A 57268-nucleotide genomic window follows, 5' to 3' on the forward strand; every position below is an offset into this window, starting at 1 on the left:
TGTTCTCGTCCTGGGTCAGCATCGAAGCCGTCTGGGACAGCGAGCGTACCTTGGTCACGTTGACTTCACGCACTTCGTCCACGAAGGGCGCGTTCCAGTGAAGGCCAGGGCCCACGGTTTCGGTGTACTTGCCAAATCGCAGTACCACTCCGCGCTCGGACTGATCCACCAGGTAGAAGCCGGAGGCAAACCAGACACCAGCCAGCACGACCACGATCAGGGCCGGCAGCGCAAAGGCATTACGCTTGTGCCCGTTATCGTCAGGTGAACTGCCGTTGCCGCCATTACCGCCCTTGCCACCACGCTTGCCGAACAGGCCACCGAGCTTGTTCTGAATGTCCTTCAGCGCCTCATCAAGGTCCGGGGGGCCGCCTCCGTTTCTGGAAGGCCGGTCCGGCTTTTTATCGTCATCACGGCGACCACCACCACTCCAGGGGTCATGTGAATTATTGTTTCCACCACCACCCGGCTCGTTCCAGGCCATAGATCAGTCTCCACTCAACAAGTTGCAAAGGGCGCCAAAGGGTCTCAGTAAGCGTCTTCAAAATACGATTCAGGCAGATAATCTTCCGGACGTTCATCACCTCGGGACAACAACTGAAGAAAGTCCCGTTCAGGCAGACGAATGGCCAGCCGAGTATTGCCCTGCTCGTCGAACGCTTCGTCACGAACGGCATTCAGTTCGTGCAATTGTGCACGTAACCAGCCCTTTTGGGGCGGCAACGTAAGTTCGAGATCAACCATGTCGACAGCAAGACGTGCCGTCAGGGCTTCTCGCAGCAGATCGAGGCCCGTGCCTTCCTGTGCCGAAACCCATACTGCCGTCGGAGCATGGTAGTCATCCTGCTCGATACGTGGCGAGGAACCCAGCAGATCAATCTTGTTCATGACAAGAAGCTGCGGCACCTGATCAGCACCGATTTCCACCAGCACCTTGTTGACTTCAGCGATATTGGACTCTCGCTCGGGGTCGGCAGCATCAATGACATGAATCAGAAGATCCGCCTGAGCAGCTTCCTCAAGTGTCGCCTTGAAGGCTTCAACCAGCTTGTGAGGCAGATGGCGGATAAACCCTACGGTATCGGCCATGACGATCGGGCCAACATCGTGAATTTCCACTCGTCGCAGGGTAGGGTCCAGGGTTGCAAACAATTGATCAGCCGCGTAGACATCGGCCGAGGTCAGCGTATTGAACAGCGTGGACTTGCCGGCGTTGGTATATCCGACCAGTGATACGGTCGGAATTTCACCGCGATCACGCGCTCGGCGATTCTGTTCACGCTGACGACGTACCTTGTCCAGCCGCTTGTGAATGGCCTTGATGCGGGCGCGCAGCAGACGTCGGTCGGTTTCAAGCTGGGTTTCACCCGGACCACGAAGACCGATCCCCCCCTTCTGACGCTCAAGGTGAGTCCAGCCCCTGACCAGCCGCGTCGACATGTATTCAAGCTGGGCCAGTTCGACCTGCAGCTTGCCCTCATGCGTTCGCGCCCGCTGGGCAAAAATATCGAGAATAAGCCCGGTACGGTCAAGTACACGGCATTTCAGCTCGCGTTCGAGATTACGTTCCTGGGAAGGAGAAAGGGCATGGTTGAACAGCACCACTTCCGCTTCATGCGCAGCAATGATGGCACGAAGTTCATCAAGCTTGCCCTCACCCAGAAAGGTTCTGGGATCCGGGTTTCTGCGGCTGCCTTCCAGCAGCGCGGCAGGAACCGCACCCGCAGAGCGGGCCAGTTCCATGAATTCTCCAGCGTCTTCACGCTGGTCCGCCGCCTGAAAATCAATATGCACCAGGACGGCGGTTTCACCTGAGCCGGGACGTTCAAAGAACAAATAGCGCCTCTCTCATCAACTTTCCTGACCGGGTTGCGCAGGATCCTGCGCCGGCAGGCGAACATTACGGGACGGAACAACCGTGGAAATAGCGTGCTTGTATACCATCTGGCTTACGGTATTGCGCAAAAGGATCACGAACTGATCGAAGGATTCGATCTGACCCTGCAGCTTGATACCGTTGACCAGAAAGATCGAAACCGGAATACGCTCTTTGCGCAGGATGTTCAGGTAAGGGTCTTGAAGGGATTGTCCTTTGGACATGTTGCTCTCCCGAATCTAATAAGAGTTATGTGTTGGTATTCGTTGTCGTTAAATGCGCGCAAGGCAATCCACGTCCAGAGCAGCACGACACCATGAACGTGACCGCTCATGTTACGCTAAGTGCAGTCACCACGCACGATTTTCAAGGTGACTTCAAGTGCATCTTCAGTCAGGGGATCAACCCAGCGGGCATCATCCCAGCGTCTGAGCCAGGTCAGCTGCCGCTTGGCAAGCTGTCGGGTAGCAATAATCCCTCGCTCACGAAGGGCATCAAGATCATGATCCCCACGCAAATACTCAAGCACCTGACGATACCCAACGCTTTTCATGGCAGGCAGTTCAGCAGACAGGGCCATCTTGTGGCAAAGGGCCCGAACCTCCTCCACCAGGCCCTGTTCCAGCATGAGATCAAACCGGATGGCTATCCGCTTGTGCAGTATCCTGCGATCTGACGGACACAGGACAATGGGCCGGGGAATAAAGGGAAGCGACTGGCTCTGCTGCGCCTCCCAGTGCGCCGTCAGCGTGCGCCCGCTGATGCGATAGACTTCCAGCGCACGCATCAGTCGCTGCGGATCATTGGGATGAATGCGGGCCGCAGATACCGGGTCTACCGAGGCCAGCTCTGCATGGAGGGCCGCAAGCCCCTCCTGCTCTGCCTGTCGAACCAGTACCTTTCGCACATCGGCATCCGCAGAGGGCATGCTGGCCGCACCATCCACCAGCACCTTGAAATACAGCATGGTGCCGCCCACCAGTACCGGCATCCGTCCTGCGGCATGAATATCCTGAATATGCGCCAGCGCATCCTGCCGGAACTCGGCCGCACTGTATGGTTCATCAGGCTCTCGAATGTCGATCAGCCGGTGTGGCGCCCGGGCAAGCTCTTCCGGGGACGGCTTGGCCGAACCGATATCCATGCCACGATAGACCATGGCAGAATCGACACTGATGAGTTCCGCCCCCAGCCGTTCATGAAGCGCCATGGCCAAGTCGGTTTTTCCTGACGCGGTCGGCCCCATTATAAAAGGAACCACCGGCAGTGATGAAGATGCCGTCATGCCGCTTATTGTCCCCTCAAAAACAGTTTATCGAGCTGGGTCATCGAAAGCTCCGTCCAGGTGGGACGGCCATGATTGCACTGACCGCTGCGCTCGGTGTGTTCCATATCCCGTAGCAGGGCGTTCATTTCCGGCAGGGTCAGACGCCGATTGGCCCGAATACTGCCGTGGCAGGCCATGGTGGACAGAATTTCGTTCAAATGTGCTTCGATACGGTCAGAGCGGCCAAAGCGCTCAAGCTCGACCAGCATGTCACGCACCAGGGACTCTACATCTGCCTTGCCCAGCAAAGCCGGCACCTGACGTACAAGCAGTGTTTCGGGGCCGCCCGGCTCCAGTACAACGCCGAGCCGCTCGAAGGCCTCAGCCTCCTGTTCAGCCACTTCAAGCTGCGGTGCAGCGGCCGCCATGGATACGGGAACGAGCAGCGGCTGCGCCTGGAGCTGACCGGACAGCCACTGCTGCTTCATTCGTTCGTAGGTAATACGCTCATGGGCAGCATGCATGTCCACCACGACCATTCCACGCTCGGTCTGGGACAGAATGTAGACGCCATGAAGCTGGGCCACCGCATACCCCAATGGCGGAGTCTCGGTACCAGTGTCCTCAGGCATGGAAGGGGAAGATGCCGTCCGTGATGAAGAGGAATCCTCAGGTGCCGGTACCCCGCCCCCTGGCGTCAACAGGCTGGCTTCATGCTCGGGGTGCAGGGCTCGATAACCGGCCATGAACTCCCGCACCCGATGCTCCCCCGCCGGCTGCGACGATGCAGAAGCGGGCCAGTCACGGCTGCCACTCTGCTCAGGGCGCAGTGACATGGCCTGCTGCTGCCAGTCCGGGGCGGTGTCAACGTCAGAGGTTCGAGCGTCTGCTTCCTGATCCTGACTGTCGCGCTCGGCCGGCCTTACATCCGCCAGCGCCTTGTGTAGGCTTGAAAACAGAAAGTCATGTACCAGTCGGCCATCCCGAAAACGCACTTCATGCTTGGTCGGGTGGACATTGACGTCCACTACCGCCGGGTCCAGTTCAAGATACAGGACAAAAACCGGATGGCGGCCATGAAACAGCACGTCACGGTAGGCCTGGCGGACCGCGTGTGCGACCAGCCGATCGCGAATGACCCGACCATTGACGAAGAAATACTGCTGATCGGCCTGAGCACGGGTATGAGTGGGAAGCCCCACCCAGCCCGACAGGCGAAGCCCGGTAGCTTCAATATCGATATGCAGGGCATTTTTCAGAAACTCCCGACCCAACAGGGTCGCAATGCGCTGCTCGCCCGCCAGCTCACTGTCGCACGGCCCCAGTTGATGCACCGGCTTCTGGTTGTGTCGCAGTGACCAGCCAATATCAAACCGTGACAGAGCGAGGCGACGAAAGACCTCCTCAACATGATTGAGCTCGGTCTTTTCAGTACGAAGAAACTTGCGGCGAGCTGGCGTATTGAAGAAAAGGTCACGCACCGTCACGCTCGTGCCCCGCGGATGAGGCGCCGGCGTGACGCTTGACTGCATGTCACGCCCTTCAGCCGTCACCCGCCAGGCCTGGCTGGTATCATCGTAAGTATTGGAAAAAAGCTCCAGCCGGGATACCGAACTGATTGCGGCCAGGGCCTCGCCTCGAAAGCCGAGGCTTTGTACCCCTTCCAGATCGCTCAGGCTTTCAATCTTGCTGGTGGCATGACGCGACAGGGCCAGTGGCAAATCATCGTGACCGATGCCGCGGCCGTTATCACGCACACGAATCAACCGGGCGCCTCCGGCCTCCAGTTCGATATCGATCCGGCGCGCACCGGCATCGATGGCATTTTCCACCAGCTCCTTGATGACGGACGAGGGGCGCTCGACCACCTCACCGGCAGCAATCTGGTTGGCCAGCCGGGGTGGCAGCACCTGAATACGGCGCTGCTGATCTACACTCACGGTACTCATGATGACCTCAGGGAATATTCAGTACCTGTCCGACCCGCAATACGCTGGACGACAGCTGGTTGGCCTGGCGCAGGGCAACCAGAGAGACATTGTAACGCGAGGCGATCGAGGACAGGGTGTCACCGGAGCGGACACGGTATTCATCACGTGCCCCGCCACGGCTCTGGTCACGCTGCCAGGCTATCAGGCTATCAGGGGGCGGCTGGCGCTCGAAATGGGCTTTGATGCCGCTGTAGACGGCATTCATCAACTGCGTCTGATGAGACGGACTTTGCAGCAGCCGCTCTTCGGTCTGGTTGGTAATGAATCCGGTTTCAATCAGCAGTGACGGAATGTCCGGAGACTTCAACACCACAAAGCCTGCCTGCTCGACACGGCCGTGCCTGATCTTGTTGACGCGTTTGATCTGGCGCAGCACATCGCTGCCCGCCCCCAGCGAATCATTGATGGTGGCCGTCATGCTCAGGTCCAGCAATACTCCCCGAAGCATTCGGTCCTTGTCACCCAGGCTAAGATCACCGCCCACACCACCAATCAGATCGGAGTCGTTTTCGCTTTTGGCCAGCCAGCGAGCCGATTCCGAGGTCGCGCCGTGCTGGGACAGCGCAAATACGGAGCTGCCGCGAGGCGAACTGGAACGCGCGGCGTCCGCATGAATAGAGACAAAGAAGTCGGCATGGTGATTACGCGCAATATCCGTCCGGCCACGCAGGGGGATGAACACATCACTGTTGCGTGTCAGGTAGGCCTTGAAACCAGGCGTCGCATTGAAGCGGGCGGCCAGGCGGCGGGCCATCTGCAGAACCACATTCTTTTCATATACGCGGTGCGGGCCAACCGCGCCCGGATCCTTGCCACCATGCCCCGGGTCCACCACCACGACAATGTCACGACGTGGGTGTGACGTCGCAGGCTGGCGTGCCGGAACAGCAGCCTGCTCGGCGGCGTCTTCCTGAGCATCCTCCTGCACCTTGCGCCGGGCCAGCGCTTCCGTGGCTGCGTTTTCACGCTGGCGGATAATCGCCTCAATGGGGTCGCCACCGGTAGACGGCGCGGCGCCGCTGCCCGAGCCACGCAAATCAATCACCAGATCCCGCCCGCCCGAGCCGGCGCGCCATTGCTGCGTGAAGGATACCGGCGCCGTCAGATCCAGCACGATTCGCAGATTGCGCCCCTGGCGAACACCGGAGCGCACCGACTTCACCAGCGCACTGTCAGCATTACCGGTCGTCAGCGGACCGGACCGTTGCGTTTCATCCAGATCCACTACCAACCGGGCCGGATTATCAAGGGTAAACACCTTGCTGGTCGTTTCACTGTCCAGTGAAAACACCAGGCGCGTTGCACCTTCCGACGATGAAACATCAAGCCCTTCAAGCGAGGCGCCACGCGCCGAAAAGGACACGGCTACGCCCGCCATCACGATAAACAGCAGGATGTAATGTACCAGGACACGCAAGGGCATAAACCTTCCTTAAATCACATGACGCAGAAACACGGTAGTCATGTTCCTGCCGACAGGGCCTTGATCACCATTGCCCCGTACGTTGTACGCGCATCAATTACAACATGCCGCCCTTCCGGCAACACCTCCAGCTGCAGCAGAAGATCAGGCTCGGAAAGCCAGCCTTCGCCGCGTACCGGCCATTCCACCACCACAATGGCATCGTCGCGGCCCAGTACATCACGCGCACCCACAAACTCGAGTTCTTCCGGATCCCCCAGGCGGTACAGGTCAAAATGATAGAGCTGCACCGTGGCCAGTTCGTAGGGTTCCATCAAGGTATAGGTCGGGCTTTTGACGGCGCCTTCGTAACCATAAGCGCGAAGCAGCCCCCGGGTCAGCGTGGTCTTGCCCGCCCCCAGTTCGCCGTCAAGAAACAGCGTGCCACGTCCCTTCAATGCTTCGCCCAGCTGTTTGCCAAAGGCAACCTGGGCGGCTTCGTCCTGCAAGGTGATTTTCATGATGTCATTACTGCGGGTTGGCCATTCGTCGCGCAAAGGATGCCAGATCAGTCGCCAGCAAGCCACGCTCCCCCGCATCGGCAGCCGCCCTGTCTGCCGCACAACCGTGCAGCAACGTACCGGTCAGGGTCGCCTCCAGCAGTGACAGGCCCTGCGCCAGCATGGCGGTAATGAAGCCTGTCAGGGTATCGCCCATTCCCCCGGTCGCCATACCGGGGTTACCGTAGGGGTTCAAATACACCTTCACCTCCCCGTCACCGTCTTCACCGGCCACCAGCGTACCGGCTCCCTTGAGCAGCACCACGCCACCGTAGCGGGATTGAAGCTCTCGGACTGCCGCACAGCGGTCTGCCTGCACCTCAGCTACCGAACAGGACAGCATCGCAGCAGCTTCCCCAGGATGGGGCGTGAGCACCTGATGGTCATTGTGTGGCGCACCGAGATGCCGTAACAGGTGCAGCCCATCGGCATCGATGACCTTGATGGCCGGACGCTGAACGGCGGCAGCCATCAACCCCTGCCCCCAGGCCCCCTGGCCGAGTCCAGGGCCTATCGCAATAACATCGGCCGCATCGAGCAGATCCTTGATGTCATGCGCGTTACGAGTGGCACGCACCATCAATTCAGGCCGGCGCGTCAGGGCCGGTGCAATGTGAATTTCATCGGTGGCCAGGCTGACGAGGCCGGCGCCAAGCCGGGCACAGGCCTCGGCAACCATGATCGTGGCTCCGCCATACCCTGGCCGGCCTCCAATGACCAGCGCATGGCCACACTGCCCCTTGTGGGTGCTGGGCCGGCGGCGCGGCAGGCTGTGTGCAATGCGGTCGCGATTCAGCAATGTCGCCTGCCAGGGTACCTGCGCGATCTGCCGCATCGAGGCATCAAGCGAGGCAAAGACGCACTCCCCGACATGATCCACTGCTGAGCCGGTATAAAGCCCCACCTTGCGCCCAATAAAGGTCATGGTGATATCTGCACAGACGGCGGCTTCCTCGACCTGGCCGGTATCGGCATTGACGCCGGAGGGAACATCCAGTGCAAGTACTGGCAGATTCGACCGGTTGATGCAGTCAATGGCAGCATCATAAGGTGCCCGAAGCGGTCCCTGAACGCCGATACCCAGCAATGCATCCACTACCAGTGCCCCGTCAAGCCGGAGCTGTGGATGCCAGGGCGTCACGTGGACTCCGGCATCACGCGCCATGTGCCAGGCACCCTGCGCCTCACCGGTCAGATGCTGTGGCGCCTTCAATGCCACCACCTGCACCCGAAGACCGGCCTGACGAGCGAGCGCTGCCACCACGTAGCCATCACCGGCATTATTGCCGCCGCCACACAACACGCTCAACGAAGCTACATCAGGCCAGCGCTGGCGCAGCAAACGCCAGGCGGCCATACCTGCCCGGCGCATCAGTTCAAGCCCGGTCAGGCCGTGGTCGGTTATCTGTCGATCCAGCTCTCGGGCCTGATCGGCAGTGTATAAACGAATAGAACGATCAAACGACACGCCGCGCCTCCTTTGAACATCAAACCCCCGGTGGTCGAAAGCCAGGGGGCGAACAGGATACACTAGCACTTCATACGCTTCTGTTCCGACCTCCTGTGCCCCCATGCCCGATACCCGCTCGACCTCTTCATCGTCACTTGACTACGACGCGCTTGCCACCGACATCAAGTACTGGGCGCGGGAGCTCGGCTTCAGTGACGCTGGCATCACGGATGTGGATCTGGGCGAGCATGAAGCCTACCTGGCATCGTGGCTGGCTGCCGGCCATCACGGCACCATGGATTACATGGAAAAGCATGGCACAAAACGTACCCGCCCGGCAGAGCTGATCCCGGGAACACTGCGCATCATCAGCGTGCGAATGGACTACCTGCCCCCGGAAGTGGAAACCGCAAGACTGTTGGGGCAGCCCGACAAGGCGTATGTCTCGCGCTACGCGCTGGGTCGTGACTATCACAAGCTGATCCGTAAGCGCCTGGATCAGCTGGCACGCAAACTGCAGCAGGCAATCGGGCCGTTCGGCTTTCGCGCCTTTGTGGATTCAGCCCCGGTAATGGAGCGTGCTCTGGCGATGAAGGCCGGTCATGGCTGGTTCGGCAAGAATGCCATGCTGCTCAACCCGAAGGCAGGTTCACTGTTTTTCCTTGGCGAGCTGTATACCGACCTGCCGCTACCGGTCGACAGGCCCTTTGCCACGGAACACTGCGGTTCCTGCAACCAGTGCCGGGTGGCCTGCCCGACCGGCGCTATTGTGGATGACAAGGTGGTCGACGCCAGAAAGTGCATTTCCTACCTGACCATTGAACTGCACGGAGCGATTCCAGAGCATTTTCGCGCAGCCATGGGCAACCGGGTATTCGGCTGTGATGACTGCCAGCTAGTATGCCCCTTCACCCGCTTTACCCGTCGCAGCAATGAAACGGATTTCACCCCACGACATGCACTGGATCGCGCCTCGCTGGTTGAGCTGTTCAACTGGGGAGAGGAAGAATTTCTGGAAAAAACCGCCGGCAGTCCGATTCGCCGGATCGGCTACGAGCGCTGGCTCAGGAATCTGGCGGTGGGCCTTGGCAATGCGCCCTGCTCACCACAGGTCATCAGCGCCCTCAAGGCACGTCAGGCCTACCCTTCAGCCCTGGTGCGCGAGCATGTCGCTTGGGCACTGAACCGGCACCGCCGAACGGACATGCCGGTTGTTTTCAAGTCGCCCATGGCAGCTGCACAGGCGACATTGCCCTGAACAGCGTTACTTCAGATCAAGGAAGTGGGTGCGGTAATACTGCATTTCCTCGATCGACTCCCGAATATCATCCAGTGCCTGATGGCTGCCCTTTTTGACAAGCCCCTTGAGGATATCGGGCTTCCAGCGTCGGGCCAGCTCCTTGAGTGTGGATACATCGATGTTGCGATAGTGGAAAAAGCGTTCCAGTGTCGGCATTTCATACTGCAGGAAACGCCTGTCCTGATGGACGCTGTTACCGCACATCGGGGATACCCCCTCACCGACATGCTCAGCCAGAAAGGCGATGGTCTGACGCTCTGCATCTGCCGTCATCACGCGACTTTCCTGTACCCGCCTGACCAGCCCGCTCTCACCGTGCGTACGCGTATTCCATTCATCCATGGCGTCCAGCAGCCTGTCAGGCTGGTGGATGGCCAGCACGGGCCCCTCGGCAATCAGGTTCAGATCGCCATCGGTGACAATGGTGGCAATCTCGATGATACGCTCACTGGCCGGCTCAAGGCCGGTCATCTCCAGATCGATCCAGATCAGCCGGTCATCGCTCAACTTGCTCATTCAAAAACGCTCCCCTGCAGGGTTTCAGCGAGACCATGGTACGGCCTCGACAGTGAACACATGGTCATTACCGTCATTAAAAGCGTACAATCTGGCTGACCATTACACCAGCGAAGGGCGCATGAGCCGACGAAAACTGAGCCGCCAGCAACAATGGCGCATCGACAAGATTCAGGCCGAGAAAACCAAACGCGCCGAGCGCAAGGAAACCCACAGTGCCGAGAAGGAAGCCAGAGGCGAGTACGGCCCGGAACAGACCGGCCGAGTCATTGCCCACTTCGGCCGTACACTGGATATTGCCGACGATGCGCATCGACTGTTTCACTGCCACCAGCGCGCCAATCTGGACTCACTGGTAACAGGAGACCGGGTTATTTTTCGTGCCGGCGATGATGCCACCGGTGTCATCGAAGCACGCCTTGAGCGCGACTCCACTCTGGAGCGTCCCGATGCCCGAGGCAATCTACGCCCGGTGGCCGCCAACGTGGACCGCATCCTGATCGTGTTCGCCGTGGAACCTGCCCCGCATCCCAATCTGATTGACCGTTATCTGGTCGCATGCGAGGCCACAGGTATTACACCGGTACTGCTGCTGAACAAGACCGATCTATTGCCCGAGGATGGCGGGGAACTGCGACGCTGGCTGGCCGAATACGAACAGCTTGGCTACGACGTGGTGCCCGCCTCCATCAAGGAGGAGCACGGCCTTGATGTGCTCACCCGCCAGGTTCATGAATTCACCACGGTCTTTGTCGGCCAGTCGGGAGTGGGGAAATCCTCACTGATCGGTGCCCTGCTGCCCGAAGAGGACCTGCGGGTCGGCGCGCTCTCCGAACAGCAGCGCAAGGGAACGCACACCACCACTACGGCGCGACTTTATCGATTTCCTGCAGGAGGCGAATTGATCGATTCTCCCGGGATTCGCGAGTTTGGCCTGATGCACCTGACAGAGCGTCAGGTAGCCGACGGGTTCATAGAGTTCAGACCCTTTCTCGGCACCTGCCGCTTCCGGGACTGCCGCCACCGCAGCGAGCCTGGCTGTGCATTGCTTGACGCCGTGGAGCAGGGGCATATCAGTGCCTCCCGCTTTGCAAGCTACCGTCATATCATTGCAAGCCTTGAAGCCTGAAGACGCCCTGCCCCTGCATGAAAAAACGGCGCCTTTCGGCGCCGTTTCCTGTTAGTACCCGCGTGATCAATCAGCCTTCCATCAGCAGCAGGATCGACAGCACAAACAGTACCCACATGGCAGGCTTGACTTCACGCGCCTTGCCCACACCAACCTTGACGACCACGAACGACAGAAAGCCGAAGACCACACCGTGGGTAATCGAGTAGGTCAGCGGAATAAGGATCATCGCGATAAAGGCCGGAATGGCATCGTCCATCTCGTACCAGTTGATCATCCGGATCGGGTCCAGCATGAATACCCCGACCATGATCAAGGCCGGCGCGGTGGCAATGGCCGGCACCAGCGACAGCAGCGGTGAGAGGAACAGAAACGGCAGGAACAACAGTGCCGCAACTACCGCCACCAGCCCGGTCCGTCCGCCCTGGCTGATACCCGCAGCCGATTCAACATAGGCGTTGGCCGGGCTGGTTCCGAGCGGAGCCGAGATCAAGGCAGACAGTGCATCGATGACCATTGACTGGCGAATATTGCGAGGCTCGCCATTCTTGTCCAGCAGCTTGCCGGCCTGACACACGCCCATGAAGGTAGACAGGGCATCAAAGAAGATGGTGAAAAGAATCACGAAAATGAATGGCGCATAGGCCACGTCCAGCGCCCCCATGATATCCACCTGCATCAGGCCACTGAAATCAGGCCAGGCAAAGATACCACTGAAATTGACAAGGGTCGGTGTGCCCAGGTACGCGCTGCCATCACCCCACCAGCGGCCGATCGGCCAGGCCAGCAGGGTGGTGAAGATGATTCCAAGAATCAACGCACCCTGAACTCGCCGGGCGACCAGAACCGCAGTCAGGGCCATGCCGATCAGAAAGGTGACCAGCGGTGCATCCATGGGAGCCATGGTAACGACCGTGGCCGGGCTGGTGGTCAGAAACCCTGCATTGACCAGTCCGATGGTCGTAATGAAAAGGCCGATACCGCAGGCAATGGCATAGCGCAGCTGCGACGGGATCGCATCAATCACGTACTGGCGCACATTGAACAGGGCAAGAACGGCAAACAGCACGCCTGCCCAGAACACACATCCCAGTGCCGTTGCCCAGGGGATCCCTGCACCAAGCACCATGGTGTAGGTAAACAGCGCATTGATGCCCATGCCTGGTGCCACCAGGATCGGGTTGCGCGCATACAGGCCCATCATCAGGCTGCCGAAGAAGCTGATGATGACAGTGGCCGTCAGGGCGCTGCTGAAGGGAATGCCTGCGTCACTCAGGATGGAGGGGTTGACGACGATGATGTACATCGCCGCCAGAAAGGTGGCTACCCCTGCCAGTATTTCCTGTCTGGGCGTACTGCCCTGCGCTCTTATTGTAAATAGTTTTTCCAGCACGTTGTTACTCTCCAGCGATGGGTATAAAGCAGACTCATTATATAGATACCAGCCCTTCTGACCATGACGAGTTGTCTCAAACCCGGCCTATCCGCTAGCCTGAGACTTTCTGCCTGGCCATTGTTTACCTGAAAGGACCGCCCATGAGCACCGAAGACAACCTGCTTGGCCTGATTATTGAACCTGATCAGCTGGCGCCACTGCTTGGCGATGAGCGCCTGCTGATCATCGACGTGCCTGCCAGAGCCGACAGCTACCGGGAAGGCCATGTCCCCGGCGCCGTCTTCCTGGACCACACCCGCCTGATGGCCGGCAGCAATGGCCTCGTAGCCAATGACGTACCGGATGAAGAAGCGCTGTCGGCACTTTTTTCATCGCTGGGGCTGACCCGCGACACCCATGTGGTGGCCTATGACGATGAAGGGGGCGGCTGGGCCGGACGGCTGCTGTGGACCCTGGAGTTGATGGGACACACCCGGTACTCCTACCTCAATGGCGGCATCCACGCCTGGCGAGGTGATGATCACCCGGTAGAAACGAAAGACACCCTGCCGACTGCCAGCGATTATCAGGCGGAGATCAGAAATGCCGCGCTGGCCATGGATGCCGATGCCATCAGGGAGCGCATTGAAGACACCGACTTTGCCATCTGGGACGCACGCTCACCCGATGAATATAACGGCGTCAAGGGCAAGAACCGCCACCTGGGCCACATCCCCGGCGCCATCAACATCGAGTGGACCGAGGCCATGGACCCGGCACGCCAGTATCGCCTGCGGGATTACGCCGAGCTTGTCACGCTGCTGGGTGCCCGCGGCCTGTCTCCCGAGATGGACATTGTGACGCACTGTCAGAGCCACCACCGCAGCGGCTTTACCTGGCTGGTCGGGCGCGCGCTGGGGTATGAACATATCAGCGCATACCCGGGCTCCTGGGCCGACTGGGGCAATCGTGACGATACGCCGATCGAATCCTGACAGGCAGACGTTGAATCCACAGGGATGGCATAATGCCCTCCCTCTTTTTCAGACCGGATGTGCATTGTGAATCGCGATCAGCTCTTTGCCTGGCTGCAGTACCCGCTTCCTCATCACCTGATTTCGCGGCTGGCCGGCCATCTGGCCGACTGCTCGACGCCCTGGCTGAAAAATGCCTTGATCAGACAGTTCATCAAGACCTTTGATGTCGACATGCGTGAAGCGGCCCATGAAGACCCCGAGGCGTATCGCACCTTCAACGAGTTCTTTACCCGGCCGTTGAAACACGATGCACGCCCTATAGGCGCTGGCGTGGTCTCGCCTGCCGATGGCCTGCTGTCCCAGTACGGCGCCATCGACAATGGTGATCTGATCCAGGCCAAGGGGCATACCTACAGCGTTCAATCGCTGCTGGGCGGCAATCGGAATGAAGCCGCAACATACGCCCGGGGGCAGTTTGCCACGATTTATCTCTCACCCCGGGACTATCACCGGGTCCACATGCCGTTTGCCGGACGGCTGGTATCAACCCGCTACGTCCCGGGACGCATTTTCTCGGTAAATCAGGCCACGGCACGTGAAGTACCCGGCCTTTTTGCGCGCAATGAGCGCCTTGTGTGCCATTTCGAAACAGAGGCCGGGCCCATGGCCGTGGTCCTGATTGGCGCCATGATCGTGGCCGGTATCGAAACCGTCTGGTCCGGACAGGTCACGCCAGGTGCCAAATCACCTCAGACAACCCGGTTCGACGATACCATTACCCTGGAGGCCGGTGACGAGCTGGGCCGATTCAAGCTGGGCTCCTCCGTGGTGATCTGCCTGCCGGAAGGCGTGGCGTTTCATTCGGATGTGGACACCGGTCAAATGCTGCGCATGGGTCAGTCACTCGCCGTTACCTCCTGACCCCGGTTCAGCCCTCATGAAAAACGCCGTTGCGAATCATATCGCAACGGCGTTTTTACAGGTGCAGATCTTGCCCGCCCGGAAGCGGGCGGGCACTCACTGTCAGTCCTTCGAGCGCAGCTTGCCGACAGCCTCTGCTGTCGTTGTGGCCTCCGGATTACCGAAGGTGCTGGTCAGGAAGTTGACCAGTGTCGCGACCTGTTCGTCCGTCAGGGATTCCCCGAAGGCAGGCATGAACAGTTCACCGTGATTGTTTTCACGATGCACTCCTTCAAGGATGACACGAGTCAGGTTATCCAGATGCGTCGTACCGACCACACTGTTGTGATAAAGCGACGGGTAGTAACCATCGGGTGACCCACTGCCATCAGCCGCGTGACAGGTAGCACAGTTACCCATGAAAAGTTCTGCACCGGGCGAACTGTCCATGGCCTTTTCGGGGTCCTGACCGCGAACAACCATGTCAACGGCCACAGGCTCACCCTGAGTGAAACGTGAGGTTTCCATTGTCTTGCCATCATCCACGGCCGGCACCGAGCGCAGATACGTGGCGATGGCGTGCAGATCACTATCGCTCATGAAACGGAAACTGTGTTCCACGGCTTCACCCATCGGGCCTGCCGCCTGAGCCTTGCCCTTCACCGAGCCGGTTTTCAGGTACTGAACGATGTCCTCATCACTCCAGCTGCCAAGGCCTGCGGCCTTGTCATTGGTAATGTTGAAGGCATGCCAGCCACCAAGGTCAGCGCCGGACAAAAAGCCCTTCTCGGTCTCGTCGGTGCTCTTTTCCTGCATGGCAAGGCCGCGCGGGGTATGGCAGGTACTGCAGTGAGTAGCGCCCTGTACCAGGTACGCGCCCCGGTTCCAGGCATCACTTTTCTGCTCATCTGCCTGGTAGACCCCCTTGTCCAGAAACATCCAGTTCCAGGCCATCAATGGCCAGCGCATGCTGAGCGGCCAGGGAATATCACTCTCCCGGTTCGGCGCATTGACCGGTTTGACCTCGTTCATGAAGTAGTCGTACAGCGCCTTGATGTCACTGTCTGACATTTTGGTGTACGCGGTATAAGGCATGGCGGGGTACAAGTGATCCCCGCCCTTGTCGACGCCTTCACGCAGCACCCGCGTAAAGTCTTCCAGTGAATAGTTGCCGATCCCGGTGCTCTTGTCCGGCGTGATGTTGGTGGAGTAGATATCTCCCATCGGCGTCGGCATGGCCAGACCACCGGCAAACGGCTTGCTCTCATCAGTGGTATGACAGGCGGTACAGTCTGCGGTACGCGCAATATAGGCACCACGACTCATGCTGTTCGAGTCAGCAGACTCGGCAGCCAGGGCCGACTGGGTGGCCAGAAGACCAAGGCTTGAGGCTATCGCGAATACAAGTGATGTGCGCATCAGACTTCCCTCTTCAACGTATCGGCAATACGAAGCGACAGCGCTGCAATGGTCAGCGTGCAGTTAACGGTACCCACGGTCGGCATGGTGCCCGAACTGGCGATGAACATGTTGTCATGATCGTGAGTTCGGCAATCGCCATCAACAACACTGTTGGACGGGTTATCGCCCATGAGCACGGTGCCGCAGATATGCTGGTTATTGGCGAAATTGTCGTGATATTCCACCTCGGTGCCACCCATCAGCTGAGCAATGCGGCCATAGGCTTCACGGGTATGTACCGCACTGCGCTTCACATAGTCGTCAATCGCGTAGTGAAACTCGGGTTTGGGCAGCCCGAGGGCATCCTTTTCCGTCGCACTGGGGCGAATGAAGTTTTCAGGATGCGGCAGCAGCTCATGGAAGCTGTCGACCTGAACATACCGGGCCGCCTTATCACGAATATCCGCGTCCAGCGCGTTGCCCAGAATCAGACGGTCGTCCTGCTTGAGAATGCGGCTGGTCATCTGATCCGTGCGTGACAGGTTCGAATGGTGCAGTTTCTTGCCGGCGTACTCGGAGCGGAAATCACCATCACGCCACCCCACGATGGATGTCATTTCCTGAGGGCCACGGCCCGGCCAGAGATTTTCACTGGCAAAGAAGCTGACGCCCGTACCCGGATGGTCCATCAGGTTACGACCGACCATACCGGAGCTGTTGCCCACATCGGACATCAGCATCAGTTTGGGTGTTTCGATGCCGTTGGCTGCAATCACGAAATACTTGCCTTCAACCCGCACGGAAGTACCATCCGGGGTCTTGTAATGCACTGCCTTGATCCTGCGGTCCTCACCGGCTTCGATCCTGTAGACCACAGCCTTGTCGATTACCTTCGCACCGGCACGCTCGGCCTTTTCAACATGGAAAATGCCGTTATACATCGCACCGATCGGACAAATCGGCATGCAGTTGTTATTGCCACAGCAGGTGGGCCGCTCATCGTACGGACGACTATTGCGCGCCACCGGTTCGGTCACGACATAAAAGCCGTTCTCGTTCAAACGAGTCTTGACCGTGTGTTCGTTATAAGACAGCGGCAGGGGCGACATCGGGTAAGGCTTGCTGCGGGGTGAGCCCAGCTCTTCATCGCTCGGCCCCCAGACCCCCAGCTCCTCTTCGGCACGCTGGTAATAGGGTTCAAGCTCGTCGTACCCAATGGGCCAGTCGCGCCCTACGCCATACAGGGCTTTCAGCTTGAAATCATTGGGCAGGAAACGCCAGGAGGACGCCGCCCAGTGCCAGGTGGTGCCGCCTACCGCTCGAATGTACTGGGCATCATAGGGATGCTCACCCTTCTGAATCAGATAGTCACCTGATGACGGTTCGGGATGCGGAGCATAAGGCGTCGATGGATATGGCTTCATGAAATCCATCTTGTCGGTCTGATTGCGGAACCGCTCGACGATGTCGCCACGCGGGTAGCGCGGGCCGGCCTCGAGAATCAGTACCGACTTGCCGGCCATCGCCATTTGATGTGCCACCAATCCACCGGCAACGCCGGAGCCGACAATGACAACGTCTGCCTTGTGTTGAGTTGCCATGATTACGCTCTCTTGCCGGAAGGTTTGACTGCCCAGAAACCGGGCTCATTGGGGCAGTAACTACGAATGACCAGAATGTCATCCACTGCCTTGAACTGCAGGGCGTGACGGTATGTCACCACCCGGGCCTGATCGCCTTCACCCACAATACCGGTATACCAGGCCGACAGGATCCGTTTGGCAGTGCGACGTTGTTCGGCATTGAGCCCGTCCACCGGCACGGCCTGTCCCTCCGGTACGGCATCAGCCAGTGACCGAAGCCTGTCGCCAAAGCCGTCATGCGCATTCAGAAGTGCCTTCAAAAGTGGCTGACCTACGGCAGGATTCAGCGCTGTCTTTTCGCACAGGGCCTGAGAAAGGCGCATGAAAACACCCAGCGAAGGTACACCGGCCTGTGCTGCAAAGGCCTTGAACGGCGACAGCATCATGGCGGAACCCGCTGCACCAGCAAGGGTTGCCCCCAGCAGCTGGCGTCGGGTCACCGCAAAGGCGCGCGATGATATGGTTTTGCGTGTCATGGTCTTGGTATCTCTTGAAAACCCACAAGGAACACAGGCGTGAAAACGGCCTGCTTGCATCAGTCAGGCTCCTTGAGGAGCTCTTGATATGAAAAAAGGGCTCTAACGGCCCTTTGGGTGCCAGCATCAGGGCGTGCCTTCAAGGCACAAGTTTTGATTAAGTATTCGTTAGTGTACTAACTTTGGTTGAATTACGAAACAAGCTGTCCTTTCAGAGCCACGACAAGGGCTCATTTTAATAAACCTACCTACATTCAGCACACATGGCTGTCGAAGGCCATAATCTCTGAAAGGGTATCGGCCTGTTCCGCCAGCATGACAAGCCGGTCCACGCCCAGTGCGACGCCACAGGAAGGTGGCAGACCCGCCTGTAACGCCAACAGCAACCGCTCGTCCGGGGCCACCCTGGGCAGCCCGGCCTCACGGCGAGCCTCGGCATCGGCGTTAAAGCGCTGGCGCTGCTGAACGGCATCCGTCAGTTCATCATAGCCATTGGCCAGCTCCATTCCTTCATGGTAGACCTCAAATCGCGACGCTACCTCTTCCCCATCGTCATCCCTGTGACATCGGGCCAGCGCGGCCTGGGAGGCAGGAAAGTCCTGCACCACACTCAGGCAGCCACGCCCCAGCGCCGGTTCGACCTGGTAGCTCATCAAAAGATCAAGACAGACATCCCGAGACCAGTCATGCGCTGCCACGCCGGCTGCCTCTTCCGTGCGCAGGCGCAGCACATCGAGTGATGCCGTCAGCGGATCCAGACCGACGTGGGCCTTGAAGACCTCCCGATAACGCAACCTTGTTACCGCCAGTGGCTTGCCCAGCACCCGGCTGATCAGGGCGCAGGTTTCATCGATCAACGCGTCAAACCGCATTCCGGGCCGATACCACTCAAGCATCGTGAATTCAATATTGTGCCTGCGACCGGTCTCCCCATCCCGGAAAACCCGCGCAAGCTGAAAGATGGGCCCGCTGCCGGCGGCAAGCAGTCGTTTCATGTGCCCTTCAGGCGAAGTTTGCAGCCACAACTGCCGGCGACCCTCAGGGGTACTGGCTTCCAGTGACAATGAAGCAAGATACGGGTCGGTGCTGCCGCCCTGCCCCAGTACGGGCGTTTCGACTTCAAGCACGTCACGTTCGGCAAAAAAACAACGGATGGTGGCCAGATGGCGGGCACGGGCGCGAAGCCGGGCCAGGCTGGCTGTCGGCGCCCAGAAGGGAGGCATCGTCATGCGGGGATAATCCATGATTACATTGAAAACGCCGGGCACATGGCCCGGCGTCATGCGTAGGGTATGTCGCGGTTCAGGCGCGGCCTACGTACTCGGCACTACGGGTATCAATCTTCAGGACTTCACCTTCATTGATGAACAATGGCACGCGCACCACGGCGCCCGTTGACAGCGTCGCCGGCTTGGAGCCGCCATTGGCGGTATCGCCCTTGAGGCCCGGGTCAGTTTCGGTGACTTCAAGCTCGATGAAGTTCGGGGCAGAAATGGCAATGGGATTGTCATCCCAGAGAGTGACCGTGTACGCCACCTGCTCCTTCAGCCATTTTGCAGTATCGCCTACGGCCTTGCGATCGGCAGCATACTGCTCGAAGGAACCGTCGGTCTTCATGAAATGCCACATTTCGCCATCGTTGTAGAGGTATTCCATGTCCAGTTCAAGAACATCAGCCCCTTCCAGCGATTCGCCGGACTTGAAGGTCCGCTCCCAGGTACGCCCTGTCATCAGGTTGCGCAGCTTGACGCGGTTGAAGGCCTGGCCCTTGCCGGGCTTGACGAATTCATTGTCGACGATGCTGCAGGGATCGCCATCCAGCATCACTTTCAAACCGCCCTTGAATTCGTTGGTAGAATAGTTCGCCATAATATCTCACTCATGACCGGCATCTGCCGGTAACCTTGAAATGGTGGACGCAAAACGTCCGTCGTTGAAATTCTGATCCAAAAGTGTGCCGATGATAACCCGAACCGTGCCATTCGTGCAGGCCCCTGCCACGACAGACTGGCGAGTCCAGTTAAAGCAGGCCATTCGTGACCCGAACGCGTTGCTGCACGCGCTGGCTCTGGACCCCGCCCTGCTGCCGGGGGCCGAGGCAGGTCATCACCTGTTTGATGTTCGCGTGCCCCAGGCCTATCTGGCACGCATAACACCGGGGGATGCCAGCGACCCGCTGCTGCGCCAGGTCCTGCCAATGCAGGAGGAAACCAGGCAAGTGGCCGGATTCACTGCCGACCCGCTTGAGGAAGCAGAGCATATGGCCGCTCCCGGCATCATCCACAAGTACCAGGGCCGCGTTCTGTTCATTGTCACCGGCGCGTGCGCCATCAATTGCCGATACTGCTTTCGACGGCATTTCCCCTATGCCGACAACACCCTGTCCCGACGCCAGTGGGATACCTCACTTGAGTACCTGCGCGGCAATGACAGCATCAGGGAGGTCATCCTGTCCGGTGGCGATCCGCTGTCGGCACCGGATCGGTACCTCGGCCATCTGGTTCAGCAGATCGAAGCCATTCCCCATATCACCCGTCTCAGGCTGCATACCCGTCTGCCGGTTGTTATTCCGGACCGCATCAATGATGAACTGCTCGACTGGCTGGGCTCTACGCGGCTTAACAAGGTGATGGTATTGCACATCAATCACCCCAATGAAATAGACGAAGCCGTTCAGGCTGCCTGTACCCGCCTGCGTGATGCCGGGGTTACGCTGCTGAACCAGAGTGTATTGCTTGAGGGGGTCAACGATGACGAAGACGTGCTGGAAGCCTTGTCCGAACGACTGTTTTCAGCCGGGATTCTGCCTTACTACTTACATGTGCTGGACCCAGTGGCAGGCGCCGCCCACTTCATGGTCGACGACGCCCGGGCAAAACAGTTGATGGACGCGCTCAAGGCACGCCTGCCGGGTTTTCTGGTACCGCATCTGGCCCGGGAAGAACCGGGAGAGGCCTCAAAAACCCGGTTATGACGGGTCATCTATTCGTCCGTCACGCCACAACTGAACCAGCGCATCGGGCGCCAGGGACTCGGGCACCCGCAACTCATCATCAGGCTGAGCCTCCTGCCGGGAAAGCGTGAACAGACAAATCCTGAAGTAGCGCTGGTCACCGGCACCGCAGGCCTGACCGCCGCCGGCGGCTTCACCCGCTGCCAGTACCTTGCAGAGCTGTTGCTGCTCGGGAGGCGAACAACGAGACAGCTCTATATCACGCGGTCTGGCAAGCCCGGGGGCCGCCACGATACCGCCTTCACGAGTAATGCGTAACCGGGCGATATGGTTCAGGTCATCGAAACGAGACATGCGATTTCCTCCCGGCTCAAGGGCCAATCCCTACCTGCTGCCAGCCCTTTTGAACGATATCAGCCACCTTGCTCCCGAACCGCTGGGTCGCATGCGCCATGGTCAGGCCGGCAAAGTCCACGAACTGGGCGTCGTTGGCCAATCGCTCATCAGTAAGCGCCGCATACCAGATTGCCCCGGCCGTCTCCCAGCTATAGCCACCAAGCTCGGTGGCAATCAGGTAAAATGCATGGTTGGGGATGCCTGAGTTGATATGCACACCACCATTGTCATCCGTGGTATCGACAAACTGATCCATGTGACCGGGCTGGGGATCCTTGCCCAGCACAGGATCATCATAAGCCGTACCCGGGGCGGCCATCGAGCGCAGGGCCTTGCCCTGGACCTCGGGCCCCAACAGTGCCGCACCGATCAACCAGTCCGCTTCGTCAACGGTTTGTCCGGCCTGATACTGCTTGACCATGACCCCGAACACATCGGAAATCGACTCATTCAGCGCACCAGACTGGTTGTAGTACACAAGCCCGGCCGTTAATTCGGTCACGCCATGCGTCAGTTCATGAGCTACCACATCAATGGCCCGGGTAAACGGCAGAAAGATTTCACCATCCCCGTCACCAAACACCATCTGTCGGCCGTCCCAGAAGGCATTCTGGTACGCCTCGCCGTAATGCACACTCCCCAGCAGGGCCATGCCCTCCCCGTCGATCGAGTGGCGTTCAAAAACGTCGTAAAAGAACCGATAGGTCGCTCCCAGGTCGGTATACGCCTCATGAGCGGTATCATCCGCCGTGGCAGGCTCGCCCTCACTCAACACCAGCTCACCGGGAAGCTCGGTTTTATGTCCGGCATCGAATATATAACGTGAGGGCGTTCCACGCGGGCTGTTGCTGTACTCCGCATGTAATGCCGCTGCCATTTCACGGGCCGCCATGGGCTGCCGGAAGTGTCGATCGGTGGAAAGCGTACTGGATGCCCAACGGCGCTGACTTTCGGAGCCATGCTCCGAAAGTCGCTTCAACATATGAGGGGGGATGACGCCCGGATACCGAGTAGCCATGTAGTGCCTCCTTGACCGGCAAATGAGTACGTTGCGTAATCGCCTGCATCACGCTTTACCCACAAGCCTAGTTCAGGATGGCCTATTGTGGTGTCAAACCGTAGTCGGAAGGATTGATCTGCCCCTCCAGCTCACCCAGCTGAGGAAAGTCGGGCTTTTTGATGATGTCATCCATTTTCATTTTGCGGCGCGTGTTGTAGACCACCTTGACCTGGGAAGGCTGCCCCTGGTCATCGTGACGCAGAATCCAGGCCAGATAGCCATTTGAAAACCGCACCAAGCTACCGATCGGATGAAAGCCGAACCGCTTGATATAACGGTTGACCCACTGATTATCAAACTGCTCGTTCTGCTGAAAGATATAGCGATACACATCGATGACCTGCCATGCGGGCCGGTCTGCACGGGTCCGGGTCATCGCATCGACAACATCCACTACCGCCGCCATTCGAGCCTCTTCAGACAGGGCATCGGCCGTGAGGCCCGCAGGATATCCCTTGCCATCAAGACGTTCGTTGATTCGGCATACGATATCGCGATAGACCCCTTCGGCACCTTCCTCATGATCGCCCAGACGTTGTCTGATCAGACCCACATGCTGATGGAGCGCTTCACGCTGTGCACTGGTCAGCTTGCCCTTTGCCATCTGTACTTCCCGCGGCAGCATGGTCTTGCCCAGATCATGTACCAGCGCGCTCGAGATCATCCCACGCACATTCTGATGCTCGATACCACTGTAAAGGGCCAAATCGCCCAATCGGACAGCAACGGTAATCGAGTGCATGACCAGCGGCGACTGGCCACGCAGGCAACCGACCTTGTACAGCGTATCCTGGCGGTCTTCCAGCAGCAGTGTAAGCAGCTTGTCAGCACACTGCCCCAGGTGGTTGTAATCCAGCATCCCGCCATTGGAGAGATCCACCATCTGAATATTGAGGTAGTCCGTTACCTGCTTGAGTACCATGCTGGTATTGCAGCTTGCCTTGCTGACTCGCGCGCCAAGCTCGGGAGGCGCCTCCGTCTCACCCGAGCGGCTCTGAAACAGGGGCGATGGCCAGAGGGTGGAAGAGGTGTCGTCGCTGTCCAGATTACGACGGGCCGATTCACGCTCGATTTCCCGGACGTACTGCCACAGGCTCCGCTCAAAGTCCTGAATGCACACCGTATACTGCAATCCGAGCAGCGCCGTCATGTGCTCGGTATCACTGCGCATGTGCCGAATGACGCATGGCGCATCAAAGGAATCCCCGTTCGGGAAAATGGCGCGAACCTGAGGCAGCTGCTGCCCCACTTCAAGCGTGACGGCGTCCTTGAGCGCCATCTCGACCAGACAGCCACCGATCGACAGGTTCTTGAGCATGCCGATCAACCGGTCTGCCTCCTCCTCTTCTACGTCGTTCTCTATCTCATGCGTCTTCATTTCAATCTTGACGTGCATGCCGGCACTGAGCTGAGCGCGAAAGAAACTGCGCTCCCGCACGATATTGATCTGATCCGGCATATCGCACATCACACCAATGTGATTGCCCTTTCTTACTTCACGCTGCACCACCACGTTATAGATCGACACGGTCTCATGAGCACGACGTGCCGTCACCGTGAACCCGATCCTTTTTTCGACCACATGCGCTGCGCGAGCGCCCAGCGAGGTTATATCCAGTGCAAAAAAGCGGTGCTCGGGATCAATGAAAACGACCTTGACCGGAAAATGATCGGTTTCATCGTTCAACTCGAGCACGACATCATAAGCCGTATTGCTCAGCAAGCTCAGGGTCTCGGCAATCCGGGACGGTGCCACGATATCCAGTGATCTCTGATCTGGGGAGGCCATACGCACTACTCATTTGGGTGATGCACCTGGGGTGCTTTTGAATGAGAGTGATATCGACGGTCGCAGGGGAAGCTTAAGGATGGAAGGGAACGTGGGGGCTGTCGGGTGACGAGCCCCCTGACAGGTCAGTCCTGCGGTGCCAGATCCTGCTGCCGATAGCCGATCAGGTACAGCACGGCGTCCAGTCCCAGTGTCGAAATCGACTGGCGTGCCTGCTGCCGAACCAGAGGCTTGGCACGAAAGGCAATGCCAAGCCCGGCAGCGGCCAGCATCTTGAGATCATTGGCACCATCGCCCACGGCGATGGTCTGCTCCATGTGCAGCCCTTCTCGCGCAGCAATATCGCGCAGCAGAACGGCCTTGCGATCGGCATCGAGAATCGGCTCCTGCACCTCGCCTGTCACCTTGCCGTTCTCGATCACCAGTTCATTGGCATGAATCTCGTCAAAGCCCAGCCGCTGTTGCAGGTAACGCGCAAAGTAGGTAAAGCCGCCGGACAGGATCGCAGTGCGATAGCCCAGCCGCTTGAGCTGACACATCAGCTCCTCGACCCCTTCCATCAGGGGCAGGTTATCGGCGATATCGGCCAGTACCGACTCATCCAGCCCCTTGAGCCTGCTCATCCGCTCACGGAAGCTTTGCTGAAAATCCAGCTCGCCACGCATGGCCCGTTCGGTAATGGCCGCCACTTCGTCACCGACACCATGCCGGCGAGCCAGCTCATCAATGACCTCGGTCTTGATCAGGGTGGAATCCATGTCGAAGCACACCAGCCGTCGATGGCGGCGCCAGATGCTGTCTTCCTGCAGCGCAATATCCACGCCCAGGGAGTTGCCCAGTGCCAGCGCGTCCTGCCGCAGGGCTTCGACATCAACATCGCCACGCAGCCAGACCTCGACACAGGCTCCGCCATGCGGGGAATCGCCGTCCAGCGCCTCGCGCCCGGATAACCGATGAATCAACTCGATGGTCAAACCATACTGCGCTGTCAGCCGGCCGGTGTCCGCCAGCAGGCGGGCAGGTAATCGGGGCGCCAGCAGGGTCATGATCAGCCGCGGCTGGCCGGCATCCTCGCTCCAGCGGGCATAGGCATCATCGCTCACATCGATCGCCTCGACCGACAGGCCCGACCGTTCTACCGCCTGATTGATCACATGGTCCAGCGCCGAGGCCAGATCCTGCGCATCGTCATCCAGGGCCACCAGTGCATCAAGCGATACCCGATCAAACGTCACGCTCTGATTGATGTCCAGAAGCCGTGTACCGGCAAGGGACAGGGCCTCGCCCAGGGCAGCAAGCTGACCGGGCCGAGCGGTGCCGGTCGCACGAAAAAGTATCCGACGTGTCATTGAAGGTTCCTGTTGGCTCGATATCGTCATGCGCGGCTCTCGCTTTCCTCAAGGCCCAGTCGCTCGACCTTCTGGAAGCCTTTTGGCAACATGCTGCCGCGCCGCCCGCATACACTCTGATAGTAATCCAGATCCGTCGATTTAAGCGTCATTTTACGCTTGCCGGCATGAACCACCAGCGCCGCACCGGCCGGCAGGATAATCAGATCTCGCACCAGCTCCTCGCGGTTGGCCGCGCGCGCAGCATTGATATCGATCATCTTGTTGCCCTTGCCCCGCGCCATCTGCGGCAGGGCCTGGGGGCTGAATACCAGCAGCCGGCCTTCGTTGGTCACAATGGCCACGCGCGCCGTCTCAAGGTCATCAATTCTGGCCGGCGGCAGCACTCCACACCCCTTCGGCAGTGACAGAACCGCCTTGCCGGCCTTGCTGCGCCCGACCATGTCTCCGAGGGTGGTGACGAAGCCATACCCCCCGTCACTGGCCAGCAGCCATTGGGAGGCCGGTTCATCCAACAGCATCCCCAGCATGCGCGCGCCGGAAGGCGGTGTTATGCGGCCGGTGATCGGCTCGCCCTGGCTCCGGGCCGACGGCAACTGATGCGCGGCCAGGGTATAGGCCCGCCCACTGTCATCCAGAAGCACCAGCGGCTGATTGGTCTTGCCTCGCGCCGCAAGATGAAACCGGTCACCGGACTTGAACGACAGACTGGCCGGGTCGATATCGTGCCCGCGGGCCCCGCGAATCCAGCCCTTTTCAGACAGGACCGCCGTGATCGGGTCTGCCCCCAGTAGCTCAACCTCGGACAATGCCCTGGCTTCCTGACGCTCGACCAGCGGTGAACGTCGCTCATCGCCGTACGTCCGCGCATCGGCCTTCAGCTCCCGCTCGATCATGTCCGTCATGGCCTCCGGATCGCCCAGCAGGGTTTCAAGCTGCTGACGCTCGGCCTCGAGTTCATCCTGCTCGGCACGCAGCTTCACCTCTTCAAGCTTCGCCAGATGGCGCAGGCGCAGTTCGAGAATGGCCTCTGCCTGGCGCTCAGAGAGATCAAATGCCGCCATCAGGGCCGGGCGAGGCTTGTCCTCCTCGCGGATGATGCGAATCACTTCATCAATATTTAGGTGCGCTACCAGCAGCCCTTCAAGCAGGTGTAGCCGATCCATCACCTTGCTCAGGCGGTATTCAAGCCGTCGCGTCACGGTCTGGCGTCGGAAGGTCAGCCATTCGTCGATCAGTTCGGTCAGAGGCATGACCCGTGGGCGGCCGTCCAGACCGATCAGGTTCATGTTGACCCGCGTGCTCTTTTCAAGGTCCGTGGTGGCAAAGAGATGAGCCATCAGGGCCTCGATATCGACCCGGTTCGAGCGAGGCACCACCACCAGACGGGTAGGATCCTCATGATTGGACTCATCGCGCAGGTCCGCCACCATCGGCAGCTTTTTGGCCTGCATCTGCGAGGCAATCTGCTCCAGCACCCGAGCACCGGAGACCTGATACGGCAAGGCTGTAATCACGATATCCGTGTCGTCGCGTTCATAGCGCGCCCGCATCCGTACCGACCCGCGGCCGGTCGAGTAAAGCTTCAGCAGGTCATCACGCGAAGTAATGATCTCGGCACGGGTGGGAAAGTCGGGCGCCGGCAGGTGCCGGCAAAGGGTTTCCAGCGCGCACTGAGGATTGCGCAGGCGATGCACTACGGCCTTGACCACTTCACGCACATTGTGCGGCGGAATATCCGTGGCCATCCCGACCGCAATGCCCGAGCCACCGTTCAACAGCACATGAGGCAGTCGTGCGGGCAATACTTCCGGCTCGTTCATGCTGCCATCAAAGTTGGGCACCCAGTCCACGGTGCCCTGCCCCAGCTCACTCAGCAGCAACTCTGAAAACTTCGACAGCCTGGATTCGGTGTAACGCATTGCCGCAAAGGACTTGGGATCGTCCGGGCTGCCCCAGTTTCCCTGTCCATCCACCAGCGGATAGCGATAACTGAAGGGCTGCGCCATCAACACCATGGCTTCGTAACAGGCACTGTCACCATGCGGATGGAACTTGCCCAGCACGTCCCCCACGGTACGCGCCGACTTCTTGTACTTTGCCGTGGCGTGCAGGGCCAGTTCACTCATGGCGTAAACAATGCGCCGCTGCACCGGCTTCAGGCCATCGCCGATATTGGGCAGGGCGCGATCGAGAATGACGTACATGGAATAGTCCAGATACGCCTTTTCGGTATAACGGCTGAGAGGAAGACGTTCAACATCTCCCTCCTGCACATGAATGTCCATGCTCATTTACATCATGCCTTGTCTTCGGGCCGAGCCATCGCTGCCACCCCGTCGGTTTCTGCAAGGCCTATCGGCAGACAGACAGGGTGATGATCGACAGCCTTCGGCAGTACATCATGGTTGGCGTAACACGCCTGGGGCCGGCCTGAGCACGGGCACCGGCGTGTTCGACGTGGTGTATCCTGCTGCCTGATACCTGCGGGTACGGGCAGCGAATCTAGAGTTCGATGTCGGCCATGTTGCCGCAGCTTTCAAGCCAGATGCGACGATCACCTGCCCGCTTCTTGGCCAGCAGCCTGTCGAGTACGGCATTCGTGTCGTCCCCTTCCTCGCGGGTCAGCTGTACCAGTCGCCGGGTATCTGCTGCCATGGTCGTCTCACGCAACTGAAGCGGGCTCATTTCCCCCAGCCCCTTGAAGCGCTGCACGTTCGGCGTACCCCGCTTGCCCTTCAGGCGCGTCAGAATGGCGTTCTTTTCACTTTCATCCAGGGCGTAATGCACTTCCTTGCCCAGATCGATCCGGTAAAGCGGCGGCATGGCAACATGAACATGGCCCGCATCCACCAGCACCGGGAAGTGACGAACAAACAACGCACACAACAGCGTGGCAATATGCAATCCGTCGGAATCGGCATCTGCCAGAATACAGATGCGGTGATACCTGAGCTTTGACAGGTCATTGCTGGCCGGGTCCATGCCCAGCGCTACCGCAATATCGTGAATTTCCTGAGAGCCGAGCACATCGTGAGAGTCGACCTCCCAGGTATTCATGATTTTACCCTTGAGCGGCAGAATGGCCTGGGTTTCACGATCACGGGCCTGCTTGGCGCTTCCTCCGGCACTGTCCCCCTCGACCAGAAACAGCTCACTGCGGGCCGGATCCTGCCCGCTGCAGTCCGCCAGCTTGCCGGGCAGCGCCGGCCCCTGGGTGACCTTCTTGCGAGCGACCTTCCTGGACGAGCGCATACGGCGCTGTGCGGCGCTGATCACCATCTCGGCAATCGCTTCGGCTTCAGCAGTATGCTCATTGAGCCATAGAGAGAAGGCGTCCTTGACCACGGCAGAGACAAAGGCGGCCACACTTCGTGAAGACAATCGCTCCTTGGTCTGCCCTGCAAACTGCGGGTCATGCATCTTGACCGACAGCACAAAGGCGCAACGCTCCCAGATATCATCGCCGGTCAGCTTGACGTTTTTCGGCAACAGCCCGCGGTAATCACAGAACTCCCGCAGGGCATCCACCAGCCCGCTGCGAAAACCGTTGACATGCGTCCCGCCCAGTGGCGTGGGAATGAGGTTGACGTAGGATTCCATCAGCGCCTCGCCGCCTTCGGGCAGCCACTGAATCGCCCAGTCCACCGCATGGGCCTCATCCTCAAAGGCCCCCATGAAAGGCGAGCTCGGCACCACCTCGAATCCGTCGGTAGCCTGGCTCAGGTAATCCCGCAGGCCATCCTCGAACTGCCAGACCGTCTCGGTACCGGCGCTGTCAATCAGCGTGACCTTGAGCCCCGGGCACAGTACCGCCTTGGCCCGCAGCAGATGCGAGAGCCTAGAGACCGAGACCCTGGGCGTATCAAAATACGCAGCCTCCGGCCAGAACCGCACCACCGTGCCTGTTACCCGTTTGGCACAGGTACCAATGGTGTGCAGGTCCTCGACCTTCTCGCCCTTTTCAAAGGCAATGGCCTGGCGCTGACCGCCTCGGGCGACTTCGACTTCAAGCCGGGTGGAGAGCGCATTGACTACCGACACCCCCACCCCATGGAGGCCACCGGAAAAGCGGTAGCTGGCATCGGAGAACTTGCCACCGGCATGAAGGCGCGTCAGGATCAGCTCGATGCCGCTGACGCCATGTTCCGGGTGGATATCGGTCGGCATGCCGCGACCGTCGTCAGAGACTTCTACACAGCCGTCTTCATGCAGGCGGATGATGATGCTGTGAGCATGGCCGGCCAGTGCTTCATCCACACTGTTATCGACCACCTCCTGCACCAGGTGATTGGGTCGGGACGTCTCGGTGTACATCCCGGGACGCTTTCGAACCGGCTCCAGGCCGGAAAGCACCTCAATGGCGCTGGCACTATATTCGCTCATGGATTCCAGACGTTATGACAGACATTCAACGAGGTCGGCACGGTTCAGGGTCAAACCACCCTGGGCCAGTACCGTCGGCAGGAAATCGGCGTAGCGATCAAGTCCGTGGGTATCACCCTCACTCAACAGCGTGCGGCTTCCCTTGAGCAATTGCTCTGCCTCACGGTAATCAAGGGTGTCATCGGCGGTGCCATAAATGGCAAGGCACCGTTCCATCCGGCGTGGAGAGGTTACCTCCAGCGCCTTGAGTTCATCGACGAACGCAGGCTCGATAAAGCAGGCATCGCCCGTATAGGGGTTTTCATGTGTGGTACCCACCCATTGGCTCGCCAGCATCGACGGGCGCACGGCGGGATTGATCAATACCAGCGCCTCGACATCAAATCGTTCGGCAAGCCCCAGTCCCACGAAACCGCCCAGCGAACTGCCAATGACCAGCGTACGGCCCGGCAACGCCCTGAAGGCCGCTTCAGCGATGGCAAACGCCTCACCCGGGCGCGGGATCAGATGGGGAGCATGAAAATCCGGCCGCGGAGTGGCCAGAGCACAGGCCTTGCGAGTCATCTCGCTTTTCCAGGCAGAAGGATGGCTGTTGAACCCGTGCAGGTACAAAACATGATCGACGGTGGCCATGGTTATCCTCTCGCGCTGATGGCGCAACTACTGTACATATAAACAGCCACCGTGAAAAGTACGCCGCATCCCGTATCCGGAATGCGGCGCCGGGCAACCCGGGCTTAGTGTTCGCGTGTCTGCTGCCAGACGGTTTCGATCAGATGACGGCTGGAGGTGTCGAGGGACTCGACGCCCTTGCCGGTGCGAATGATTTCCTCAGTAGCATTGGCAATTTCCTTGCCAAGCTCAACGCCCCACTGATCGAAGGAATCAACGTCCCAGATCGTGCCCTGGACAAACACCTTGTGTTCGTACAGTGCAATCAGTGCGCCCAGGGTCTCAGGCGTCAGCTGTTCAATCAGAAGCGTCGAGGACGGCTGGTTGCCGCGGTAGCGCTTGTAGGGCGGTGCATCGGCATTGCCGCCTTCGACCGCATCATCACCCAGCATCAGCACACGGGACTGGGCAAAGCAGTTCGACAGGGATAGACGATGCTGTGCCTTGAGGTCACGACGCAGTCCTTCATCCTCGATGTAATCGTAACGCTCGATCGGAACAATAAAGTCGCAGGCTACCGGCTGGGTGCCCTGATGCAGCAACTGGTAAAAGGCGTGCTGACCGTTCGGCCCGATTTCACCCCAGATCACCGGGCAGGTCGAGTAATCAACCGGCTGGTTATCGCTGGTAACGGACTTGCCGTTGGATTCCATCTCGAGCTGCTGGAAATAGCCCGGCATGTGCTTGAGACGTCCGTCGTACGGCAGTACCGCCAGCGAACGAATATTCAGAAAGTTCACGTTCCAGATACCGGCCAGGCCGAACAGCACCGGCAGGTTCTCCTTCAGGGGTGCTGTACGGAAGTGCTCGTCCATTTCGTGGGCGCCGGCCAGCAGGCGACGGAAGTTGTCCATGCCGATGTGCAGGGCGATCGGCAGGCCAATGCCGCTCCACAATGAATAACGGCCACCGACCCAGTCCCAGAACAGCAGCTGGTTGTCGGCATGAATGCCCCACTCGCTCATTTTCTCGGGCTTGGTCGATACTCCGATGAAATGCTGGTGCTTGATGAAGCCTTCGCTGCAGCCCTTCAGCCAGAACTTCAGCCACTCCATCGCAGTCTCGGCGTTCGACAGGGTGTCGATGGTGCCGAAGGATTTCGAGGACAGGATAAACAGGGTGGTTTCAGGATTGACGTCCGGCAGGAGGTCGGCAAGCTGCGAGCCATCGATGGTTGACGCAAAGTGTACGTTCACGTGATGGACATCGTCGGGTGCAAAGGCATCCAGCGACTGACTGACCATCAACGGCCCCAGATCGGACCCACCGACCCCGAGGTTGATCACGTCCGTGATCGGCTTGCCGGTCGCGCCGCGCCACTGGCCGGCATGAACCCGCGATACCAGCACCTCCATGCGGCCCAGGGTAGCATGCACGTCACTGACGACATCCTGTTCATTGACATGCAGCTCGCTGGACTCCGGCAGGCGCAGGGCCGTATGCAAGGCCGGACGCCCCTCGGTGACATTGACCTGGCCGCCACTGAACAACTGCTCGATGGCCCCGGACATGTTCCGCTCCTCGGCCAGCGCCATGAGACCGTCCAGGGTCGATGGCCGCATGCGCTGCTTGGACATGTCCAGCATGATGCCGGCGGCACGCTGGGCAAAGATATCGAAACGCCCTTCCTCATTGATCAGTTCACGCAGGTGGACGTCCTTCATTTCCTGGTGATAATGCGTTTCCAGTGCCTGCCAGGCACGTGTTTCGCGAATCGACATGCTCAAAATGCTCCTTCCTGGACGTGCAGCGGAAATCGTCACAGCGTAAACTAGCGACCATTACGTCGCCATGACGCGGTAGATGCTACCGTCGATTCCCGATGCTTCACTCCATATGTTGACTGTTTGATCCTATGACCGAGCCATCTTACCGCGACGCGCTCTTTACGACACCCCTGGACGACGTCGCCAGTTTTTCCTTCGACGAGCAGGTTGTCCAATGCTTTCCGGACATGATCCGCCGCTCCGTGCCGGGCTATGGCCAGATTATCGGCATGATCGGCGTGCTCGCCAGACGCTACCTGCCTCCTGAAGGCCATATCTACGATCTGGGCTGTTCCCTGGGAGCCTCGACCTTTTCGATCTGTCGACAACTGCCCCCTGATGCCTTCACGCTCGATGCCGTTGACCTGTCTCCGCCCATGATCGCCCGGGCCCGCGAAGTGCTGGCCGACAGCTACCCCACACACCGCATCAGGCTGTATGAAGGGGATATACGCACCCTTGAGTATCGACCGGCGGACATGATCGTGCTCAATTTTACCCTGCAGTTTCTGGCCCCCGAGGAGCGTGATCAGGTGATCCAGTCACTGGCCGACGCCCTGAACCCCGGTGGTCTGCTGGTGCTGTCCGAAAAAATTGTCGACGACAACCCTGCCAGTGAGCAACTGCTCTTTGAACTTCATCACGACTTCAAGCGTGCCAATGGCTACAGCGACCTTGAAATCAGCCAGAAGCGCAGCGCCCTGGAAGATGTAATGATCACTGACAGCCTGACGACCCATCATGAGCGCCTGGCACGTGCCGGTCTGACACGCAGTGTCACCTGGTTTCGCCAGTTGAACTTTGCCTCCATGATTGCCTTCAAGCCCGGAACCGCTGACTGACATGCCGATAGATCCGCGCCATTTACCGCTTTATCACGCCTTTATCGAACACGATCTGGCCCCCTGGCTCGCCTGTCTGCCTGCCCAGCTGGCAGAGGGGCTGGATACACGCCGCCATGGTGACCTTTCCGGGTGGCTCCGGGTACTCGACAAGCTGGGTAACGTCAAGGAACCGCGCGTCAGCCTCACCACCCCCCATGTCAGCGTTGATGCCGACCTGTCCGAGGGTGATCAGCAGCGCTGCGCCAATCTGCTCAAGGCCCTCGCCCCCTGGCGCAAGGGCCCATGGCGAGTAGGCACCACCGTCATCGATACCGAATGGCACTCGGACTGGAAGTGGGAGCGGCTGGCGCCTCATATCAGCGACCTGACCGAGCGTCGGGTGCTGGATGTGGGCGGCGGCAATGGCTATCACGGCTTTCGAATGGCCGGCGCCGGTGCGCGGCTGGTAATTGTGATAGACCCCTCTCCACGCTTTTACTGTCAGTTTCATGCCATCAGGCAACTGATGGGGCCACAGGCACCGGACGTGCATTTTCTGCCGGTAGGCATCGAGGATGTACCCGCCCGGCTTGAAACCTTTGACACGACCTTCTCGATGGGCGTGCTTTATCACCGTCGCTCGCCCATCGATCACCTGCTGGCCCTGCGTGATACGTTGCGCCCAGGCGGTGAGCTGGTACTTGAAACCCTGGTAGTGGAAGGTGATGAGCACACGGTACTGGTGCCCGGCGAGCGCTACGCGCAAATGCCCAACGTCTACTTCCTGCCCTCCTCCCTCGCACTGGCGCAATGGCTGACACGCGCCGGCTTTACCAACGTGCGCATCGTGGATGAAGCCGTCACGACACGGGATGAGCAGCGCCGCACGGACTGGATGACCTACCAGTCCCTGGCCGACTTTCTCGACCCGAACGATCCGACCCGCACCATTGAAGGTTACCCGGCCCCCAGGCGAGCGGTACTGATCGCCGAACGCACCTGATCTGCTGGCCGCCGCGGCCAGGGGGTATCCTGGATCCCCCTGAGCCCCACGGCCTTTTTGCCAGGGCCGACCCACCCGCTGATAAAGATGAATAGCCCCGTGCGGCCCGGTCACCCGTGCCTTCATGACACCGCCATACCTCATGCGCCAGCACCTCAGACCGATACGGTCAGGCGAGGCAGTGACGCAATCCCATGGGTCATGACCCCGTGATGGCAATAAATGACCGACACATGTCAGCCGACGTCCGGCCATGAGCAGGCCAGCCCGTCACACTGAGCACTCATTCACTCACGGGAACCTCCTCATGACATCGGCGCTACTGGTTATTGATGCCCAGCAATCCTTTATCTCACGCCCCTTTTGGGACACATCACTGGTAGATCAATGGGTGCCCGCCCAACGCGCTCTGATCGAGGCCGCCGAACAGGCAGGCATTGCCATCGTGCGGATTCTGCATGCGGCACCCGAAAGCCACGGGCCCTTTGATCCCGAGTCAGGGCAGGTATACCCACTGGATGACGTGGCATTCACGCCCGCGGTCACTTTCATCAAGACCGCCCACAATGCGTTCAGCGACACCGGACTTGATCGCTGGCTACGCACCAGACAGATTACCCGGCTGGCCATCAGCGGCATTCGCACCGAACAATGCTGTGAAACGACAGCTCGAGTAGCCAGCGATCTGGGCTATCAGGTCGACTTTGTCAGCGACGCCACCCTGACCTTTCCGATGACGCGAAATGACCGCACCTGGTCTGCACAGGATATCCGCAGTCGTACCGAACTGGTTCTGGAGGGACGGTTTGCGCGTATCATTGATGCCGCATCGCTTTGCCGCACATGGACCGCCAATGACACCCCCACCCCTTGATGTCACTATTCTCATGCTGCCCGGCCAGGTCCCGCTGGACCTCGCCGGGCCTGTACAGGTATTTACATGTGCCAGGCATCATGCTCCCGATCTGGCACTTCGATTCATTGGCCCACAGGAAAGCATCGAATGGCTGGATAGCCTGACGCTGAGTGGCATCACGCCGATGCCGGACGTACTCGAAACCGATCTGCTGGTCGTTCCCGGTCAGTACACCTGCCAGATCAGCCATCTTCATCAGCAGGATTGTGTGGCCTGGCTTTCGCGACAGAGGCATGTCAAAACCATCATGGCCATCTGTTCCGGCGCACTGCTCCTGGGCCGCGCCGGCTTGTTGAATGGACGACGCTGCACCACTCACCATCGGCTCCGACAGACCCTGCGCCAACTGACGCCGGATGCGCTGGTTCAGGAAGACTGCATCTTTATCGAGGATGGTCCTGTACTTACCAGTGCCGGTATTTCAACCGGTATCGACACGGCGCTTTACTGGGTACAGGCACATCTGGGAGCCAGTGTAGCGCTCGCGGTCGCACGCGAGATGGTGCTGTACGCCAGACGAAGCGGACAGGAACCACAGCTCGGAGTGCGGCTTGAAGGGCGCAACCATGTCAGCGAACGACTTCATCGCCTGCAGGATGATATCTGCAATGCCATCAGCGCCGTCTGGACATTGCCCGTCATGGCCGACAAGGCTGCCATCAGCTCTCGCCAGCTTCATCGACTGTTCATCGATCATATCGGCTGTACTCCCCATGCCTGGCTGACACATTTGAGGCTGGGGGAAGCTCGCCAGCTACTGCTCGAAACGCGCCATGGCATCGACACCATTGCCGAGCAGGTCGGTATGGAAACTCGCCAGTTTCGCCGCCAATGGACACATGTTCACGGTCTTTCGCCTTCGCAATGGCGGCGCAGGGCAACAGCCACGCATACGGGCCATTGATGCCATCAGTCGTGGCATTTGACGCCCTCCTGATGTATAACAATAATTCTCATTATCAGTGACACGATCATCCAGGGCTTCGGCCGTCGACATTCAACAAGGGGGGAAGGAAGATGACGGATATCAATGCCTTGCGGGCGGCCTATCAGGAAGCCAGACTACGTGCTCCCCACTGGAACAGCTACCGGCTTGCAACGACACTCGGCGTCAGCGAGGGTGAGCTGATGGCGGCCCGACTGGATGACACCGACACCCTGGGCGAAGAAGTACATGGCCTGGCACTGACGCCCTGCGATCTGGCACTCGCCCTGCCACGGCTGGGCGAGTTGCGTATCGCCACCCGCTCACGCCATGGTGAGCTGACAAGCCTCATCCAGCGGATGACCGTCCGCGGCAATGATTACAGCGCCGCCCTCAAGGCACAGAATGGCCTGAGCATGCAGTGGCTGCTGCCCCACTGGCACTGGGCCTGCCTGCGGCGCAGTTTCTCCAAAAGCCATACGCTGGGCTGGACGTTGCAGGTCTTTGACCGCTTCGGACAGGCCCTGCATACCCTGGAGGCCTGCGAACCCCGTGCCGGCGGCTGGTCCTGGCTGCTGGACAAGGCGCTCGATGAAGTGCCGCGCTTTACAAGACGCATTGCCACCCCGACGCCTGCCATTGACCGGCAGGCGCTGCTGACAACCTGGCAGCACCTGCGTCACCACGACGATTATCGCCGCCTGTTAAGCGACCACGGCCTGTCCCCTCTTGACCTGAATCGCGCCCTTGAAGGCCGATTCAGCCGGCAGTGTGCACCGGCGCGCTTCTCCACCGCGCTGGAGGAAGCACTGGAATCACAAGCATCCATCGTGCTGTCAATGCCCTCACGGGCAGGCCTGCACCGACATGCCACCACGCTTCAGCAGATCGAACGACACCCATCGCACCTTGCCATTCAGGGACGAGAAGTCACGCTGGGGCTGGATACGGATGCACTGACCAGTGTCTGGCAGGTAGAACGGTGCAGTGAATCATGCCTGGAACACTGGCTGGAGGCCTTTGATAGCGACGGTGAACTGATGGCGTCGGTACGCCTGGCCGCCTGATTCGGATATGAAAACGCCCGGATTATCCGGGCGTTGTGTCAACCAGTGCCAGCACCTTCAGCGATTAAGCAGTTCGCGAACGTCCCTGGCTTCCCAGTGCGGGAAATACTTGCGCACCAGCGCATTCAGCTCGATCTCGAACCCCTGCCAGTCCACATCGGTCCCGGTGGACGTGCCACTCAGTGCATCACGCACCATGCCGGCCCCCACGGTCACGTTGGTCAGCCGATCGATCACGATGAAGCTGCCCGTGCCCGGACTCCTGCGGTAGTTGTCGATCGGCACCGGAGAGGTCAGCTCCACCTGGCACCGCCCGATGGCATTGAGCACCAGCTCGTCGGCGGCGTGGTGATCCAGGGTGTTGACGTCAATCTGGTAGTCGATGTGCCGGATCTGGCCGCTGACTTCCCGTGTACCGATCTTGATGTCGTACGCCCTGCCCGGCTGCATCGCCTGTTCGTGCATCCAGACAATGTCCGCCGTGAAGGCGTTGGATTCCGCAATTTCTGCATCCGCGGCGACCAGCCAGTCCCCCCGGGAGATATCGATCTCGTCGTCCAGGGTCACGGTGATGGCCTGGCCCGGGTATGCCGCATCCAGATCACCATCAAAGGTGACGATCCGTTCCACGGTCGAGGTCTTGCCGGAGGGCAGTGCCCTGACCGATTGACCCGGCCGCAGGATGCCGGCCGCCAGAGTGCCGCAGTAGCCGCGGAAGTCGAGGTTGGGCCGATTGACGTACTGCACCGGCAGGCGCAGGTCGGTCAGGTTCTGGTCACGACTCAGTTCGATGCCTTCAAGCAGGGCCAGCAGCGGCTGGCCGGTGTACCAGTCCATGTGCTCGCTGGCGTTGACGACGTTATCGCCTTCCAGCGCGGACATGGGCACAAAGTACAGGTTAGGTGCGTCGAGCTTGTCGGCAAACTGCTTGTACTGCTCGACAATTTCGTTGAAGCGGGCTTCACCGTATTCGACCAGATCCATCTTGTTGACCGCGATCACCAGATGCTGAATGCCCAGCAGGTCGGCGATGAAGCTGTGCCGACGGGTCTGGGTCTGCACGCCGTAACGCGCATCGATCAGGATGACCGCCAGGCTTGCCGTCGAGGCGCCGGTAGCCATGTTGCGGGTGTACTGCTCGTGCCCCGGGGTATCGGCGATGATGAACTTGCGCTTGTCGGTCGAGAAGAAGCGGTAGGCGACATCGATGGTGATGCCCTGCTCCCGCTCGGACTGCAGCCCGTCGACCAGTAACGCCAGGTCCACCTTGTCACCGGTGGTACCGCTTTTTTTCGAATCGCGAGTGATCGCGGCCAGTTGATCCTCGTAGATCATCTTGGAGTCGTGCAGCAGGCGCCCGATCAGGGTGGACTTGCCATCATCGACGCTGCCGCAGGTGATGAAGCGCAGCAGGTCCTTGTTCTCGTGTTCCTTCAGGTATTGCTCGATGTTCTCGGCAATCAGATCGGATTGGTGTGCCATTAGAAGTACCCTTCCCGTTTCTTTTTCTCCATCGATCCGGCCTGGTCATGGTCGATGGCCCGGCCCGAACGCTCTGACGTGCGGGTCAGCAGCATTTCCTGGATGATATCCGGCAGGGTCGCGGCATGGGATTCCACCGCGCCGGTCAGCGGGTAGCAGCCCAGGGTCCGGAAACGCACCCACTTCTCTTCGGGCACTTCTCCCTCGTTCAGCGGCAGGCGCTCGTCATCCACCATGATCTGCATGCCATCACGCTCGACGACCGGGCGGGGCGCGGCGTAATACAACGGGACGATGGGGATCGATTCGAGGTAGATGTACTGCCAGATATCGAGCTCGGTCCAGTTCGACAGCGGGAACACGCGAATCGATTCGCCCTTGTTCACCTTGCCGTTGTAGACGTTCCAGAGCTCCGGGCGCTGGCTTTTCGGATCCCAGCGGTGGTACTTGTCACGGAAGGAGTAGACGCGCTCCTTGGCCCGCGAGGCTTCCTCGTCACGCCGGGCACCACCGAAGGCGGCATCGAACCCGTACTTGTCCAGTGCCTGCTTGAGGGACTGGGTCTTCATGATGTCGGTGTACTTGGAACTGCCGTGATCGAAGGGGTTGATGCCCGCTGCGCGGCCTTCCTCGTTGATGTGCTCGATCAGTTCCATGCCGGCATCCGCGGCCATCCGGTCGCGAAACTCGATCATCTCGCGGAACTTCCAGGTGGTGTTGACGTGCATCAGCGGGAACGGCGGCGTACCGGGATAGAAGGCCTTGCGCGCCAGGTGCAGCATGACGGAGGAATCCTTGCCGATGGAATACAGCATGACAGGATTGCGAAATTCCGCGGCTACTTCGCGGATGATATGTATCGACTCGGCTTCGAGCTGCTTTAAATGCGTCTGGCGCTCAGGTGAAAGCATCGCGTTCGACCACCTCTTTGATAAGCGTGAAACGGCAGGCTGTCCGGCGCGATTCGGATGCCCTGCCGACAGGAAAACTTCGGTAACGGTATACGTGTCGGCCTGTAGCGCGCCGAGGGTTGGCGTACCTGTAGATGATGGTACGTTACCCTCGGCCTCTCATAACGTCAAAGAATTAAATTTCATCCTTTTAGGCCATTACGCTATATGTCATGGGTCGACACGCTCAACCCAGGTGGTGACATTGTCGCCCCTGGCATCCACGACGCGAAAGCCGGGACGCGAGGCGCTATCAAGCTGAAAGGTATCACTGCCAGGCAGAAACTGATCCGACGTCGCCGGCGTAGCGCAGACCCGAATGTTCTGACACCAGGTACTGAAGGCATGATGCACATGGCCACACAGGATCATTTCTACATGAGGATGCATCGACAGGATGTGCCATAACGCTGCTTCATCCTCAAGCGACAGGGCATCCATCCAGGATGAACCAACCGGCACAGGCGGATGATGCATGGCAATGAAGGTGGGCTGATCGCTGGACTGCAACTCACGTTCAAGCTCATCAAGCTGCGTTTCACCCACGCGGCCGGCCACGTCACCAGGCAGTTGGGTATTCAGCATCAATAGCCGGCGCTCCCCCAGATCCAGGGCCGGGATCATCGGCCGGATATCATTCATGATCTGCACATTGTCATGATTGCCCGGCAGCCAGAACCAGGGGCACTGAAAGCGGTCCAGGCGGGCTACCGCCTGATGATAGGACGCAGGCGAATCATCATTGCTGATGTCCCCGGTCACGATCACCATGTCCGGCCGCCGTGCCATGGCCGCATCGATGACCCGCTCGAGCTGAGGAGTAGCGTATCCCTGTCGGTACAGTGCGGCGGGGTCGGCACTGAGGTGACAGTCCGTCAATTGAACCAGGCGCATTGGCAAGCCGTTAGTGTGCTGGGTTAGCCGGGAAGGTCGGCAGTATGTCCATGGGCCATGGCGTGTTCCAGCCATTCACCCAGAAACCGGTTGAGCTGGAGTTTTTCATCCGGCTGATGCATGCGGGCATTCGGATAGCGGTAGCGCCCTTCAAAATGACGCTGACGCTGGAAGTCGGTCACCTCGGCCATGCGTACATCATGGTACAGGTGCACCGTCATGCACGGCGTATCGATCACATGATCGAGCACCCCCTGCTGCCTGACCCGCAAGATGGTGGTATAGGGGGCCTGCTCCCGCACGTCAAGGCACAGCGTGCCGAAGCGCGCCTCCTGACCTGACAGGGCTATTTCGCGCACATCCCCGGCACGTACATCACGCACCAGCCTGGAAAGCCGCGCATAATTGGCAGAACACTCGCCCTGCAGGGTTCGAAGGTCTGTTACGTAGGCCATTCGAGACAAGATTCAGCTCCTTGCACGCAAACTTGCGCGCTCCCTGGACAACCACTGCATACCGATAATGGCCATCGCATTATTCAATCGGCCCGCCATCATCATCTCCCAGGCAGCCGGGAAGGCGATGACGTGAACCTGAATATCCTCTCCCTCGTCAGCAAGGCCGTGTACACCGCCGATCGGAGCGCTATCGATCAATGCACAGAACAGCGTGACCCTTTCAGTGCAGGCTCCCGGACTCGGGTAATAGCTGTACAGCCGAATCACTTCACTGACGCTACAGCCGGCTTCTTCCTCGGCCTCGCGACGGGCGACATCCTCGAGTGACTCGTCCTTGTCGACAAGTCCTGCCACCGGCTCGATCAGCCAGGGCGTCACGGGATCATTCAGCGCACCTGCACGGCACTGCTCTACCAGTACTACGGCATCGCGGGCCGGATCATAGAGGATAATGCCGACAGCATCATGACGCACGTGCACTTCACGGGTCAGTACCGGGCTGGTGCTTCCGTCAAACCGTCGGTGCTTGAAATGGCGGCATTCCAGCGAAAAAAAACCGTCCTGCAACACTTCTGTCTCGACGGTTTCCACATCAGCCCCGGTAAACCGGGGCGTATCGGGGACAGTCTCGCTCATCGGTCAGGGCCTTTGCGGTCAGGGTCATCAGCGATATGCCGATAACGGAAGCACCCAGTATCGCTGTAACCGCGCCATGATGCCAATCAGCCGAGTCTGAGCCTGTTTTCAGGCGGGATGGGTAAAGCGGCGAATGATCGGCAGTTGCTTGATGAGACTGCCCCGCACCAGATCCGGCAGAAAGCTGTTGAGCCGGGCGAAGAAGCCTTCCGGCTGCCCGATGAAACGCTCGGTACAAGGCCGTTTCAGATGTGTCATCAGCGCCTGGGCCACCACATCCGGGGCATCGACCCGCGTGCCCAGCGCCTTCTGCATTGCCTGGGCGGCCTCGTTGTTCATGGTGGTATGCGTGGCACGTGGGGCCAGCCAGCCAACGCGAATATTGTCATCGCCCAGCTCGCGATCAAGTGCCTGGGAGAACAGCCGCATACCGGCCTTGCTGGCGCCATAAATGCTGTAACCGGGATGGCCGATGGCTCCCAGCGCCGAGCCGATGTTGACGATCTGCCCCGGTCGGGCCATCAGCGGCAAAAGGGCCCGCGTCAGCAGGATCGGCGCAATCAGGTTGGTGGTCAGCTGCGCCTCGATCTCCGCCTCGTCGCAATCACCAAGAAAGCTCAACTGATTGACGCCGGCATTGTTGATCAGCAGGGACGGCGCCCAGTCAAGCGCCGTGAGGCGCTCAACGATGGCGGTGCGGGTAGAGGCTTCATTCAGGTTGCCGGCGACCACCTCATGATGACCAGGCAGTCGAGACGCCAGCTCCGCCAGCGGCGTGGTACGCCGACCAACCAGCATCAGCTGCCAGCCGTCGTCCGCCAGCCGGGTGGCGCAGGCACGGCCGATGCCACCACTGGCACCGGTCAGGATGGCGATCTTCATGCGCGCGCCTCCGGTTCGTTGGCGGTCACGGCGTAGAACATGCCGCCCCACAGGCGATACATCATCCGGGCCATGTGAATGATGTCGTCCTGCTGCTTCCTGTCCGTAATACGGTTGACCAGTTTTTCAAAGAAATCGAGGTGCTCGAGATCCAGGCTGCCATGCGAGTAAAGGTAACTGAAGGCAGATTTTGGCAGGGCCAGCTCGCTTTGAATGATCTCACCCAGCGGGGTTGCCAGCGACACGCTGGTGCTTTCCAGCACATACACCATGCCAAAGAAGCTGACCGGGTTTTTCCGCATGACGCTGTCGTAGGCATAGCTGACCATCATCTCGGTTTCGGGCCAGGGCCTGGCGTGGCGAACCGTATCCTTGTCGATACCGCATACGGCCAGATCATTCAGGATCCACTCCTGATGCCCGACTTCTTCCTCAATGTATTCACACAGCGCCTCGCGCAGCCATTCCTGCTCATCGGTCAGGCGGGCACCGGTCGCCATCATCAGCGGTACCGTGTGCTTGACGTGCTGATAGGCCTGGCTCAGATAGCGGGTATAGCGCTCCAGCGTGATATAGCCTTCGCGGCAATCGGCGATCAGCGGCGCGGCCAGCAGCCAGTTCAGATCTTCTGCGGTTTCTTCCTTCAGGCGTTCAAAAAGCAGTGCGGTCATGGTCATTCTCCATACGAGGTCATATCAGGAGCCAGTGCATCAGGCACGGCGGTTGTCAATGCAGCAGGACGAGACAGCACCAGCGCACGCCGAAGCCGTCCATTGGCGGTCAGTTCACCGCCTTCCCGCGTAAAGGGCGCATGGCGCACCCAGCCATTCAGGCGGGCGTAGGCAGGCAGTCGGGCGTGTACCCGGGCCAGCGCCCCGTCAATCTCATCATCCGTGGCCGAGCTCACCAGCAGGGCTCGCAGCCCCACCTGCTCATCGCCGTAGACCATCGCCTGATCAATGAGCGGCTCGGCGGTCAGCTCGGCTTCAATCCACTCCGGCGACACATTGCGGCCCAGCCCGGTCACGATCACATGCTTGCGCCGCCCCTCGATCCACAGCCGCCCCTCGTCATCCAGCCGTCCCAGATCCCCGGTCGCCAGCCATTCGGCGCGCGGCGTATCATCATGCAGATACCCCAGCAGGCTATTGCCCCGGACCTGCACCTCCCCATGCCGGATACGTACCTCCACATGGCTCAGCGGATGCCCCACCGAGCCGGCCACCGCCTGGCCCGGGCGATTAAGCGCCACCACGGAGGCACATTCGGACAGGCCGTAGCCTTCCAGTACCGGCAGCCCCAGCGCCATCGCGTCGGCAACCCGCGCCGGCGGTGTATGCCCGCCTCCCAGCGCCAGCAGGCGCATGTCCGTCAAGGGAGCAAGCTGCTGCTGCGCCATCAGCCCGGCCAGCATATCCGGCACGATGACCGCACTGTGGATGGCCAGCGCTCGCAACCGATCTGCCAGCCGTTCGGTATCGATGCCCGCCATGCCCACCCAGCCCAACCGGGCCAGCGGTGACAGCACCAGCGTTCCGCCACCGCGCAGTACGGCCTCACCGGCAACCTGCTCAAGCAGTACCGACAGCGGCAACACCTGCAAATGACGCTGAACACCGCACTCGATCACCACCTCTGCCAGCGCCGCAGCTACCTGGTCCAACTGGCGAGCTTCCAGGCATACACCGCGAGGTGAGCCTGTCGTGCCGGAGGTATAAGTCACCAGCGCGCACCCCTCGGGGGGCTGCTGCCGACACCGATAACGCTCCAGCCGATACCCGGGCATCAGCTCCCCCTGCTGATCGGCATGGGCCGGTGTCAGCAGGGCATCCACCCCGGCATCACGCAGGACGTGCTGCTGCTGCGCCGGAGTAAAGAACGACGGCACCGGTACCAGCGTCAGCCCACCCGCTCGCGCAGCGATGGCAGCGACCCACCACAACAGGCCGTTATCCGCCTGAAGCCCCAGCGTCTGAACGCTTTCTTCGGCCAGCCGCCGAGCCAGCCCCTCGGCCTGGTGAAAAACATCCTTCACCGTGACCGGGCGGCCATCCAGATCAAACAGGACCGAGGTCGCACCTCTCTCCCTCAGTACCGATACCAGCGAAGACACCGGGCATGCATCAACGGCCATTAATGATCTCCTGCAGGGTGGTGCGAGGAAGCGGGCATGAGCGCCACAGGGCCTGACTGCCCCCTCGATCAAGTGAAGCGAGGCTGGCAGCCACCGGCGCCGCCACGACAACCGGACGGTGGGCGTAATACCGCCCCCACTGAGTGGTCATGTCGCTCAGGCGTTCAGGCAGTGCCGCCCCCAGTGAAATCAGCGCAATGCGTAACCGATAGAAGGCGGCCAGCAGCAGCGGCGTGCCGGTAAATACCACCACATCGGCATTCACGGACGAGAAAAAGCGGGTCAGTACGGCAATCAGCGGGCGGGAATAGCCGGAAGCAGCCACCAGATTACCGACTTCGATAATGCCGTCGCGGGCAACGGGCCGCCCCAGATGATCACTGACCAGCGCCTCGATGGGATCATCAAGGTACTGCTCCAGATACAGGGGGGCAGTACGTGCGCTGCTGAACCCGGCGCTGCCCCGCCATTGCCCGCCCTGGTCCAGTACAAACTGGTGTGGATGAAAGTACGTCAGCCGGGCATCATGCACCTGCTGATACCGCGTCTTGATTCGTGTACACAGCGCTGGATAATCGGCATCGCCGGGACCACTCAGATAACTTCCCAGTGGCAAGGCAGTGCTATCGGGCGACAACATGGGACGAGGCATGAAGACTCCTCCTGAAAGGATATGCCCGCACAGTGCGCTCGCGGTCTTAAGGCATTATTAACCGTTTGATTACATTTCAGGGTGCGTGCAACGACGCGGAGACATACGAATGAAAGGACGCAACATGAGCCGCTGGCGCGACCCGGCCACCGACCCGCGCCAGGAAAAAAAGACCAACCTGATCACCCCCCAGGGCTATGCCCGCATGGAAGGGCTGCTGAACCATCTGGCACGGGAGCGCCGACCGGAACTGTCCCGCAAGACCGGTGAAGCCGCCGCCCAGGGCGACCGCAGTGAAAACGCCGATTACACCTACAACAAGCGGGAACTCAACAAGACCATCTCCCGCATTGCCTACCTGCAAAAGCGCCTCGACGCCCTGACGGTAGTCAGCCGGCGCCCGGATGACACCTCACGGGTCTTCTTCAGTGCCTGGGTGACGCTGGAAGATGATGAAGGAGAGGAAATGACCGTGCGAATTGTCGGCCCCGACGAGACCGACACACGCAAGCACTGGATCAGCATCGATGCACCGCTGGCGCGTGCCCTGCTGGGAAAGGAACTCGATGCCGACATCAACGTGGACGCCCCGGGCGGGTCGACCCACTACATCATTACCGATATCGACTACGACGGCCCCGATGCCTGACATCGGCGCCTGACGGCCTCAGCGCCGCTTCGGGTAGCGGCACTCATATACCTTGAAGCGGCGATTATCCGCGATCACCTCAACCGAGTTGAACGTGCGCGACAGGGCCTCCTGATACGGCAGAAAACTGTTGGCCACCAGATAAAACGCACTTTTCATCTTCAGCATGCCCGCGGCCTGCTCGATCAGCCGCCGGGTCGGCATCAGCGTCACATCGCGCTCTTCATGAAACGGCGGGTTGGTGATAATGGCGTGAAAGCGCCCTTCCACACTTTCCAGCATGTCACTGGCCACCACCCGGCCTTCCACCTCATTGGCTGCCAGCGTCTGTTTCGTGGCCTCCACGGCAAAGTGGCTGACATCACAGGCGGTCACGTTCACGCCCTGCTTCGCGGCAAAGGCAGCAATAATGCCATCGCCACAGCCCACATCCAGCACCTCCCCCTTCAGCTCCGGCAGGTTCTCCAGCAGCAGCGCCGTGCCATCGTCGAGCTTGCCATGGCCGAACACGCCCGGATGGCTCACCAGCGTCAGCCCCAGCGCCTCGAAGCGCGAAAAGGAATCCGGTGCCGGCACCGGCGCTACCGCCATGCTGAAGATGGAACAGCGCCGGGCGTTATCCACTCGCTCACCGACCAGTCCCAGCTCCTCCATCAGTTTCGGCATCCGCTTGATGCCGACCTGATGCTCCCCCACCACATCAAGGGTGGCACCGTCCTTCAGCACCGTGCACAGCGTCTGCAGCCACCAGCGCCCCAGCGCCTGCGCCTTGGGCCAGAACAGCAATGCCCGGTCAAAACCGTACTCCGGCGCCTCAAGCCCTTCAAACACCATCACCCCGCGCTCCCGGTAATGAGTGGCAATGGCATGATCTGCCGTCCAGACGGCCGCCCCGGGGGCCACATCACCGCCTTCCGGCGGCGCCACCCACAGGGCAGCGGCATAGACGGCGCTATCCTGGCGGTCGAGGATCTGAAAAACAGGACGTTCTGCGCTCATGAAGACTCCGGACGGTATAAACAATAATGAAGGTAGCGGCCCAGCCGCCAGTAGGGTTCCTGATCGCCGAACCGGGCCTCCAGCTCGGCCAGCTGCGAAAGCTGCACCTCGCTGGGCGTACGTTCGCGCAGGTAATCATGGAAGACGCGAATGCCCGACACCGCCCGGCACTCAAACCCGGCCGCCTCGGCCCAGCCCAGCACCTGGGCATGGGTCATCGGGGAGATCGGCGTCAGCCGCTTTCTATCCCCTCGGCCTGCCAGGCTGCGCCCATCCACCACGCGTTCAAGGTTGCCCTTGACGATATTGGAAAACCGCAGCGCATCGTGATTGAACACCATCAGCGACAGCCAGCCACCGGGCGCGGTAAGCCCATACAACAACGGCAGCGCCTCCTCCGGGTGGGCCATCCACTCGAGCATGGCATGACACACCACCCGCGGCCAGGGCGCGGCGCTTTCCCGGGCGAAGGTTTGCAGATCCGCCTGCACACACGGCACCGACGCCCCCAGCACCTCGCGGGCGCGGACCAGCATCTCGGCAGACGGTTCCACCAGCGTCGGGCACAGCCCCTCATGGCGCGCCCACTCGCTCATCTGCCCCAGCCCGCCCCCGATATCCAGCAGCGCCGTGCCCACCGGCAGCGGAATGTGCGCCCGGATATGGCGCTGCACCAGCGAGAGCCGAAGCTGCCCGCGAGACGCGCCATACATGCTGTTGGCAAATTTCTCGGCCAGACCATCGAAATGACGATCATTGCCCGGTGTGTACGCCTCAGCACCCATGGTTACTCACCGCGATTGGAAAAAGAGGCCGCATTGTAGGCCCGGCGAACAACGAACTCCACCCTGCGGGTTTTACATCCCCGCTCAAGTGCTTATAATGACGCCCGCTTCGCCCCCATAGCTCAGCTGGATAGAGCGTCCCCCTCCTAAGGGGAAGGTCTCAGGTTCGAATCCTGATGGGGGCGCCAGCACATCCTTGAAGCCCTCGTTTCTCCTGCGGGTTCGGCGCCTCCTCATCGGTCAGCTCGACATAACGCGAAATCCCCCCACCGCTTGCGCCGGGTAACCAGCCCCAGTCAAACGTCAACGTCGTTCGCCAGGCCAGATCAACGCCCGCAACTCCCCGAGACCAGCCCGAAAGAAGCTCACCCTCGGTGGTGACGCAGTGATAAAGAAGCTCAAATGTATCAACACCGGTTACCCGACCGACAAGATGGCCTGTTTGAATTGGCCCACCCTGATACGTGCCCGTAATGCGCCCCTCTACGACGTGATAATCAAAAACGGTATCCCGGCTTGATCGCCCGTGCGCGTTAGTCATGGCCACAAACCGGCGATCTTCAAGAAGATCTCGCACCCTGCAAACATCGTGTTTCACAGGATTAACCTCCCCATGTGATGGCCAGGCTGGCTTCGGCATCAATAAAGCATAAACACACCCCAACTTCGTAAAAGAAAACGACCACATGCCGCGCCTTGAACGCGATTTTTTCATGATCGCCCCCCTACCCACCTCATATTCAGCCACCCACGCGCCCCACCGGCGATACCTCATCACAGCCGACAGACCACCCTGGCGTCTTATGAATGATTGAGGACAACCTTATTTTAGATATAACTTAAAGATGAGCACCGAATGGCCGATGGAGGGCAGAAGCGCGTGTGATACGGGCGCAAGTTTGCAAGGAATCGCAAGCGAATCGGCACCCCAAAACTGCCCCGCGCCCCAGCAGTGGCGAGGCTCGGGGCCGGGTGCATAGGCGCAAGGAAACCGACCCATTTAGCGCGCAGGCAGGGCGGGGAGTCGACAGCGCATCTAGTAGTTAAGCATACTGCTCATAGATAGGGTCGATAAATTAAAAATGGAGCAAACATGAAACAGGCCCCTTTGTTCGATCAAAGATTTCTTAGCAGCTATGCAGGGACTATAGTTTCTGACCCTATGACAGCTATCGTTGAATTAGTAGCAAACTGCTGGGATGCATACGCTACTGATGTAGATATAACCCTTCCCGACAAAAAGAATAATCAACATTTTAAAATAGCCGATAATGGCAAAGGAATGACTAAAGAGGAATTTGAGAAAATCTGGAGGACTTGGTCATATAACCGCATTATAGCTCAGGGTAAAACAACATCACCTCCGGAGAGCTTTGAAGGCTCGCCTAGGAAAGTTTTTGGAAAAAATGGCAAAGGTCGTTTCGCCTCTTTTTGCTTTGCTCACGAATATCTGATCACCTCAAGAAAAAATGGGCAAGAGTTCGTTTGCAAGGTTAGCCAAACTTCGGACAACCCTTTAGTTTTAACAGAGTTATCCTTTAAAGACTCAGGGGTGACCGGACATGGTACTGAAATAGAAAGTTGTGGCGAGATACTTTCTTCAAATCTTCCAGAAATTAAAGCCAGAGAAATCATTGGCAGTCGCTTTCTTGCCAATCCGGATTTCAAGGTGAAATTAGGAGATAAACAGGTTAGTTTTAACGATATACCTGAATATTTATCTAAACATGAGATTGAGATCGATGAGCTGGGAAAAGCTAGCATCTTGCACATCGATCTGCAAAAAGCGGATAGAACGATTAAACATCATGGTATTGCTTGGTGGGTACAGGATAGAGCTGTAGGGCAATGCAGTTGGAGTCCTAGCGATTACGATAGAGTTTTAGACGGCAGGACTTCAGAAGCAAAGAGATACACCTTTATTGTTCAAGCTGATTTTCTTAACGATTACAATGCCGTACAAGAGGATTGGAGCGGTTTCAAGGAAAAAAACGATGCTTGGGAAAAAACCAGAAGGGTCGTTCAAGATAAAATACGTAATATCATTTACGATGCCGGCGAAAACAAAAGAGAAAATACTAGGAAAGCTGTTGCTGAAAGAGTAGGAAATAGAATAAATAGCTTGTCCTACCTTAGCAAAGAACGTGTTTCAGATTTTGTAAATGAAATAGTTGAAACTTGCCCGAACTTCGGCGAAAACGAGATTGTTCAACTAGCAACAATTTTAGTCAAGCTGGAAAAATCAAAATCAAAATATGGTCTTTTGGAAGTGCTACATAACTGCGACCCTGCTGACTATGATGCATTGAATGATATTCTGACTCAATGGAGTGTAGGCACGGCTAAAATTGTTTTAGATGAAATTCAGGGTAGATTAAAGTTAATCGATGAGCTTCGAAAAAAACTTGAGCTGGTTAAGGTCGATGAAGTCCATGAACTTCAGCCTCTATTTGAACGTGGCTTATGGATGTTCGGAGCACAATTTGAGTCCATCGATTTCACTTCTAACGTAGGCATGACCAAAGTTATAAAGAAGATATTTAAGGACGCTTCTGGGGTAGGTAGTAGAAAAAGGCCAGATTTTGTTGCGCTTATTGACGCTAGTATAGGTTTTTACGGCAGGCCGTCTTATGATGAAAATCATGATGAAGATGGTGTTGACCACCTAGTTATAATTGACTTGAAAACAACAGGCTTGCAATTAGGTAGTAAAGAAAAAGATCAAGTTTGGAAATACATAAAAGAGCTTCGCGGGCAAGGTTATATAAAAAAACATACTAAAGTCGATGGATTTGTATTAGGTGATAAGATTGAAGATGGGGAGAATGAAGTCACGAGGCATGGTGAAGAAGTCAAAATCTACCCTATGTTATATAACACCATTTTAAACCGAGCAGAAAAACGTCTTTTAAATCTTCACAACCGTGTAAAAGAAGCACCTTTCCTTATGGAAGGACAAGAGGACTTTCAAAAATTCCTAGTTCCTCTGGATGTAAAGCAAACAGAATTACAAACACAATAATTTTATATGAAAAAACTATCACTACGATTTTAACCCCCACTAAATGTAGTGGGGATTAAATAACCTTTACCTCCACCAAAACTAAAAAAGATTTTTTTGCCTATTTTCAAGCTTGTGACTTTTAATTATTCCGATGGGCTGATCTAACAATGAAAAATCAGGGATATTAAGTGGGCGAACCGTATAAAGCATATTTTCTGTATCCTTTTTTATTTTTTCACGCAATTCCATTAGAAGCCTACCTAAAACATTTTGCCCAACCAGTACGTTGCCAACATCATCAACTAACTTGGCGCCCCAGTAATCATCCTTACGTGACTGCTCAACTATTGGACGATTACCAGTTGCAAGCAATAGCCCCCCAAACTCTTCATAATTTTGTGCAAGTTTTACGCGAAGACACCAACGCATAACCTTAAATCGAACAGAGTTCCAGTCTGGCCTTGAAAAGGCTTGGTACGGCTTACTTATTTTTTTAGAAATCATAGGGTTATATTGGCCAATAATTTCTTGCTGAATTTTGGGCATATGGGGAAAACGGCAAGCTTGATAAAGAGCTTCTGTAGTCAAAACACAAATATCATTGATATTTAAAGGGTATCCTGAAGCCATATTTGACAAGCCACCAAATGCCTCTTTGGTCTTGTAAACAACGACAACCTCATTACGCACATATTTGCGCATCAGACCGTTTTTAAGTAAATTCAGATCAGAGTTCAAAGTCATTAAAAATGTTCCTCGCAGAGGAATATCCTTCTCGCATTAAAAGCGGATACCAGTGCAAAGCGCCCATTGTTACTTCCGGATCCCCCCACCACATTGCAAGCGGACAGTTATTTGGACAATTACGATATGTAAAAATCATCGAACCGAACCCTAGACCAAAGTTGCTAAAACCTAGAGGGCGCATGAAAGAATTTCGATTTTCTATTTTCGCTATAATTTTAGCACCAGCGATAAAAAACTCGCTTTCTAAAACTTGACGACCTGCTTCTGACGAAAAAGGGAAAACGGTATTTTTGATAGGGTTTCTAGGTTCAAAGGGGAATCTCGACGGAATATCCATGTACTCTTGGACTTCGGCCACATCTGGCACCATTATCGGCCAAAGTACTTCTGAAGTATTTTTTTTCCATTTCCGATTTTCAATCGATAAAGCACGCCAATAAGAGATATCGATTTTTTTCCTGACTTAACAATTGCTTTTTTAAGCCTTTTATTTGATAAGAACCATCCGCCAGAGGAGTGTATAGCTGCTACGATGACATGGATTTTAGCTGATTGAGGCGCATTATGAATGATCCATGCATTAAGATCTTGACCTACACGACCACCACTGAATATCACATCATCAAGATAAATGAAGTCACCTCCCTGGGTACCACAGGTATCCATATTGAGACCGCATTCATCCTCAAGGCATTTCGCAAAGAGCTTGAGCATTTCCTTTTGACTCTGCCCTTTTTGCTGAATTTTTAAGAAATTCGCTGACGCCCAATATTCCCTAGGATTTCCTCCAGCTAAGTTTTTGTTACCAACAAGATTCCGCAAGAATTCTTGAACATTTTCCTTAGTGAAAAATGTCTGCTTAATGACGTGATTAAACTCACGCAAGAATGGTAGCTGATTAGCAGGAGTGAATTGATTAAGCCAACACTCTACATGCTCTGGCGTTGGTTCTACAAGGTCTTCTTCTCGGTATGTTTTGATTTCATTTGCAACAGAGACAAGTAGATTTTCGCGTTCATCCATCTATTACTCTCCTATCCAAAAACAGACAATCAGCAAAAATGTTACTTATAATTTATTAATGTAACATTTAAAGCCTGCATAAATACAACCTGATTGTGCGTTTGGAAGGCATATGGTTCAGTCAATTGTAAGCTAATGAGTGATCACCCTCACCGCTATCGCATGACTGAGAATGCTCAATTTCAAATGAGAATGGCATAACGTATGGTATATTTTTAAATGAAAAAAACTTTTTATTCAAAAAAATCAATACTATAATTCTTATATAGAATCCTGATGGATACCGACCTTTTCACCCCCTCCATCGATACCCATTCCCCGTCGTCCCCTGATATCAAAGCCCCCCTGAATCACCGCGCCCTCTGCCAGCCCACCGGTTCAGGGAGGCCATACGTCGGCCTGGTACCCGCATCGCTCCTCGACGTTTTACATGGCAAAAACCTGCCAACCGGGCCGAAGCGTGCCACCATGAACCTCTCTACTTTCACCATCGGTGTCTCATGACCATCGCATCACTGACGCAGTGTCGGCATTGGGTATTTGATATGGACGGTACGCTCACCGTGGGCGTGCATGATTTTCAGTTCATTCGGCGCGCACTGGATATTCCCCCGGACAGCGATATTCTCGATCACCTGGAGGCACTGCCCGATGAGCAGCGCCGGGCCAGCCATGCCTGGTTGATGGCGCATGAACGCGAGCTGGCCAGGCGTGCCTCGCTGGCCCCCGGTGCCGAGGCACTGATCCGGGAGCTTCATGGCCGAGGGGACAGGCTGGGCATTCTGACCCGCAATGCCCGGGAGCTGGCCCATATCACCCTTGAGGTCATTGGTCTGGCAGACTGTTTTGCCCGTGAAGAGGTGCTGGGGCGGGAGGATGCTTCGCCCAAGCCCCACCCCGGGGGGCTTGAGCACTTCATCACACGCTGGAACGTGACGCCCTCGAGCGTGGTCATGGTGGGCGACAGCCCGCTGGATATGCAGTGCGGACGCGCCGCCGGTGCCCGAACGGTACTGGTCAATGCACCGGATACCCCCTGCCCCGAGGCCACGGATCATCACCTTGAGGATTGTCATGCGCTGAAGGCGGCGCTGGCGGTGGGATAGGCGATAGCGCCCCGCTTCTGTGCTCACCCTGTGGGTGCTGCACCCGCAAAGGCTCATGCGGAAATGAGCGAATGCGCCTGGGGCTCTTTACAAGGCCACTGAATCAACGTGAATACCGGAGGCATCATGAAGGTGTGCAAGGAAAGGACTGTACTGATGGCGGCGCTGACCCTGGCGTGCTGCGCTCAGGCATCCGCCAGCGATCATCTACCCGCGCAGGTACGCGCCGAGGTGGACGCGCAGTGCGTGGTAAGCGATGCCAGCCGCGGTCAGGCGCCTGAGCAGTTTCCGGCCGGCCAGGACGGGACACTCTGGCTGGTGCCCTGTCATATCGGGGCGTATCAAACCGGGTACCAGGCGGTTTATCAGTCAGACGATGGTGCGTCCCGCAAGCTGCTTTTTGCCAAATGGGAAGACCGGAGCTGGACAGGGAGCGACGCCCTGTTCGATCCGAACTTCGACCCGGACACGGGCATACTGTCGGATCAGTACAAGGACCGAGGTGCCGGGGGCTGTGGCGGCGAACGCACCTGGCGGTGGGAATCACACACGTTCAAGCTGATCACCTACCGCGCCCGCAGTTGCAGTGATGATCCATCCCGTTATCCGCTGGTGTTCGAGGCCAGGCAGGATGACGCCCATACCGCGGGGCACTGAATGCTTCTCCCGAACGGGCGGCAGGCCGGATAGCCTCGTCTGCCATGGCATAAAAAAAGCCACGGAAAACGTGGCTTTTGTCATTGCGGTACGGCGATCAGGCCCCGGAGTCCAGCGTCATGGGGGATTTATGCACTTCGTTGCTGGAGGGCTGACCGATCATCTCGTCATAGGCGGTGCGCTGCACCAGGTAAAACGGCAGTGATTCAAGGCCGCCGGCATCACGCAGCAGTTGCTTGGCCTCACTGACCGAGGCAGGGTTCAGTGCGCCGCCGGAGGCCTTCTCGAGTACAACTTCTTCGCCACCATGCACTGCCTTGAACAGGAAGATATCGCCTTCCATTGATTCCAGCTGCAGCTCGTCAATATCGCCATTACGTGCCCGCCGTACAAAATCATCAAATGTCATATCAAGCATCCATGGTCAGGGATCATCTGCTCGCAGATCCATCTGCGAGCCTGCCTGACAAGGATAGCCAATCCGCCTGATACTTGCCTGTTGTCGGGTATCGCCCCCCGCCCTGTTCGGTTTCAGAGGGGGCAAGCGCCCGGTTTCCGCGCGGCGCATTGCGCGAAACATGCCGTCAGCAGGGCATCAGGTCGTAATCCTTCGGGCGCACCGTGCCGGTAATTTCCCCCATCTGATCAAAATCCACGCGGGAAAGAATCATGCTGAGGTTGCCTTCCGAGTCATTGAGATTTCGCACGACGCGCACCCGGACAGGATCCCCCCGGGCATCGACACTCATGACCCAGCCCAGATACCCCCGCGAGAAATACACCAGACTGCCAATCGGGGTCACTCCGTGGCGCTGCACGTACTGTACGATCCAGTCGCGGTCGTATTCCTCCGGCAGGCTGTACATGTCGCGGTAGGCTTCAAGAGGCAGCATGCCCGTCTTGCCGGGATTGCTGGGCCACATGGCGCCGTTGAGGCGGCGAATCACCGAAAACATCTGGGCAATACGGGCAATCTGATCCATGCCCCAGGGCGGCGCGCCGATCGTCATGAACGGGTCCGTGCGGCTTTCCCGCATGAAGCGGTGAATCATGTGCCCTTCCAGCCATTCTTCCCTCGCCAGCCGCGCCAGCAGCACTTCCCGATGGCGTGACAGATGCCGCTTCTGACTCGGGGTCAGCTGTACCGACAGGGAAGGCATGGATTCGTTGACCATCATCGGCTTGCCGATGTTGTGCAACAGCGCACAGAAGATGGCATCACGCACATAAGGCAGGAAGGAGGGTATCGAGAGCAGCATGTCACCCAGCTGAATGGCGGAACGCAGCGCCAGTTGCAGCAGCGGGGGTTCATCCGTCAAACAGCCGGACGCATACAGGCACTGCTGACGCTTGCGCTGCAGCATGTGAATGATGGTTTCCACGCAGTCGTACAGGATAACGCGCGGCAGCTCCTCATCGTTGCGCAGGGCAATCAGGGTGCCATGAAGGCGCCGGGCAATTTCGCGCATGGCCCGAATCAGCGGTACGGATTCCGGCTCATCGACCGTGACCTCCTCCTGGGGAGCTACCGCGCCCGAGGGGCGTGTAAATATCGGCGAATGGTGCGCGGCCCGGGTTTCCAGGCCAATCCGGCAGGCCAGCTCGCTTTCCATTTCATTCAGGAAGTAGCGTATCCGGCGTACGGTATCGTTATCCGGCGTCGTGAACTCAAGGCCCACGGTGGCAAAGTGCGTACGCCCGGCCGGGCGCAGGTGGCTGACGCGCGCGCCCACGGTAAAGCCCTCCCCGTTGGGGAAGACGATATTCACCTGATGCATCAGCCGGTCGGTCTCGAAAAGGCCCGAATGCTGCAGGGGTACCTCGATCATGCAGCCCCCGCGGGAGAGATTGCACAGGCTGGCCCTGAACGGTTCGGAATTTTTATAAATCGTCATCCAGGCATGGGCATACAGCCCCTGGATAAAGGGAATACGGATCTCGCCACGCCGGGTGGCGCTGAAAAAGGAGTGCGGCATCGTACACAGGATGCCGGTCCGGCCATTGACGTGGCGCAGCTCAAGCGGCTGGATTTCGTCAAAGTCCAGGTATTCTGCAGCCGGCAGGCCGGAGACGGTCTGCTTGACCTCAAGCGAGAGGCAGCCCTTGAGCAACCGGCTTTTACTCATGACCAGCTCTTCGGCCAGCTCGATCAGAAAGGCATGCTGCTGCCGATCCACCCGAGTAATCCGCCCGACCAGAGGTGTCTTGAGGGCATCGAGCACCACGGATACCTCGCGCCCCTTCCTTGCCAGAAGGTCCAGCTTGTCCGCGACGTGATCCAGGTTCTTTTCCGCAGCAGGTGGGCTGGAGGCGGTTGTATCGCCATCGCCTGAAAGGAATTTATGCATTGCGTCACGTCCCATGCCGTGTCTTTGCGTGCGCTATCTCAAGCCGTCCGAACGGGCTGTCTGTCGTTCACCACGCTTCTGACCACAAGGAGTGCAGGCCGTTTTTATCGATATACCTTCTGTTTTTTTCGGACAGACGAAGAATTTCTTTAACGGAAGGCGGCATGCATCACCGCCTCCCGGCCCGGCTCTAAAGCGTCAGACCCAGCCCCAGATACACCACCAGCGTGACGCTTGCGACGCCCAGCGCAAAGGGAATCTGCGTCTTGACGTGATCGATGTGATCGCATGCAGAACCGGTCGAGGCCAGCACCGTGGTGTCCGATAACGGCGAGCAATGATCCCCGAACACTCCCCCACCGGCCACGGCAGCTACAGTGGCATACACCAGCGGTGTCAGGGTATCGCCGGTCAGGGTGAAGGCCACCGGCACCGACAGCGGCATCATGATGGCAAACGTGCCCCAGGAAGAGCCTGTGGAAAAGGAGATCAG

55 protein-coding genes and 1 tRNA gene (2 of these 56 only partly in view) are annotated in these 57268 nt (G+C 58.4%); 15 read left to right on the forward strand and 41 right to left on the reverse strand.

Annotation, left to right across the window (positions count from 1 at the left end; translation table 11 throughout):
- From hflK to OQ287_RS10630, 8 genes are all read right to left on the reverse strand, one after another.
- On the reverse strand, nucleotides 1-484 hold the beginning of the coding sequence (hflK, locus tag OQ287_RS10595; RefSeq protein WP_250939533.1) for an FtsH protease activity modulator HflK. Its footprint begins 746 nt before the window's first position; only the first 484 of its 1230 coding nucleotides appear in the window; the start codon lies at nucleotides 482-484; the stop codon falls past the left edge of the window.
- Nucleotides 485-528: 44 nt separating this feature from the next.
- The gene (gene hflX, locus OQ287_RS10600; RefSeq protein ID WP_250939535.1) at nucleotides 529-1836 is read right to left on the reverse strand and encodes a ribosome rescue GTPase HflX; all 1308 of its coding nucleotides are present in this window, start codon (nucleotides 1834-1836) and stop codon (nucleotides 529-531) included.
- 15 nt (nucleotides 1837-1851) lie between these two features.
- Nucleotides 1852-2100, reverse strand: coding sequence for an RNA chaperone Hfq (hfq, locus tag OQ287_RS10605; protein ID WP_250939537.1), 249 nt, complete (start codon nucleotides 2098-2100; stop codon nucleotides 1852-1854).
- A gap of 116 nt (nucleotides 2101-2216) precedes the next feature.
- A complete protein-coding gene (gene miaA / locus OQ287_RS10610; protein WP_407658252.1) occupies nucleotides 2217-3161 on the reverse strand; it encodes a tRNA (adenosine(37)-N6)-dimethylallyltransferase MiaA in 945 nt (314 codons plus the stop codon).
- Between the two features lie 5 nt (nucleotides 3162-3166).
- Nucleotides 3167-5092: a DNA mismatch repair endonuclease MutL gene (gene mutL, locus OQ287_RS10615; RefSeq protein ID WP_265896394.1), complete on the reverse strand. Its 1926-nt coding sequence runs from the start codon at nucleotides 5090-5092 to the stop codon at nucleotides 3167-3169.
- A 7-nt stretch (nucleotides 5093-5099) separates the two neighbouring features.
- Nucleotides 5100-6557: an N-acetylmuramoyl-L-alanine amidase gene (locus tag OQ287_RS10620; RefSeq protein ID WP_250939543.1), complete on the reverse strand. Its 1458-nt coding sequence runs from the start codon at nucleotides 6555-6557 to the stop codon at nucleotides 5100-5102.
- A 38-nt stretch (nucleotides 6558-6595) separates the two neighbouring features.
- Nucleotides 6596-7057 carry a tRNA (adenosine(37)-N6)-threonylcarbamoyltransferase complex ATPase subunit type 1 TsaE gene (gene tsaE, locus OQ287_RS10625; protein WP_250939545.1) on the reverse strand — a complete coding sequence of 154 codons (462 nt, stop codon included), beginning with the start codon at nucleotides 7055-7057 and terminating at the stop codon, nucleotides 6596-6598.
- A 7-nt stretch (nucleotides 7058-7064) separates the two neighbouring features.
- Complete coding sequence (locus OQ287_RS10630) at nucleotides 7065-8564, reverse strand: NAD(P)H-hydrate dehydratase (protein WP_265896395.1); 1500 nt, start codon at nucleotides 8562-8564, stop codon at nucleotides 7065-7067.
- A 103-nt stretch (nucleotides 8565-8667) separates the two neighbouring features.
- Between OQ287_RS10630 and queG the strand changes: the two genes are divergently transcribed.
- Entirely contained in the window at nucleotides 8668-9804 is a 1137-nt protein-coding gene (queG, locus tag OQ287_RS10635; RefSeq protein WP_265896396.1) for a tRNA epoxyqueuosine(34) reductase QueG, read from the forward strand.
- 6 nt (nucleotides 9805-9810) lie between these two features.
- Here the strand turns inward: queG and orn are convergent, their stop codons facing one another.
- Complete coding sequence (orn, locus tag OQ287_RS10640; protein ID WP_265896397.1) at nucleotides 9811-10362, reverse strand: oligoribonuclease; 552 nt, start codon at nucleotides 10360-10362, stop codon at nucleotides 9811-9813.
- Nucleotides 10363-10483: 121 nt separating this feature from the next.
- On the opposite strand from orn, the gene rsgA reads away from it, so the two are divergent.
- Nucleotides 10484-11491, forward strand: a complete 1008-nt coding sequence (gene rsgA, locus OQ287_RS10645) for a small ribosomal subunit biogenesis GTPase RsgA (protein WP_265896398.1) — start codon at nucleotides 10484-10486, stop codon at nucleotides 11489-11491.
- A 70-nt stretch (nucleotides 11492-11561) separates the two neighbouring features.
- On the opposite strand, the gene OQ287_RS10650 is transcribed toward rsgA, so the two are convergent.
- Nucleotides 11562-12884: an NCS2 family permease gene (locus OQ287_RS10650; protein ID WP_250939555.1), complete on the reverse strand. Its 1323-nt coding sequence runs from the start codon at nucleotides 12882-12884 to the stop codon at nucleotides 11562-11564.
- A gap of 143 nt (nucleotides 12885-13027) precedes the next feature.
- Here OQ287_RS10650 and OQ287_RS10655 point away from each other — a divergent pair, with 143 nt between their 5' ends.
- Nucleotides 13028-13861 carry a sulfurtransferase gene (locus OQ287_RS10655; RefSeq protein WP_265896399.1) on the forward strand — a complete coding sequence of 278 codons (834 nt, stop codon included), beginning with the start codon at nucleotides 13028-13030 and terminating at the stop codon, nucleotides 13859-13861.
- A 57-nt stretch (nucleotides 13862-13918) separates the two neighbouring features.
- Nucleotides 13919-14764, forward strand: coding sequence for an archaetidylserine decarboxylase (asd, locus tag OQ287_RS10660; RefSeq protein ID WP_407658253.1), 846 nt, complete (start codon nucleotides 13919-13921; stop codon nucleotides 14762-14764).
- Nucleotides 14765-14866: 102 nt separating this feature from the next.
- On the opposite strand, the gene OQ287_RS10665 is transcribed toward asd, so the two are convergent.
- From OQ287_RS10665 to efp, 5 genes are all read right to left on the reverse strand, one after another.
- Nucleotides 14867-16162, reverse strand: a complete 1296-nt coding sequence (locus OQ287_RS10665; protein WP_265896400.1) for a cytochrome c — start codon at nucleotides 16160-16162, stop codon at nucleotides 14867-14869.
- Nucleotides 16162-17745, reverse strand: coding sequence for a GMC family oxidoreductase (locus tag OQ287_RS10670; RefSeq protein WP_250939563.1), 1584 nt, complete (start codon nucleotides 17743-17745; stop codon nucleotides 16162-16164). The genes OQ287_RS10665 and OQ287_RS10670 overlap by 1 nt, the downstream gene beginning before the upstream one ends.
- A gap of 2 nt (nucleotides 17746-17747) precedes the next feature.
- Nucleotides 17748-18263, reverse strand: coding sequence for a sorbitol dehydrogenase family protein (locus OQ287_RS10675; protein ID WP_250939565.1), 516 nt, complete (start codon nucleotides 18261-18263; stop codon nucleotides 17748-17750).
- A 254-nt stretch (nucleotides 18264-18517) separates the two neighbouring features.
- On the reverse strand, nucleotides 18518-19486 hold the full coding sequence (epmA, locus tag OQ287_RS10680; RefSeq protein ID WP_265896665.1) for an EF-P lysine aminoacylase EpmA: 969 nt from the start codon (nucleotides 19484-19486) through the stop codon (nucleotides 18518-18520).
- Nucleotides 19487-19565: 79 nt separating this feature from the next.
- Nucleotides 19566-20132, reverse strand: coding sequence for an elongation factor P (gene efp / locus OQ287_RS10685; protein ID WP_250939567.1), 567 nt, complete (start codon nucleotides 20130-20132; stop codon nucleotides 19566-19568).
- A gap of 91 nt (nucleotides 20133-20223) precedes the next feature.
- Here efp and epmB point away from each other — a divergent pair, with 91 nt between their 5' ends.
- Nucleotides 20224-21237: an EF-P beta-lysylation protein EpmB gene (gene epmB, locus OQ287_RS10690; RefSeq protein ID WP_265896401.1), complete on the forward strand. Its 1014-nt coding sequence runs from the start codon at nucleotides 20224-20226 to the stop codon at nucleotides 21235-21237.
- On the opposite strand, the gene OQ287_RS10695 is transcribed toward epmB, so the two are convergent.
- From OQ287_RS10695 to pgi, 8 genes are all read right to left on the reverse strand, one after another.
- The gene (locus OQ287_RS10695) at nucleotides 21232-21570 is read right to left on the reverse strand and encodes a protealysin inhibitor emfourin (protein WP_265896402.1); all 339 of its coding nucleotides are present in this window, start codon (nucleotides 21568-21570) and stop codon (nucleotides 21232-21234) included. The genes epmB and OQ287_RS10695 overlap by 6 nt on opposite strands.
- Nucleotides 21571-21586: 16 nt before the next feature.
- Nucleotides 21587-22630 carry a M4 family metallopeptidase gene (locus tag OQ287_RS10700; RefSeq protein ID WP_250939573.1) on the reverse strand — a complete coding sequence of 348 codons (1044 nt, stop codon included), beginning with the start codon at nucleotides 22628-22630 and terminating at the stop codon, nucleotides 21587-21589.
- 82 nt (nucleotides 22631-22712) lie between these two features.
- Nucleotides 22713-24461 (reverse strand): HD domain-containing phosphohydrolase, encoded by a 1749-nt coding sequence (locus OQ287_RS10705; protein WP_250939574.1) that lies wholly within the window; start codon nucleotides 24459-24461, stop codon nucleotides 22713-22715.
- A 125-nt stretch (nucleotides 24462-24586) separates the two neighbouring features.
- Nucleotides 24587-25810, reverse strand: a complete 1224-nt coding sequence (gene serB, locus OQ287_RS10710; RefSeq protein ID WP_250939576.1) for a phosphoserine phosphatase SerB — start codon at nucleotides 25808-25810, stop codon at nucleotides 24587-24589.
- A 26-nt stretch (nucleotides 25811-25836) separates the two neighbouring features.
- Nucleotides 25837-28104, reverse strand: a complete 2268-nt coding sequence (gene parC / locus OQ287_RS10715) for a DNA topoisomerase IV subunit A (protein WP_265896403.1) — start codon at nucleotides 28102-28104, stop codon at nucleotides 25837-25839.
- A gap of 211 nt (nucleotides 28105-28315) precedes the next feature.
- Entirely contained in the window at nucleotides 28316-30196 is a 1881-nt protein-coding gene (gene parE, locus OQ287_RS10720) for a DNA topoisomerase IV subunit B (RefSeq protein ID WP_265896404.1), read from the reverse strand.
- Nucleotides 30197-30208: 12 nt separating this feature from the next.
- Nucleotides 30209-30829, reverse strand: a complete 621-nt coding sequence (locus OQ287_RS10725) for a YqiA/YcfP family alpha/beta fold hydrolase (protein WP_250939581.1) — start codon at nucleotides 30827-30829, stop codon at nucleotides 30209-30211.
- A gap of 104 nt (nucleotides 30830-30933) precedes the next feature.
- A complete protein-coding gene (gene pgi / locus OQ287_RS10730; protein ID WP_250939582.1) occupies nucleotides 30934-32589 on the reverse strand; it encodes a glucose-6-phosphate isomerase in 1656 nt (551 codons plus the stop codon).
- A gap of 134 nt (nucleotides 32590-32723) precedes the next feature.
- On the opposite strand from pgi, the gene cmoA reads away from it, so the two are divergent.
- From cmoA to OQ287_RS10755, 5 genes are all read left to right on the forward strand, one after another.
- Nucleotides 32724-33476 (forward strand): carboxy-S-adenosyl-L-methionine synthase CmoA, encoded by a 753-nt coding sequence (gene cmoA / locus OQ287_RS10735; protein ID WP_250939583.1) that lies wholly within the window; start codon nucleotides 32724-32726, stop codon nucleotides 33474-33476.
- 1 nt (nucleotide 33477) lies between these two features.
- Nucleotides 33478-34461 carry a tRNA 5-methoxyuridine(34)/uridine 5-oxyacetic acid(34) synthase CmoB gene (gene cmoB / locus OQ287_RS10740; RefSeq protein ID WP_250939584.1) on the forward strand — a complete coding sequence of 328 codons (984 nt, stop codon included), beginning with the start codon at nucleotides 33478-33480 and terminating at the stop codon, nucleotides 34459-34461.
- 307 nt (nucleotides 34462-34768) lie between these two features.
- The gene (locus OQ287_RS10745; RefSeq protein WP_265896405.1) at nucleotides 34769-35335 is read left to right on the forward strand and encodes an isochorismatase family protein; all 567 of its coding nucleotides are present in this window, start codon (nucleotides 34769-34771) and stop codon (nucleotides 35333-35335) included.
- Nucleotides 35316-36281 (forward strand): GlxA family transcriptional regulator, encoded by a 966-nt coding sequence (locus OQ287_RS10750; protein ID WP_265896406.1) that lies wholly within the window; start codon nucleotides 35316-35318, stop codon nucleotides 36279-36281. The genes OQ287_RS10745 and OQ287_RS10750 overlap by 20 nt, the downstream gene beginning before the upstream one ends.
- Nucleotides 36282-36394: 113 nt before the next feature.
- The gene (locus tag OQ287_RS10755) at nucleotides 36395-37369 is read left to right on the forward strand and encodes a ChuX/HutX family heme-like substrate-binding protein (protein WP_265896408.1); all 975 of its coding nucleotides are present in this window, start codon (nucleotides 36395-36397) and stop codon (nucleotides 37367-37369) included.
- A gap of 57 nt (nucleotides 37370-37426) precedes the next feature.
- On the opposite strand, the gene cysN is transcribed toward OQ287_RS10755, so the two are convergent.
- From cysN to OQ287_RS10800, 9 genes are all read right to left on the reverse strand, one after another.
- Nucleotides 37427-38851, reverse strand: a complete 1425-nt coding sequence (gene cysN / locus OQ287_RS10760; protein ID WP_265896409.1) for a sulfate adenylyltransferase subunit CysN — start codon at nucleotides 38849-38851, stop codon at nucleotides 37427-37429.
- On the reverse strand, nucleotides 38851-39762 hold the full coding sequence (gene cysD, locus OQ287_RS10765) for a sulfate adenylyltransferase subunit CysD (protein ID WP_265896410.1): 912 nt from the start codon (nucleotides 39760-39762) through the stop codon (nucleotides 38851-38853). The genes cysN and cysD overlap by 1 nt, the downstream gene beginning before the upstream one ends.
- A gap of 210 nt (nucleotides 39763-39972) precedes the next feature.
- A complete protein-coding gene (locus OQ287_RS10770) occupies nucleotides 39973-40695 on the reverse strand; it encodes a metallophosphoesterase family protein (protein ID WP_265896411.1) in 723 nt (240 codons plus the stop codon).
- A gap of 23 nt (nucleotides 40696-40718) precedes the next feature.
- Complete coding sequence (locus tag OQ287_RS10775; RefSeq protein WP_250939376.1) at nucleotides 40719-41159, reverse strand: DUF1249 domain-containing protein; 441 nt, start codon at nucleotides 41157-41159, stop codon at nucleotides 40719-40721.
- 3 nt (nucleotides 41160-41162) lie between these two features.
- Nucleotides 41163-41789 (reverse strand): NUDIX domain-containing protein, encoded by a 627-nt coding sequence (locus OQ287_RS10780; protein WP_265896412.1) that lies wholly within the window; start codon nucleotides 41787-41789, stop codon nucleotides 41163-41165.
- A gap of 108 nt (nucleotides 41790-41897) precedes the next feature.
- Complete coding sequence (locus OQ287_RS10785; protein ID WP_265896413.1) at nucleotides 41898-42671, reverse strand: SDR family oxidoreductase; 774 nt, start codon at nucleotides 42669-42671, stop codon at nucleotides 41898-41900.
- Nucleotides 42668-43342 (reverse strand): TenA family transcriptional regulator, encoded by a 675-nt coding sequence (locus OQ287_RS10790; RefSeq protein ID WP_250939369.1) that lies wholly within the window; start codon nucleotides 43340-43342, stop codon nucleotides 42668-42670. Before OQ287_RS10790 ends, OQ287_RS10785 begins: the two co-directional genes overlap by 4 nt.
- A 2-nt stretch (nucleotides 43343-43344) precedes the next feature.
- Nucleotides 43345-44805, reverse strand: a complete 1461-nt coding sequence (locus OQ287_RS10795) for an AMP-binding protein (RefSeq protein WP_265896414.1) — start codon at nucleotides 44803-44805, stop codon at nucleotides 43345-43347.
- Nucleotides 44795-45457, reverse strand: coding sequence for a thermostable hemolysin (locus tag OQ287_RS10800; protein WP_265896415.1), 663 nt, complete (start codon nucleotides 45455-45457; stop codon nucleotides 44795-44797). Before OQ287_RS10800 ends, OQ287_RS10795 begins: the two co-directional genes overlap by 11 nt.
- A 109-nt stretch (nucleotides 45458-45566) precedes the next feature.
- Between OQ287_RS10800 and greB the strand changes: the two genes are divergently transcribed.
- On the forward strand, nucleotides 45567-46106 hold the full coding sequence (gene greB, locus OQ287_RS10805; RefSeq protein WP_250939363.1) for a transcription elongation factor GreB: 540 nt from the start codon (nucleotides 45567-45569) through the stop codon (nucleotides 46104-46106).
- An 18-nt stretch (nucleotides 46107-46124) separates the two neighbouring features.
- Here the strand turns inward: greB and OQ287_RS10810 are convergent, their stop codons facing one another.
- Together OQ287_RS10810 and OQ287_RS10815 are read right to left on the reverse strand one after the other, a co-directional pair.
- The gene (locus tag OQ287_RS10810; RefSeq protein WP_265896416.1) at nucleotides 46125-47105 is read right to left on the reverse strand and encodes a class I SAM-dependent methyltransferase; all 981 of its coding nucleotides are present in this window, start codon (nucleotides 47103-47105) and stop codon (nucleotides 46125-46127) included.
- On the reverse strand, nucleotides 47102-47890 hold the full coding sequence (locus OQ287_RS10815) for a methyltransferase domain-containing protein (RefSeq protein ID WP_265896417.1): 789 nt from the start codon (nucleotides 47888-47890) through the stop codon (nucleotides 47102-47104). Before OQ287_RS10815 ends, OQ287_RS10810 begins: the two co-directional genes overlap by 4 nt.
- 111 nt (nucleotides 47891-48001) lie before the next feature.
- On the opposite strand from OQ287_RS10815, the gene OQ287_RS10820 reads away from it, so the two are divergent.
- Nucleotides 48002-48078 (forward strand) — tRNA-Arg (locus tag OQ287_RS10820).
- Here the strand turns inward: OQ287_RS10820 and OQ287_RS10825 are convergent.
- The gene (locus OQ287_RS10825; protein ID WP_265896419.1) at nucleotides 48051-48431 is read right to left on the reverse strand and encodes a hypothetical protein; all 381 of its coding nucleotides are present in this window, start codon (nucleotides 48429-48431) and stop codon (nucleotides 48051-48053) included. The two genes, OQ287_RS10820 and OQ287_RS10825, sit on opposite strands and share 28 nt — an antisense overlap.
- 552 nt (nucleotides 48432-48983) lie before the next feature.
- On the opposite strand from OQ287_RS10825, the gene OQ287_RS10830 reads away from it, so the two are divergent.
- Nucleotides 48984-50912, forward strand: a complete 1929-nt coding sequence (locus OQ287_RS10830) for an ATP-binding protein (RefSeq protein WP_265896420.1) — start codon at nucleotides 48984-48986, stop codon at nucleotides 50910-50912.
- A gap of 81 nt (nucleotides 50913-50993) precedes the next feature.
- Here the strand turns inward: OQ287_RS10830 and OQ287_RS10835 are convergent, their stop codons facing one another.
- Genes OQ287_RS10835 through OQ287_RS10845 form a run of 3 tightly spaced genes read right to left on the reverse strand, consistent with a single transcriptional unit; the run spans nucleotide 50994 to nucleotide 52664 of the window.
- Complete coding sequence (locus tag OQ287_RS10835) at nucleotides 50994-51638, reverse strand: NADAR family protein (protein WP_265896421.1); 645 nt, start codon at nucleotides 51636-51638, stop codon at nucleotides 50994-50996.
- Nucleotides 51622-52092 carry a phosphoribosyltransferase-like protein gene (locus OQ287_RS10840; protein WP_456152073.1) on the reverse strand — a complete coding sequence of 157 codons (471 nt, stop codon included), beginning with the start codon at nucleotides 52090-52092 and terminating at the stop codon, nucleotides 51622-51624. The genes OQ287_RS10835 and OQ287_RS10840 overlap by 17 nt, the downstream gene beginning before the upstream one ends.
- On the reverse strand, nucleotides 52011-52664 hold the full coding sequence (locus OQ287_RS10845) for a phosphoribosyltransferase-like protein (protein WP_265896423.1): 654 nt from the start codon (nucleotides 52662-52664) through the stop codon (nucleotides 52011-52013). Before OQ287_RS10845 ends, OQ287_RS10840 begins: the two co-directional genes overlap by 82 nt.
- Before the next feature lie 500 nt (nucleotides 52665-53164).
- Between OQ287_RS10845 and OQ287_RS10850 the strand changes: the two genes are divergently transcribed.
- Both OQ287_RS10850 and OQ287_RS10855 read left to right on the forward strand, forming a co-directional pair.
- A complete protein-coding gene (locus OQ287_RS10850; RefSeq protein ID WP_265896424.1) occupies nucleotides 53165-53770 on the forward strand; it encodes an HAD family hydrolase in 606 nt (201 codons plus the stop codon).
- 126 nt (nucleotides 53771-53896) lie between these two features.
- Nucleotides 53897-54427, forward strand: coding sequence for a DUF1176 domain-containing protein (locus OQ287_RS10855; protein WP_250939339.1), 531 nt, complete (start codon nucleotides 53897-53899; stop codon nucleotides 54425-54427).
- A gap of 97 nt (nucleotides 54428-54524) precedes the next feature.
- Here the strand turns inward: OQ287_RS10855 and OQ287_RS10860 are convergent, their stop codons facing one another.
- The 3 genes from OQ287_RS10860 to OQ287_RS10870 all read right to left on the reverse strand — a co-directional run.
- Entirely contained in the window at nucleotides 54525-54836 is a 312-nt protein-coding gene (locus OQ287_RS10860; RefSeq protein ID WP_250939338.1) for a DUF6482 family protein, read from the reverse strand.
- A gap of 175 nt (nucleotides 54837-55011) precedes the next feature.
- A complete protein-coding gene (locus tag OQ287_RS10865; protein ID WP_250939337.1) occupies nucleotides 55012-56775 on the reverse strand; it encodes a PilZ domain-containing protein in 1764 nt (587 codons plus the stop codon).
- 190 nt (nucleotides 56776-56965) lie between these two features.
- Nucleotides 56966-57268 carry the final stretch of a Na+/H+ antiporter NhaC family protein gene (locus tag OQ287_RS10870; protein WP_250939336.1) on the reverse strand. 1104 nt of this gene lie beyond the right edge of the window, so only the last 303 of its 1407 coding nucleotides appear in the window; the start codon falls outside the window, past its right edge — the gene reads right to left on this strand; the stop codon is at nucleotides 56966-56968.

Origin of the sequence: Larsenimonas rhizosphaerae, from assembly GCF_026240105.1 — a bacterium.
GTDB classification, from domain to species: Bacteria; Pseudomonadota; Gammaproteobacteria; order Pseudomonadales; family Halomonadaceae; genus Larsenimonas; species Larsenimonas rhizosphaerae.

Bases quoted from the DNA above. Each gene is read 5' to 3' on its own strand.
- hfq (WP_250939537.1), bottom strand. From the start codon at position 2,100: ATGTCCAAAGGACAATCCCTTCAAGACCCTTACCTGAACATCCTGCGC.
- miaA (WP_407658252.1), bottom strand. From the start codon at position 3,161: ATGACGGCATCTTCATCACTGCCGGTGGTTCCTTTTATAATGGGGCCG.
- mutL (WP_265896394.1), bottom strand. From the start codon at position 5,092: ATGAGTACCGTGAGTGTAGATCAGCAGCGCCGTATTCAGGTGCTGCCA.
- OQ287_RS10620 (WP_250939543.1), bottom strand. From the start codon at position 6,557: ATGCCCTTGCGTGTCCTGGTACATTACATCCTGCTGTTTATCGTGATG.
- tsaE (WP_250939545.1), bottom strand. From the start codon at position 7,057: ATGAAAATCACCTTGCAGGACGAAGCCGCCCAGGTTGCCTTTGGCAAA.
- queG (WP_265896396.1), top strand. From the start codon at position 8,668: ATGCCCGATACCCGCTCGACCTCTTCATCGTCACTTGACTACGACGCG.
- orn (WP_265896397.1), bottom strand. From the start codon at position 10,362: ATGAGCAAGTTGAGCGATGACCGGCTGATCTGGATCGATCTGGAGATG.
- rsgA (WP_265896398.1), top strand. From the start codon at position 10,484: ATGAGCCGACGAAAACTGAGCCGCCAGCAACAATGGCGCATCGACAAG.
- OQ287_RS10655 (WP_265896399.1), top strand. From the start codon at position 13,028: ATGAGCACCGAAGACAACCTGCTTGGCCTGATTATTGAACCTGATCAG.
- asd (WP_407658253.1), top strand. From the start codon at position 13,919: ATGTGCATTGTGAATCGCGATCAGCTCTTTGCCTGGCTGCAGTACCCG.
- OQ287_RS10665 (WP_265896400.1), bottom strand. From the start codon at position 16,162: ATGCGCACATCACTTGTATTCGCGATAGCCTCAAGCCTTGGTCTTCTG.
- OQ287_RS10670 (WP_250939563.1), bottom strand. From the start codon at position 17,745: ATGGCAACTCAACACAAGGCAGACGTTGTCATTGTCGGCTCCGGCGTT.
- OQ287_RS10675 (WP_250939565.1), bottom strand. From the start codon at position 18,263: ATGACACGCAAAACCATATCATCGCGCGCCTTTGCGGTGACCCGACGC.
- epmA (WP_265896665.1), bottom strand. From the start codon at position 19,486: ATGCCTCCCTTCTGGGCGCCGACAGCCAGCCTGGCCCGGCTTCGCGCC.
- efp (WP_250939567.1), bottom strand. From the start codon at position 20,132: ATGGCGAACTATTCTACCAACGAATTCAAGGGCGGTTTGAAAGTGATG.
- epmB (WP_265896401.1), top strand. From the start codon at position 20,224: ATGATAACCCGAACCGTGCCATTCGTGCAGGCCCCTGCCACGACAGAC.
- OQ287_RS10695 (WP_265896402.1), bottom strand. From the start codon at position 21,570: ATGTCTCGTTTCGATGACCTGAACCATATCGCCCGGTTACGCATTACT.
- OQ287_RS10700 (WP_250939573.1), bottom strand. From the start codon at position 22,630: ATGGCTACTCGGTATCCGGGCGTCATCCCCCCTCATATGTTGAAGCGA.
- OQ287_RS10705 (WP_250939574.1), bottom strand. From the start codon at position 24,461: ATGGCCTCCCCAGATCAGAGATCACTGGATATCGTGGCACCGTCCCGG.
- serB (WP_250939576.1), bottom strand. From the start codon at position 25,810: ATGACACGTCGGATACTTTTTCGTGCGACCGGCACCGCTCGGCCCGGT.
- parC (WP_265896403.1), bottom strand. From the start codon at position 28,104: ATGAGCATGGACATTCATGTGCAGGAGGGAGATGTTGAACGTCTTCCT.
- parE (WP_265896404.1), bottom strand. From the start codon at position 30,196: ATGAGCGAATATAGTGCCAGCGCCATTGAGGTGCTTTCCGGCCTGGAG.
- OQ287_RS10725 (WP_250939581.1), bottom strand. From the start codon at position 30,829: ATGGCCACCGTCGATCATGTTTTGTACCTGCACGGGTTCAACAGCCAT.
- pgi (WP_250939582.1), bottom strand. From the start codon at position 32,589: ATGTCGATTCGCGAAACACGTGCCTGGCAGGCACTGGAAACGCATTAT.
- cmoA (WP_250939583.1), top strand. From the start codon at position 32,724: ATGACCGAGCCATCTTACCGCGACGCGCTCTTTACGACACCCCTGGAC.
- cmoB (WP_250939584.1), top strand. From the start codon at position 33,478: ATGCCGATAGATCCGCGCCATTTACCGCTTTATCACGCCTTTATCGAA.
- OQ287_RS10745 (WP_265896405.1), top strand. From the start codon at position 34,769: ATGACATCGGCGCTACTGGTTATTGATGCCCAGCAATCCTTTATCTCA.
- OQ287_RS10750 (WP_265896406.1), top strand. From the start codon at position 35,316: ATGACACCCCCACCCCTTGATGTCACTATTCTCATGCTGCCCGGCCAG.
- OQ287_RS10755 (WP_265896408.1), top strand. From the start codon at position 36,395: ATGACGGATATCAATGCCTTGCGGGCGGCCTATCAGGAAGCCAGACTA.
- cysN (WP_265896409.1), bottom strand. From the start codon at position 38,851: ATGGCACACCAATCCGATCTGATTGCCGAGAACATCGAGCAATACCTG.
- cysD (WP_265896410.1), bottom strand. From the start codon at position 39,762: ATGCTTTCACCTGAGCGCCAGACGCATTTAAAGCAGCTCGAAGCCGAG.
- OQ287_RS10770 (WP_265896411.1), bottom strand. From the start codon at position 40,695: ATGCGCCTGGTTCAATTGACGGACTGTCACCTCAGTGCCGACCCCGCC.
- OQ287_RS10780 (WP_265896412.1), bottom strand. From the start codon at position 41,789: ATGAGCGAGACTGTCCCCGATACGCCCCGGTTTACCGGGGCTGATGTG.
- OQ287_RS10785 (WP_265896413.1), bottom strand. From the start codon at position 42,671: ATGAAGATCGCCATCCTGACCGGTGCCAGTGGTGGCATCGGCCGTGCC.
- OQ287_RS10790 (WP_250939369.1), bottom strand. From the start codon at position 43,342: ATGACCGCACTGCTTTTTGAACGCCTGAAGGAAGAAACCGCAGAAGAT.
- OQ287_RS10795 (WP_265896414.1), bottom strand. From the start codon at position 44,805: ATGGCCGTTGATGCATGCCCGGTGTCTTCGCTGGTATCGGTACTGAGG.
- OQ287_RS10800 (WP_265896415.1), bottom strand. From the start codon at position 45,457: ATGCCTCGTCCCATGTTGTCGCCCGATAGCACTGCCTTGCCACTGGGA.
- greB (WP_250939363.1), top strand. From the start codon at position 45,567: ATGAAAGGACGCAACATGAGCCGCTGGCGCGACCCGGCCACCGACCCG.
- OQ287_RS10810 (WP_265896416.1), bottom strand. From the start codon at position 47,105: ATGAGCGCAGAACGTCCTGTTTTTCAGATCCTCGACCGCCAGGATAGC.
- OQ287_RS10815 (WP_265896417.1), bottom strand. From the start codon at position 47,890: ATGGGTGCTGAGGCGTACACACCGGGCAATGATCGTCATTTCGATGGT.
- OQ287_RS10825 (WP_265896419.1), bottom strand. From the start codon at position 48,431: ATGACTAACGCGCACGGGCGATCAAGCCGGGATACCGTTTTTGATTAT.
- OQ287_RS10830 (WP_265896420.1), top strand. From the start codon at position 48,984: ATGAAACAGGCCCCTTTGTTCGATCAAAGATTTCTTAGCAGCTATGCA.
- OQ287_RS10835 (WP_265896421.1), bottom strand. From the start codon at position 51,638: ATGACTTTGAACTCTGATCTGAATTTACTTAAAAACGGTCTGATGCGC.
- OQ287_RS10845 (WP_265896423.1), bottom strand. From the start codon at position 52,664: ATGGATGAACGCGAAAATCTACTTGTCTCTGTTGCAAATGAAATCAAA.
- OQ287_RS10850 (WP_265896424.1), top strand. From the start codon at position 53,165: ATGACCATCGCATCACTGACGCAGTGTCGGCATTGGGTATTTGATATG.
- OQ287_RS10855 (WP_250939339.1), top strand. From the start codon at position 53,897: ATGAAGGTGTGCAAGGAAAGGACTGTACTGATGGCGGCGCTGACCCTG.
- OQ287_RS10860 (WP_250939338.1), bottom strand. From the start codon at position 54,836: ATGACATTTGATGATTTTGTACGGCGGGCACGTAATGGCGATATTGAC.
- OQ287_RS10865 (WP_250939337.1), bottom strand. From the start codon at position 56,775: ATGCATAAATTCCTTTCAGGCGATGGCGATACAACCGCCTCCAGCCCA.